The sequence below is a fragment of the Desulfatitalea tepidiphila genome, from assembly GCF_001293685.1.
Lineage (GTDB): Bacteria > Desulfobacterota > Desulfobacteria > Desulfobacterales > Desulfosarcinaceae > Desulfatitalea > Desulfatitalea tepidiphila.
Window position 1 is genome coordinate 2,503,186 of the sequence record NZ_BCAG01000003.1, and the last position, 57,671, is coordinate 2,560,856.

53 protein-coding genes and 1 pseudogene (2 of these 54 only partly in view) are annotated in these 57,671 nt (G+C 56.8%); 16 read left to right on the forward strand and 38 right to left on the reverse strand.

All coding sequences use genetic code 11. The annotated features are described in order from the left end of the window. A protein-coding gene (locus DFT_RS15690) for an SDR family oxidoreductase (protein ID WP_054032090.1) crosses the window boundary here: on the forward strand, nt 1-913 show its 3' portion. It extends 458 nt beyond the left edge of the window; only the last 913 of its 1,371 coding nucleotides appear in the window; its start codon lies off the left edge, out of view; its stop codon occupies nt 911-913. 22 nt (nt 914-935) lie between these two features. Then, nucleotides 936-2,423, forward strand: coding sequence for a 4-hydroxyphenylacetate 3-hydroxylase N-terminal domain-containing protein (locus tag DFT_RS15695; RefSeq protein WP_054032091.1), 1,488 nt, complete (start codon nt 936-938; stop codon nt 2,421-2,423). Between the two features lie 64 nt (nt 2,424-2,487). On the opposite strand, the gene DFT_RS15700 is transcribed toward DFT_RS15695, so the two are convergent. The 5 genes from DFT_RS15700 to DFT_RS15720 all read right to left on the reverse strand — a co-directional run bounded on the left by DFT_RS15700 (nt 2,488) and on the right by DFT_RS15720 (nt 7,634). Then, complete coding sequence (locus DFT_RS15700; RefSeq protein ID WP_083453541.1) at nt 2,488-3,162, reverse strand: transglutaminase-like domain-containing protein; 675 nt, start codon at nt 3,160-3,162, stop codon at nt 2,488-2,490. A gap of 346 nt (nt 3,163-3,508) precedes the next feature. Continuing rightward, entirely contained in the window at nt 3,509-4,867 is a 1,359-nt protein-coding gene (locus DFT_RS15705) for a TRAP transporter large permease (protein ID WP_054032093.1), read from the reverse strand. A 51-nt stretch (nt 4,868-4,918) separates the two neighbouring features. Next, complete coding sequence (locus DFT_RS15710; protein WP_054032094.1) at nt 4,919-5,428, reverse strand: TRAP transporter small permease; 510 nt, start codon at nt 5,426-5,428, stop codon at nt 4,919-4,921. A gap of 102 nt (nt 5,429-5,530) precedes the next feature. Next, nucleotides 5,531-6,538, reverse strand: a complete 1,008-nt coding sequence (locus DFT_RS15715) for a TRAP transporter substrate-binding protein (protein ID WP_054032095.1) — start codon at nt 6,536-6,538, stop codon at nt 5,531-5,533. 226 nt (nt 6,539-6,764) lie between these two features. Beyond that, nucleotides 6,765-7,634: an alpha/beta fold hydrolase gene (locus tag DFT_RS15720; protein ID WP_054032096.1), complete on the reverse strand. Its 870-nt coding sequence runs from the start codon at nt 7,632-7,634 to the stop codon at nt 6,765-6,767. Between the two features lie 398 nt (nt 7,635-8,032). On the opposite strand from DFT_RS15720, the gene DFT_RS15725 reads away from it, so the two are divergent. After that, complete coding sequence (locus DFT_RS15725) at nt 8,033-8,980, forward strand: TetR family transcriptional regulator (protein ID WP_054032097.1); 948 nt, start codon at nt 8,033-8,035, stop codon at nt 8,978-8,980. Between the two features lie 59 nt (nt 8,981-9,039). On the opposite strand, the gene DFT_RS15730 is transcribed toward DFT_RS15725, so the two are convergent. After that, nucleotides 9,040-9,435: a response regulator gene (locus tag DFT_RS15730; RefSeq protein ID WP_152972018.1), complete on the reverse strand. Its 396-nt coding sequence runs from the start codon at nt 9,433-9,435 to the stop codon at nt 9,040-9,042. 604 nt (nt 9,436-10,039) lie between these two features. On the opposite strand from DFT_RS15730, the gene DFT_RS15735 reads away from it, so the two are divergent. Continuing rightward, a complete protein-coding gene (locus tag DFT_RS15735) occupies nt 10,040-10,252 on the forward strand; it encodes a dodecin family protein (protein WP_054032099.1) in 213 nt (70 codons plus the stop codon). Nucleotides 10,253-10,565: 313 nt separating this feature from the next. Further along, nucleotides 10,566-11,327, forward strand: coding sequence for an acyl-[acyl-carrier-protein] thioesterase (locus DFT_RS15740; protein ID WP_054032100.1), 762 nt, complete (start codon nt 10,566-10,568; stop codon nt 11,325-11,327). A 48-nt stretch (nt 11,328-11,375) separates the two neighbouring features. Here DFT_RS15740 and DFT_RS15745 read toward each other — a convergent pair whose 3' ends face one another. Next, a complete protein-coding gene (locus DFT_RS15745) occupies nt 11,376-12,386 on the reverse strand; it encodes a beta-ketoacyl-ACP synthase III (RefSeq protein ID WP_054032101.1) in 1,011 nt (336 codons plus the stop codon). A 319-nt stretch (nt 12,387-12,705) separates the two neighbouring features. Here DFT_RS15745 and DFT_RS15750 point away from each other — a divergent pair. After that, nucleotides 12,706-13,527, forward strand: a pseudogene (locus tag DFT_RS15750) (sigma-54 interaction domain-containing protein); the annotation flags it as partial. A 57-nt stretch (nt 13,528-13,584) separates the two neighbouring features. Here the strand turns inward: DFT_RS15750 and DFT_RS15755 are convergent. From DFT_RS15755 to DFT_RS15775, 5 genes are all read right to left on the reverse strand, one after another. Then, the gene (locus tag DFT_RS15755) at nt 13,585-13,884 is read right to left on the reverse strand and encodes an antibiotic biosynthesis monooxygenase family protein (RefSeq protein ID WP_054032103.1); all 300 of its coding nucleotides are present in this window, start codon (nt 13,882-13,884) and stop codon (nt 13,585-13,587) included. A 292-nt stretch (nt 13,885-14,176) separates the two neighbouring features. After that, nucleotides 14,177-15,496 (reverse strand): YcaO-like family protein, encoded by a 1,320-nt coding sequence (locus tag DFT_RS15760; protein WP_054032104.1) that lies wholly within the window; start codon nt 15,494-15,496, stop codon nt 14,177-14,179. 16 nt (nt 15,497-15,512) lie between these two features. Then, a complete protein-coding gene (locus tag DFT_RS15765; protein ID WP_152972020.1) occupies nt 15,513-15,851 on the reverse strand; it encodes a hypothetical protein in 339 nt (112 codons plus the stop codon). A 219-nt stretch (nt 15,852-16,070) separates the two neighbouring features. Continuing rightward, entirely contained in the window at nt 16,071-16,925 is an 855-nt protein-coding gene (locus DFT_RS15770; RefSeq protein ID WP_054032106.1) for a universal stress protein, read from the reverse strand. A 44-nt stretch (nt 16,926-16,969) separates the two neighbouring features. Beyond that, entirely contained in the window at nt 16,970-19,435 is a 2,466-nt protein-coding gene (locus tag DFT_RS15775) for a Lon protease family protein (protein WP_054032107.1), read from the reverse strand. A 133-nt stretch (nt 19,436-19,568) separates the two neighbouring features. On the opposite strand from DFT_RS15775, the gene DFT_RS15780 reads away from it, so the two are divergent. Both DFT_RS15780 and DFT_RS15785 read left to right on the forward strand, forming a co-directional pair. After that, nucleotides 19,569-20,831: an MFS transporter gene (locus DFT_RS15780; RefSeq protein ID WP_083453543.1), complete on the forward strand. Its 1,263-nt coding sequence runs from the start codon at nt 19,569-19,571 to the stop codon at nt 20,829-20,831. A gap of 379 nt (nt 20,832-21,210) precedes the next feature. After that, on the forward strand, nt 21,211-23,046 hold the full coding sequence (locus tag DFT_RS15785) for a chloride channel protein (RefSeq protein ID WP_083453597.1): 1,836 nt from the start codon (nt 21,211-21,213) through the stop codon (nt 23,044-23,046). Nucleotides 23,047-23,061: 15 nt separating this feature from the next. Here DFT_RS15785 and DFT_RS15790 read toward each other — a convergent pair whose 3' ends face one another. From DFT_RS15790 to DFT_RS15810, 5 genes are all read right to left on the reverse strand, one after another. Continuing rightward, nucleotides 23,062-24,225, reverse strand: a complete 1,164-nt coding sequence (locus DFT_RS15790; protein ID WP_152972021.1) for a lipocalin-like domain-containing protein — start codon at nt 24,223-24,225, stop codon at nt 23,062-23,064. Further along, on the reverse strand, nt 24,222-26,813 hold the full coding sequence (locus DFT_RS15795; RefSeq protein WP_054032109.1) for an FtsX-like permease family protein: 2,592 nt from the start codon (nt 26,811-26,813) through the stop codon (nt 24,222-24,224). The genes DFT_RS15790 and DFT_RS15795 overlap by 4 nt, the downstream gene beginning before the upstream one ends. Beyond that, nucleotides 26,801-27,481 (reverse strand): ABC transporter ATP-binding protein, encoded by a 681-nt coding sequence (locus DFT_RS15800; RefSeq protein WP_235506244.1) that lies wholly within the window; start codon nt 27,479-27,481, stop codon nt 26,801-26,803. The genes DFT_RS15795 and DFT_RS15800 overlap by 13 nt, the downstream gene beginning before the upstream one ends. A gap of 75 nt (nt 27,482-27,556) precedes the next feature. Beyond that, the gene (locus tag DFT_RS15805) at nt 27,557-28,204 is read right to left on the reverse strand and encodes an HD domain-containing protein (RefSeq protein ID WP_200907066.1); all 648 of its coding nucleotides are present in this window, start codon (nt 28,202-28,204) and stop codon (nt 27,557-27,559) included. A gap of 202 nt (nt 28,205-28,406) precedes the next feature. Then, a complete protein-coding gene (locus DFT_RS15810) occupies nt 28,407-28,808 on the reverse strand; it encodes a CBS domain-containing protein (RefSeq protein ID WP_054032111.1) in 402 nt (133 codons plus the stop codon). Between the two features lie 384 nt (nt 28,809-29,192). Here DFT_RS15810 and DFT_RS15815 point away from each other — a divergent pair, with 384 nt between their 5' ends. Beyond that, nucleotides 29,193-29,915 (forward strand): phosphoribosyltransferase, encoded by a 723-nt coding sequence (locus tag DFT_RS15815; RefSeq protein ID WP_076750590.1) that lies wholly within the window; start codon nt 29,193-29,195, stop codon nt 29,913-29,915. A 33-nt stretch (nt 29,916-29,948) separates the two neighbouring features. Continuing rightward, nucleotides 29,949-30,770 carry a DUF3786 domain-containing protein gene (locus tag DFT_RS15820; RefSeq protein WP_054032112.1) on the forward strand — a complete coding sequence of 274 codons (822 nt, stop codon included), beginning with the start codon at nt 29,949-29,951 and terminating at the stop codon, nt 30,768-30,770. A 24-nt stretch (nt 30,771-30,794) separates the two neighbouring features. Here the strand turns inward: DFT_RS15820 and DFT_RS15825 are convergent, their stop codons facing one another. The 14 genes from DFT_RS15825 to DFT_RS15890 all read right to left on the reverse strand — a co-directional run bounded on the left by DFT_RS15825 (nt 30,795) and on the right by DFT_RS15890 (nt 43,622). After that, the gene (locus DFT_RS15825) at nt 30,795-31,283 is read right to left on the reverse strand and encodes a host attachment protein (RefSeq protein ID WP_054032113.1); all 489 of its coding nucleotides are present in this window, start codon (nt 31,281-31,283) and stop codon (nt 30,795-30,797) included. A 117-nt stretch (nt 31,284-31,400) separates the two neighbouring features. Beyond that, nucleotides 31,401-32,786 (reverse strand): MBL fold metallo-hydrolase, encoded by a 1,386-nt coding sequence (locus DFT_RS15830; RefSeq protein WP_054032114.1) that lies wholly within the window; start codon nt 32,784-32,786, stop codon nt 31,401-31,403. Nucleotides 32,787-32,970: 184 nt separating this feature from the next. After that, nucleotides 32,971-33,462: a PaaI family thioesterase gene (locus DFT_RS15835; protein WP_054032115.1), complete on the reverse strand. Its 492-nt coding sequence runs from the start codon at nt 33,460-33,462 to the stop codon at nt 32,971-32,973. 325 nt (nt 33,463-33,787) lie between these two features. Further along, the gene (locus DFT_RS15840; protein WP_054032116.1) at nt 33,788-35,059 is read right to left on the reverse strand and encodes an OmpA family protein; all 1,272 of its coding nucleotides are present in this window, start codon (nt 35,057-35,059) and stop codon (nt 33,788-33,790) included. A gap of 123 nt (nt 35,060-35,182) precedes the next feature. Next, nucleotides 35,183-35,695 (reverse strand): sll1863 family stress response protein, encoded by a 513-nt coding sequence (locus DFT_RS15845; protein ID WP_152972022.1) that lies wholly within the window; start codon nt 35,693-35,695, stop codon nt 35,183-35,185. Nucleotides 35,696-35,945: 250 nt separating this feature from the next. Next, a complete protein-coding gene (locus DFT_RS15850; RefSeq protein ID WP_054032118.1) occupies nt 35,946-36,767 on the reverse strand; it encodes a mechanosensitive ion channel domain-containing protein in 822 nt (273 codons plus the stop codon). A 24-nt stretch (nt 36,768-36,791) separates the two neighbouring features. Then, a complete protein-coding gene (locus DFT_RS15855) occupies nt 36,792-37,541 on the reverse strand; it encodes a DUF481 domain-containing protein (protein WP_054032119.1) in 750 nt (249 codons plus the stop codon). 38 nt (nt 37,542-37,579) lie between these two features. Continuing rightward, nucleotides 37,580-38,395 (reverse strand): tellurite resistance TerB family protein, encoded by an 816-nt coding sequence (locus tag DFT_RS27010; protein ID WP_054032120.1) that lies wholly within the window; start codon nt 38,393-38,395, stop codon nt 37,580-37,582. A gap of 34 nt (nt 38,396-38,429) precedes the next feature. Then, nucleotides 38,430-38,861: a peptidoglycan-binding protein LysM gene (gene lysM, locus DFT_RS15865; protein WP_054032121.1), complete on the reverse strand. Its 432-nt coding sequence runs from the start codon at nt 38,859-38,861 to the stop codon at nt 38,430-38,432. A 122-nt stretch (nt 38,862-38,983) separates the two neighbouring features. After that, nucleotides 38,984-39,430, reverse strand: coding sequence for a large conductance mechanosensitive channel protein MscL (mscL, locus tag DFT_RS15870; protein ID WP_054032122.1), 447 nt, complete (start codon nt 39,428-39,430; stop codon nt 38,984-38,986). A 20-nt stretch (nt 39,431-39,450) separates the two neighbouring features. After that, the gene (locus tag DFT_RS15875) at nt 39,451-39,795 is read right to left on the reverse strand and encodes a putative quinol monooxygenase (RefSeq protein ID WP_054032123.1); all 345 of its coding nucleotides are present in this window, start codon (nt 39,793-39,795) and stop codon (nt 39,451-39,453) included. A gap of 304 nt (nt 39,796-40,099) precedes the next feature. Then, nucleotides 40,100-41,722: a pyridoxal-dependent decarboxylase gene (locus tag DFT_RS15880; RefSeq protein WP_054032124.1), complete on the reverse strand. Its 1,623-nt coding sequence runs from the start codon at nt 41,720-41,722 to the stop codon at nt 40,100-40,102. Nucleotides 41,723-41,856: 134 nt separating this feature from the next. After that, entirely contained in the window at nt 41,857-42,654 is a 798-nt protein-coding gene (locus tag DFT_RS15885) for a CoA-transferase subunit beta (protein WP_054032125.1), read from the reverse strand. An 8-nt stretch (nt 42,655-42,662) separates the two neighbouring features. Beyond that, nucleotides 42,663-43,622: a CoA transferase subunit A gene (locus tag DFT_RS15890; protein WP_200907067.1), complete on the reverse strand. Its 960-nt coding sequence runs from the start codon at nt 43,620-43,622 to the stop codon at nt 42,663-42,665. Between the two features lie 294 nt (nt 43,623-43,916). Between DFT_RS15890 and DFT_RS15895 the strand changes: the two genes are divergently transcribed. The 4 genes from DFT_RS15895 (at nt 43,917) to DFT_RS15910 (ending at nt 47,179) form a co-directional block, all read left to right on the forward strand. Further along, entirely contained in the window at nt 43,917-44,414 is a 498-nt protein-coding gene (locus DFT_RS15895; protein ID WP_054032127.1) for a hypothetical protein, read from the forward strand. A gap of 201 nt (nt 44,415-44,615) precedes the next feature. Further along, a complete protein-coding gene (locus DFT_RS15900; RefSeq protein ID WP_054032128.1) occupies nt 44,616-44,987 on the forward strand; it encodes a hypothetical protein in 372 nt (123 codons plus the stop codon). Nucleotides 44,988-45,126: 139 nt separating this feature from the next. After that, on the forward strand, nt 45,127-46,362 hold the full coding sequence (locus DFT_RS15905) for a Fic family protein (RefSeq protein WP_054032129.1): 1,236 nt from the start codon (nt 45,127-45,129) through the stop codon (nt 46,360-46,362). 10 nt (nt 46,363-46,372) lie between these two features. Beyond that, nucleotides 46,373-47,179 (forward strand): alpha/beta fold hydrolase, encoded by an 807-nt coding sequence (locus tag DFT_RS15910; protein WP_054032130.1) that lies wholly within the window; start codon nt 46,373-46,375, stop codon nt 47,177-47,179. Here DFT_RS15910 and DFT_RS15915 read toward each other — a convergent pair. Continuing rightward, nucleotides 47,176-48,318 (reverse strand): YibE/F family protein, encoded by a 1,143-nt coding sequence (locus tag DFT_RS15915; protein WP_054032131.1) that lies wholly within the window; start codon nt 48,316-48,318, stop codon nt 47,176-47,178. The genes DFT_RS15910 and DFT_RS15915 overlap by 4 nt on opposite strands. A gap of 84 nt (nt 48,319-48,402) precedes the next feature. Further along, complete coding sequence (locus DFT_RS15920; protein WP_054032132.1) at nt 48,403-49,965, reverse strand: alkaline phosphatase; 1,563 nt, start codon at nt 49,963-49,965, stop codon at nt 48,403-48,405. Nucleotides 49,966-50,354: 389 nt separating this feature from the next. Between DFT_RS15920 and DFT_RS27015 the strand changes: the two genes are divergently transcribed. Next, on the forward strand, nt 50,355-50,489 hold the full coding sequence (locus DFT_RS27015) for a hypothetical protein (protein ID WP_268750679.1): 135 nt from the start codon (nt 50,355-50,357) through the stop codon (nt 50,487-50,489). A 36-nt stretch (nt 50,490-50,525) separates the two neighbouring features. Here the strand turns inward: DFT_RS27015 and DFT_RS15925 are convergent, their stop codons facing one another. Together DFT_RS15925 and DFT_RS15930 are read right to left on the reverse strand one after the other, a co-directional pair. Continuing rightward, on the reverse strand, nt 50,526-51,470 hold the full coding sequence (locus DFT_RS15925) for an NADP-dependent oxidoreductase (protein WP_054032133.1): 945 nt from the start codon (nt 51,468-51,470) through the stop codon (nt 50,526-50,528). A gap of 37 nt (nt 51,471-51,507) precedes the next feature. Continuing rightward, nucleotides 51,508-53,061 carry a bifunctional GNAT family N-acetyltransferase/carbon-nitrogen hydrolase family protein gene (locus tag DFT_RS15930; protein ID WP_054032134.1) on the reverse strand — a complete coding sequence of 518 codons (1,554 nt, stop codon included), beginning with the start codon at nt 53,059-53,061 and terminating at the stop codon, nt 51,508-51,510. A 275-nt stretch (nt 53,062-53,336) separates the two neighbouring features. Here DFT_RS15930 and DFT_RS15940 point away from each other — a divergent pair, with 275 nt between their 5' ends. Continuing rightward, complete coding sequence (locus DFT_RS15940; RefSeq protein ID WP_054032136.1) at nt 53,337-55,451, forward strand: hybrid sensor histidine kinase/response regulator; 2,115 nt, start codon at nt 53,337-53,339, stop codon at nt 55,449-55,451. A 33-nt stretch (nt 55,452-55,484) separates the two neighbouring features. Here DFT_RS15940 and DFT_RS15945 read toward each other — a convergent pair whose 3' ends face one another. The 3 genes from DFT_RS15945 to DFT_RS15955 form a co-directional block, all read right to left on the reverse strand. Next, nucleotides 55,485-56,018, reverse strand: a complete 534-nt coding sequence (locus tag DFT_RS15945) for an HD domain-containing protein (protein WP_054032137.1) — start codon at nt 56,016-56,018, stop codon at nt 55,485-55,487. Nucleotides 56,019-56,064: 46 nt separating this feature from the next. Beyond that, entirely contained in the window at nt 56,065-56,811 is a 747-nt protein-coding gene (locus tag DFT_RS15950; RefSeq protein WP_054032138.1) for a DUF6125 family protein, read from the reverse strand. A gap of 215 nt (nt 56,812-57,026) precedes the next feature. Next, a protein-coding gene (locus DFT_RS15955) for a lactate racemase domain-containing protein (RefSeq protein ID WP_054032139.1) crosses the window boundary here: on the reverse strand, nt 57,027-57,671 show its 3' portion. Its footprint extends 582 nt past the window's final position; the window shows 645 of its 1,227 coding nt (coding positions 583-1,227); its start codon lies beyond the right edge, outside the window; its stop codon occupies nt 57,027-57,029.

The window sequence follows — 57,671 nt, forward strand, 5'->3', positions numbered from 1 at the left end:
GCCGCCGTGCAATTTGCGACTGGCGTCCAACCTGATCAAATCGATGATCGACGCCTGGACCATCAAACGATGGGACCTGCGAGGCCATTCGACCCGGCTCGAAGCGGAACACAGCATTATGGATATCATTTCCCACGGCCTGCTGGCACCGGTGAAAGGGGTTCCGGCGTCCGGCCCCGACACCGGCTCGCTGATGGGGAAAACGGCATTGATGGTCAACGCGGGAACCCTGTTGGGGCAGGCCGTCTGCAGCGATCTCACAGCCCGCGGGGTACGGGTGATCGCCCAAGTCAACCGGCACGACGCCCGGCTGCAGTCGTCCACCGGCATGCAGACCGGCGCTGTTTGCGAGCCGGTGTTGCTCGTCGACGACACCGATGGTCTCACAGCGACACGCATCGACCGCATCGAAAATGAGTTCGGCCCTGTGGATATCTACCTGCACGACCTGGGTGTCGGCACGACCGACATGCCCGACGCGCCGGTCATGAAGGAAGCCGCGGATGATTTTGGGAACAATTTGCGTCTGGCCCAGGATCTTGCGTCCTGTTTTAAGCACCGAATGGGCGAAAGAGGCTTGGGACGCATCGTCTATATCGCGCCCTGGGCCTGGGACGCATATACCGATGCGGTTCGCTTCGAAGTGGTCAAGGCCGGCGCGGTCGCCTTGACCAGGTCCCTGTCGCGCCAACTGGCGGCAGCCTCTGTCAATGTCAACTGCATCGTCCCGGGCTATATTCGAGGCGTAAGGCCCCTGAAAATTGAAAAAGCCCTCGGGAGGAAACTTCTGGAAGAAATTCCTTCGGGTCGTCTCGGAGAAATCTCCGACGTTCTCGAAACGGTCTTGTTCACGATCCGCGATGCATCCAAATACCTCACCGGCCAGGTGTTTCATGTGACCGGCGGACAATAAACCAACATCAAAGGAGTGCCCTATGCTGCGAACCAAGGAAGCCTACCATGAAAAGCTGTTTGCCATGCGGCCCAACATCTTCATCGGCGGCGAGCGTGTCGGAAGGGACGATCCGCGTCTACGCCCGGGAATCAACGTGCTCGACATCACCTTCGACCTGGCGCAGGATCCGGAGTGGAAAAAATTGGCGACGGCCGTCTCATCGGTCACCGGAGAAGAGATCAACCGATGGGCCCATCTTCCCCAGAACCCCTACGATCTGATCCAGAAGCAGAAGCTGATTCGGCTCGGCGCCCGCCGGGCGGGCGGCTGCATCCAACGGTGCATGGGCCATGATGCCATCAACGCTCTGGCCATCTGCACCAAGGAGATGGACCTGGCCAACGGCAGCGATTATCACCAGCGCTTTTTAAACTACCTGAAGGTCTACCACGGCAAGGATCTGGATGGCTGCTGCGCCCAGACCGACAGTAAAGGGGACCGGATGAAACGGCCCAGCGAACAGCAGGATCCCGATGCCTATCTGCACATTGTCGAGGAGAAAAAGGACGGCATCGTGGTGTCCGGCTTCAAAATGTCGATCACCCAAGCCCCGTATGCCGATGAGATCATCGCCCTGCCGACCCGGGCCCTGGGAGAGTCTGACCGGGATTTCGCGGTGGCCTTTGCCGTGCCGGCCGATATCGAAGGTCTGAGCCTGATTACCCGTCCGGTATGGCTGCGGGACAAAGACAACCCCGAAGCCGGCCCGTTCTGCCGCTATGGCGTGTCCGACTGCATCGTGTTTTTCAACAAGGTGTTCGTGCCCAAAGAGAGGGTGTTCATGTGCGGCGAATGGCAGTTCGGCCGGCGGCTGGCGCTGCTGTTTGCCGATTCCCACCGCCACAGCTACAGCGGGTGCAAGCCTGCGGTGTCCGACATCTTGTGTGGGGCCGCGGCGTTGGCCGCCGAAGCGAACAACGTCGCCAAGGCCAGCCACATCAAGGAAAAGCTCTCCGAATTCGCCGGTGCCGCAGAACTGGCCTACGCGGCCGGAATTGCAGCGGCCATCTATGGCGAAAAGACCGCCAGCGGCGTCTTCTTCCCCAACGAAATTTATGCCAACGTGGGACGGCGACTCACCGGAGAGACCATCTATCACGAGTATAACCTGTTGACGGAAATCGCGGGCGGTATCGCCGTCACCATGCCCTTCAACGGCGATTTCGAAAAAGGAGAAAACAAAGAGGCGTTGGAACGATTTATCGTCAGAAATCCCAACCTCTCCCCGGAAGCGTCCCGCAAGATCTGGCAATTTGTCGAGAACGTGGGTGCTTCGAGCATGGCGTCGTGGTACAAGATCGCCGGCGTTCACGGAGGGGGCTCTCCGATCATGGAAACCATCGCCTTGAATATCGGCTACGATTTTGAAGACAAAAAGAGCGTGGCCCGTTATCTGGCCGGTATCTCAGATTCCCTTGACGACTCCAAGATGCGGGATATGGAACCGTATGCTTTTGAAAACGATTGATGGCATAGTCGGGGAGCGGGATCGGCGGCATTGACCGTCATGCCCCCTCCCCTTCAAGCCACAATCATCGCCCCAAAGGATTCTCCTGTTCGATGTCCTTTTGGAAATCAAAGGCGCACAATTGCTGGGGCGAGCCGTAGGTGCGATAGAAATCTTTGATGATTTGATCGAGGGGGACGTCGGCAAATTCACCGCGGTCCCGCAAATACTCCATGTGCCTGTTTCCGAGCAGGTCGAAGGGGTGGTAGATCGAATCGAAGGTCCCGTCAAATTCGAGGGGTTTGAGTTGAAACCGGTGGCAGAGTTCAATGTTGAAAGCAGGCGTTGCCTTCACCCATTTGTCATCCAGAAGGATCGTGGCATAGCCATGCCACAAAAAAATGTCTGTCTTCATTTGCTCGCGCATACGGGCGGTGGAGAGATGATTTCTGACATCAGCGTAACCCAGTTTGACCGGAATGCCCAGACTCCGGCAGCATGCCGCCAGCAAAGCCGCCTTGGGCACGCACCATCCCCGGCCATTTTCCAAAGTGGTGCTCGCCCGCAATCCTTTGACCGAAAGGTCGATGCTGTATGGATCATACCTTATTTCATCCCTGACGCCGTAATAGAGCTTCACAGCCTGCTGCCGTGGCGTTGAAGCACCTTGAATTCGCTTATGAACGAAGGCCTTGACCGTCGGATGGTGAAAATCGATGATTTCTGTGGCCTGTAGATACTGCGCTAAATTCGAATTCACGATATTATTTTCTCCTTATTGGTGGTCGTTCCTTGCCGGGCTCTGGTTGCGATCCCATTGATACCAACTCATGGCGATATTTTGCAAGATTTGTCAATGCGGAACCGAATCAGAGGTGTCACGGTGGGCGTGTTCACCGGGGGTGACCCGTTGAAGGATTGAATGTCTATTGCGTGACTGCACAGTTTTTATAACAACACGGATCGACCGGCCTGGGGTCAAAAAGATGGCCGGTCGATCCGATACTTTGCTGTTCAGCCCAGACCAAATGGAAGTCTCCTGAATTGGCCCGTCAGGATGCTTTCGTGTTGAAATCAAAACGTTTCAGACACGCTTTTTGCTCCACTCACATCAGACTCGGCAGCCACGTGGCCATTTGGGGGAAAAAAAGCAGCAGTCCGAGCAATAGCAGCAAAACGGCGACCGGAAGCAAGGCGCCCTTGATGACGGTATTGATATGAATGGCCCCGATTTGTGAGATAATGAAAAGAACCCCTCCCATCGGCGGGGTGATGAGTCCCAGGTTGACGTTGAGCAGAAGAATGACGGCGAACCAGATGTTGTCCCACCCCATATGCAATACGACCGGGTACAACAGCGGGATGGCCAGATAAATCAACGAAATGCTTTCCAAAAACATGCCCATGATGAACAGGATGATATTGACCACGATGAAAAGGAAGGCGGACGAAAAATTCTGGGCGACGATGAATTCCAGAATCTGCTGCGGTATTCTTCCAATCACGACGCTGAAGCCCAAAACATAACCGCCGATCACCACTCCGGCCACCATGGCCGAAATGTTGGCCGACGACATCAGTATGGTCCACAGTTTTTTGAGCGTCACGGTGCGATAGATCCACAAACCTACGGCCGCACAATAGACCACGGCCACGGCGGCGGCTTCCGATGCCGTGAAAATCCCCAGATAGATGCCTGCCAGGATGATGACCGGTGCCATCAATCCCCAGAACGCCTCTTTCAAAGCGGTCATACGGGACATCGGTGGCGCCTCCACCGCCATGGCCGGGCTTTGGGATCCGTTGTCCTGGGCTTTCACCATGTCCGTTTGTCCTTCGGCTGCTTTTTTGCGCTGACGCGCGAAACCGATGTTGGTCACCACCGAAAGGGCGAAGGAGTAGAGAAGGATCAGCACCAGACCGGGTATCAGCCCGGCCATGAAGAGTTTACCCACCGATTCGTCGGTGAGATAGCCGTAGATGATCATGACCAGGCTCGGCGGGATCACGCTGCCCAGTGATCCGCCCGCGGAGATAGCGGCCGCAATGACCGCATCGGAATAGCGGGCTTTGCGCAGCTCGGGAATGGCAATCAGGCCCATGGTGGAGGCGGCCACGAAACTGGAGCCGGTCATGGCCGAGAACACGCCGCTGCTGACCACGGTTGCCGGACCGAGTCCCGAACGGAAACGGCCCATGAAGGTTTTGGCAGCGTCGAACAGGCGCTTTCCCATGCCGGTTTCCGAAATCAGCTGGGCTGCCAGTATGAAGAGCGGTATGGCCACCAGCGTGCTGGTATCCAGCGAGGCATACGCCTTGGAAACGCCGGTGGACATGGCCGAATCGAAACCCATATAGGCCGTCAAAATGCCGAACGCCAGAATCCCCAGCCCGAACCCCACGGGAATTCCCGAGGCGAGCACCAGTAAAAAAACTACCATAAACCCGATCACGTAGAGAGTCATTTCTTCAGCCTCAAAGAGTGGTTCATTAGCAATGCCGAATTGAAGCGCCGTTCAGCTCTGTTTCCGGTTCTGAATCTCATCGATCATTTTCTTGAGGAACTGTAATCCCAACAGCAATCCTCCGATGGGCACCAGCATCCAGGGAATCCACAGGGGAGTCGCCATCAGGCCGGAACTCGTGTCTCCGATATCGTAGGCAAACCTGGCATTTTCATACCCCTTGATGACGAAAACGGCCGAATAGGCGATGCCCGCGAAGTGGGTGAATATTTTCATGCGGCGTCGGTTAGCGACCGTCATGCGGTCGACCAGAAGGGTAATCGAAAAGTGGCTGTCGTTTTTCAGTGCGTAGCCGCACGCCAGATAGCCGATGGCGATACACAGATAGATGCTCATTTCCTGCACCCACACGGTGGGCGCACTGAAAAAATAGCGCATGAAAACATCGTAGCAGATGGAGAGCGTCACGAATGCCAGGCAGATGGCGGCGATAATACCGCCGATATCGCAGGCACTGTCAATCCATCGGAGGGCCGCTGTCTTTCGAGTTTGCGTTTGCATGGGGTTTCCTGTTTTCAGATGCCGGCAAAGGTGGATGTCCAAGGGTAAGAGCGCCTTGCCGTCCCACCGACTGGAGCGGCAAGGCGCCTTGGAATGGCTCTATTATTTGGCGCTGTCGACGATTTTCAGACTCAGGTCCAGAAGCGCCTCGGCTTGTTTGCCGTTTTTCTTGGCCCAGTCGAGCCAGACCTCACGACTGATCTGCTTGATTTTCTCGCGCTCCTCATCTGGAATGCGGGTAATGGTGGCCCCCAGCTTTTCCATATCGGCCGTGAATTTTTGCTCCCATCCTTTGGCCATCGCCAAAGAATAGGCCGTCTTCTTCCGACCCAGCGTGATGATGGTATCTTGAACATCCTGGGGAAGTTTTTTCCACTTCTTGAGATTCGCAACCACCAGGACCGTTGCGAAGCTCATATCCATCTTGGTGATGTAGGGCGCCACCTCATGGTTTTTCTCGAAAAACCCACCGACGATGGACGTAGCCACCGCATCGGACACCCCTCTCTGCAAGGCCATGTACTGCTCGGTATAAGGAATGGAGGTGTCCGGCGCCGCACCGAGTCTGGCCATGATCTCGGAAAAGATCGGGCTGGCGGACAAAATTCGCAACCCTTTGAAATCGTCCGTGGAGACGATGTTTTTCTTGTTGCTGTAGACCTGGACCCCGTCCGTGTAACTGACATAGATCAGCTTCAGGTTTTTTGCTTCCATGGCCTTTTCGATAATGGCCAGCGTTTCCCCTGAATAGGCCTGATCGACCTGGTCCAGGTTGTCAAAAGCAAAGGGCAGATAAACCCCCTGCAGCATGGGCACCATCGCCAGCATGGACGGTTGCAGCACGAGCCCGAGTTCCACTTGTCCTTTGGCCACGGCCGAATGCATGTCCTTGGGACCGAACAACTGGCCGCCGGGGTAGTCCACGATTTTCACCCGTCCGGCAAGCGTCGTGTTCACCTCTTCGATCCACTGCCCCCGGGCTTCGGCGATGAAATGCTTGGGAGGGCCCCAGGTGGCGAGCTTCAATATGGTCTCCCCGGCCGCAGCGTTCATCGGGAGCAGCGAAATCACAAACAAGATTGAAGCCATCGACATCATAAACTTTTTCATTTCCTTCTCCTTGTGTTTGTTTTGGAAGCAAAAAGCCGCGAAAGGCCGCGTATGGTTTTGGGGCCTTTCTGAAGCCACTGCTGAGCCCGATCGAAGCAGGATCAGGCCGCTTTGTTGAAAATGTTCATTCACTCCCGCGTCAGTGCGTAACCGATCCCGCCGCCGAATCGAGATCGCACGATCATGCGGAATTCGAAAACGCTGATGACGTTCTTGTCGTTTGCCGCTATGTCAGGGTATCAAAGAAATCATTCATCAGCTCTGCAACTTCCCGGGGTTTTTCTTCCTGAACGAAGTGCCCGGCCTGCAACTTTTCCACCCGGATGGTGTCGAAGCAATCCTCCAGGTGGTTCAGGTTTTCCGGGACGATGGTGATCTCTTCCGTGCCGTAAATATACAGGGACGTCATTGGAAATTTTCTGCCGGCAAGCTCGGACCAGTGCTTGGCATCCAGCTGCATGGCACGATAATAGGATGCACCCGTGGCCGGCGTATTCGGAATCGCGTAGCAGCGGGCGTATTCGGCGATGGATTCGGCTGGAATAATTCCGTCGCGACCTTTTTTGCCGAAGAAATAGCGCACCCAGACATCTTCATTGCCTTTGATCATGGCTTCCGCCAACCCGGGCTGCATCTGGAAGTATTGGTACCAGTAAGGCATGAAGCGCATGGCAGCCAGCGCATGGGCTGCCTCCTGGGCGCCGGCGGCATTGGTGATCACCGGTATGTTCATGATAACCAGCTGTTTCACCCGCTCCGGAATCAAGAGAGCGATTTCCTGGGCCACGATGCCGCCCCAATCATGACCGACCAGAAAAAAGGTGTCGATGCCAAGGGCGTCGACGATCTCGACAACATCTTTGGCCAGCTCCAGCTTCTGATAGGCTGTTACATCCAAGGTACGTTCGCTGTCGCCCAGTCCGCGCAGATCGGGTGCGATAAGATGCAGGCGCGCATCGAGATGTTTGGCAACCCCTTCCCAGCAATAGGAGCTTTCAGGCCAACCATGCAGCATGATCACCGGGAAACCCGCAAGATCACCGCCCTCCCGAATATTGAACACCCCTCTTGGTACGTTGATCATTCTGGTTTTCATGCGGAATCCTTTCGACGCCAAGGTCTATCGGCTCGCCGGCTTTATTGTCAGTCAAGTCAGCGAAAATGACGTTATGCCGTGTTAAATCGTATTGGGTTTACCCACAGATGGGCCGTATTTTCTGCAATTTCAGGTAGGGGTTGTCAAATAAAAAAGCACAGGCACCTAACCGTTACAAGAATTTTAATAATCTTATTTCATTATGATTTTTTATAAAGTAAAATGCAGTTCAATTTATGCGAGCGATATATTGAAGCGAAAACAGGATAGATTCCAGAACGAATCGACTTTTTGCTTTATAGTTTAACCTTACAATATCGACTTCATAGTTGGGCGACCCTTTCCGAGCATGGGGTCGGCCCGGCTGATGGGCCATCGACGATACAGCAGGATCTCTCATGAACCGCAATAAGAAACTAAAAATCAGCGACTTGGAAAAAATTACAGGCATTTCCCGGTCGACCGTCCACCACTATGTCAACTACGGTCTGCTGCACCGCCCGCACAAAACCGGCCATACCATGGCCTATTACGACGACCTCCATGTCAAGCGGCTTGAGACCATTCAAAAGATCAAGCTCGACTATCTGAAAACCGCCAAAACGACTCGAATTCCCCTGGATGTGATCAAGCACCGGTTGAACGAGAGCGACCCGCTGATCAAACCGAGCGGGTCAAACGGCAACGTCAATCCGCCTGGGAAGAGAGGGGCGGCCAAGGCCGGGAAGAAGAAAGCGATCATTGAGGCCACGCTGCAAATGTATGCCAACCGTGGCTACTACCTGACCAACATCAAGGATATCGCCAAGGCGGTCGGCATCTCCACGCCGACCTTCTACCGCTATTTCAGAGACAAGCGTGAACTCTTCGTTGAGGCCATCGAGTACGTGATCAAAAATTTCAAAAATGAAATCCGGGAAGCGGTGAAGCATGAAAAAGATCCGGCCCGGCGATCGAGAATCATGTTCAACACTTTTTATGCCCACTATCCGAAAATGGGTGAAATTCTCAATCAACTGCGATCAGGAGCCATCATCGGCGACCCATGGGCCAGATCGAACCTGTCCCGGCTTTATCGGGAAATGATGGAAAACCTGATTAAAGAGATTCAAGGCGCCATACGCAACGGCATCATACGCCCGGTAGATCCGGTACTGCTGGCCTATTTCAACCTGGCCATCAATGAAGCGGCCATCCATCTGGGCTCTATGAGTCAGAAATACACCATTGAAACCGCGATGACTTTCGTCGGTGAAATGCTCAACACGGCGTTTTTGACCGAAAAAGGCAAGCTGCGGTTCGATATCTTCTACAAATCCCGGCATCATGAGGGTCCGGAGCCATAGGCCGCGGCCGATTCCATGGCCCGGACAACGTATGGGCCCATGGGCACGAACTAAATTTCTCAGGCCAATGCCATGCCACCTGAAACGACCTCTTTAAGTTGATTCATTTTGAATGGCTTGAACAGAGCACCGCTGATGCCCTTGTTTTTCAGCCGAGGCATCACCATCCCTGGGCTCTCGCCGGTCATGGCGATGATCGGCAGGTTCGGATGCGTCGCTTTTATGCGTTCCGCAAGCTCCCAGCCATCCATGACCGGCATGTTGATGTCGGTCAGAACGACATCGATACCGACTTCATTTGCCAGGGAATTGAGTGCTTCCTCACCACCGTGGGCTGGTGTTGTATGATGGCCTAGTTTTTCAAGGAGTTGGCAGACCAGGGCAAGTGTACTTTTCTCATCGTCGACGACCAGAACGTGTCTTTTCATTTTCATCGCAACCCATTCGATTTTCAACTGTCATTCCAATGGATCCGTGGATCGTCACCGTTCGATGGGCAAATAGGATCCAAGGCCAAAATCGTCTCCTACAATGAAATGGAACTTGTTCCTTGGGCCGATCAATTTCTTTTTACTTCGGTGGCGCATTTCCGGCGATCTCAATTCCTTTGGCGGGGAAAAGCAGCTGAAAGGCCCGATGTCGCCCAGGGATCTTTGGTGACACGCAAAGCATTTTACATGCCATTTAGGTATCGTATGATATTCCAGCTTGTTATAAGATTAAGCACTCGTAGCAAAATCGAAATTTGACAATAATGGGTTGGGGTTTACCGAAAATGGTCACGGTCCATGAGTTTGAAAAACCAGCCGTAAATACCGGGAATGCTCACGCTAATGCCACACTGCCGATATGTTGCGGTTGCTGTTGCCGCTCGCTTGTATCCGAAAATTTTGGGAGGATTCACACATCATGGATTGACAGAATGGCTTGAAGGGATCTAAATTGAAATTTATACCGCTTGCCAGCAAACCTTGGGTACGACAGGCGTCATGAAACGCCCGGACACCACCAAGGCCACAACACTCAGAAACCTAAAACCAACAGGCAAAGGAGGCACTTATGGCAGAAAGTGTATACAAAGTCATCGAATTGGTAGGGACCAGCACCACTTCATGGGAAGATGCGGCCCGCGTGGCCATCGAGACCGCCGCCAAGAGTCTCAAGGACCTGCGGATCGCAGAAGTCAGTAAATTGGACATGAAGGTGGAAAACGGCAAGGTCACCGCATACCGCACCAGAGTGAAACTCTCCTTTAAATATCTGAACGAATAGACGTATTCCGGTTCCGTGACATTGCGGGCCATGCAGACCATTGAAGGGCGGCTCCAAAAAGGGGCCGCCCTTTTTCATCGAAGCCTGGCCAAGCCTATACGGCTCGCCTGTTCACAGACCGCTGAAGCCCTGCCTGTGCGCCGACCGTTCCAATGATTGGCATTCCCCGAAGCATAGTATGAACCAGGTGTACCGCTGCCATTGACACCCGCACCGCTTTGAAATAGATAACGCCGGAAAAAATTGGATCTTTGCTTTTTCCGGCGCGAGCCACCGGAAGTAAACGCGCAAACATGACCAAGGCGGTAACGGCATGGGCAGGCCCATCTGGAACGAACAATTTCAAATCGACACCCACGAGGCGGACATGAACGGCCTGGCCCGTTTGGATGCCTTGTTCTGCTGCTTTCAGGAAGCGGCCGGGCATCATGCCCGTGATTTGGGTGTGGGCCGGGAAGAATTGTCCCGTCAGGGATGTCTTTGGGTGCTTTCCCGCTGCCGGATGCAGATCGATCGCTACCCGGCCTGGGGCCAGAAGGTGACGGTCCAAACCTGGCCCTGCGGCGTGGAAAGGGTTTTTGCGCTGCGGGAGTTCGAGTTTATTTCCGATGCAGGCGAACGGCTCGGTTCGGGCATATCGGCGTGGTTGATCCTGACGCAGGATAAGCACCGCCCCATGAGACCGGGCCCCATCATGCAAGCGGTCCCTCCGACCCGGGCGGCGGCCAGGCCTGAAGCTGTGACCGATAAGCAGGCCAATCCGGTTGGATTGTCTGATCTCCGTCTTTTTTCCGTGCGCTATTCCGACCTGGACGTCAACCGCCACGTCAACAATGCGGCCTACGTGCGCTGGATCCTGGACAGTTTCGACGCTCCCAGGCATGACCGATTCGAAATTGCCGCCATTCGCATCGACTACATATCGGAGACGCACTTGGGTGAACCCATCTTGGTGAAGGCCCAGACCGTGGAGGCCGACGGCTCACAGACCATCCTCGGGGTGCGTCCGGAAAGTGACCAGCCGGTTTTCCAGGCGGAAATCGTCTGGCGCGCGCGCCCGTCCGCCCACGCTTGAGGCAGATCGGGCGGCACGCCGTTTCAAAATGCTTCCGGGAAGTGTCGATCAGGCGGGAAAACGATACAGCACCGCGCCCCAGGTCACACCGGCGCCGAGCCCCAGGAACATGACGGTGCTGCCCGGGCCGATCACCCCTTTTTCGATGGCCTCGTCGAAGGCCAGGGGAATACTCGCCGCCGTGGTGTTCCCGTAACGTTGGATGTTGTGGTAGACTTTCTCCTCCGGCAGGTCCAACGCCTTTGCAAATCCCTGGTTGATTCTCATGTTGGCCTGGTGTGGAATGAACAGATCCACCGCCGACAGCGGCAGCCCGGCCTTTTCGAGCGCCTCGCCGGCCACCTCGGGCAGCCGCCGAACCGCATGCTTGAAAATGTTGCGACCGTCCATGACGGGATAGTGCTTGCCCTCTTGAAGCATCTTTTCGCTGATGCGGGGATTGTCGCGGGATGCCGGCGCATAGGTCATCAGGCTTTCCGCCAGCGAGCCGTCGGCATGCAGGCAGGATGCGAGCACCCCCTCTTGGGCGTCCGATTCCGTCAGCTCCAGGCAAACGGCGGCTGCACCGTCGCCGAATATCACGGCCACATCCCTGCCCCGGGTCGAAACGTCAAGACCGGTGCTGTGCACCTCTGCCCCCACAAGCAGCACCCGCTTGGCCATCCCGCTGCGGATATAGGCATCGGCCGTGGCCATGCCGTACAGGAAACCGGTGCACTGCTGACGAATGTCCAATGCCGGTGTCGTCGTAAGCCCGAGTTTATCGGCCAGCAGACAACCGGATCCCGGGAAAAACAGATCGGGGCTCAAGGTGGCGAAGATGATCAGGTCGAGATCCTGAGCCCGCCAGCCGGCGCGCTCCAAAGCGATTTTGGACGCCTCCAGTCCCAGGTCCGAAACCCCGACGCCACCCTCCTCCGGAACCCAATAGCGCTGTTCAATACCGGTACGCTGTACAATCCATTCATCTGAGGTATCCATCCACCGGGTCAAATCGTGGTTGGTGACACATCGGGGGGGGACATACCGCCCGGTTCCCTTGATGATCGATATTTCCATATAATTTCATCCTCTTATTCAATTTTAGCCCGCGTTTTTAAACCGCCTCCATTGGTGACAGGTGGCGAAATATATACGTGTTTATATTTTTCGCAACCATTTTAACCCCATTCATTTAAAAAGGGCGGAGTCAAACTGAACAGACGGGACGGATGTCGCCATCTCGCAACAGCCGCGGGATTCACGCCATCCGGGGCCAAAAAGAAAAAATGGACGAGCGGATGCGTTCACGCGTCAAGGCTATTGTCAGGGGTCAGGCAAGAACAACGGTTCGAAGAAGGATCGGGATGGGGTTGATTGGTGACAAATGAAAGGACCGGCCGCCGCGATCCATTACAACAGCGATGTGGCCGCCAGTCCCATGGTAACGGTCAATTGCAGCGCACTTTCGGAAACCCTCCTGGAGAGCGAACTTTTCGGCCACACACGCTGGGCGTTCACCGGTGCGCACCGGGATCGGGTCGGTCGGTTCGAGGAGGCGGACGGCGGAACGATCTTCCTGGATGAAATCGGAGAGCTGAGCCCCTTTATCCAGGTCAAGCTGCTTCGGGTGCTTCAGGAGCGGGAAATCGAGCGGGTGGGAGATTCACGGCGGCGCATGATCGATATCCGCGTCATCGCCGCCACGCATCACGATCTCTACGCGTTGGTTCAAAAGGGGGCCTTTCGCGAGGATCTTTACTACCGACTCAAGGTCTTTCCCATCATTTTGCCGCCGTTGCGCGAACGGCGTGAGGACATTCCCCTGCTCGTGAGCCATTTCATCGAAAGCCAGAACAAGGCGACCGGCAAACAGATACGCGTCGCCAGCGAAGCGGCGATGCGCCACTTGCTGGATTACCCGTGGCCGGGCAATGTGCGCGAACTGGAAAACGCCATCGAGCACGCTTTTGTCGTCTGCCGCCATACGGAGATCGAAACGCGTCATCTACCAGTGGAAATCCGCACCGGCCAGCGCCTCGCGCCGAAACCGGCCCGATCGAGACGGCCCGGTCGGGATTTGACGCCCGACCGGCTGACGGCATTGCTGGACGAGTGCGATTGGAACAAGGCCGAGGCCGCCCGGCGTCTGGGCATCAGTCGCACGGCGGTCTGGAAGTACATGAAAAAGTGGCGGATAAAGTTGTCACCGGAAGTGTAGACCGGCCGAATGCGCGGACGGCGGGCCGCATCCGTACCGTTTCAATCCCGCACCACCTCAATGGGGATACATCCCCAGTTGATACTCCTCGAACTCGGTCTCTCCATCGAGATACTCGTTGATTCGCTTGTTTACGGCCACTCTCTCCTCGCTGTTTTTCCAGACATTCCATTGCTTGAGCGTTTCCCAGGTCGAGGCGACCACCACCCGGTAGGGATCCTTGATATCCCACATGGTTTCAGACGACAGATAGCCATCCTGCCCCATGGCACCGTATCGGTGTTCTCGAATCATTTTCACAATTTCTTTGAAGTGTTTTTCCTTGAAGCGTCTTTTGATCAGAATTCTGACGGCCATGGCACTCTCCTTTCTTTGTGGGTTAACAACGAAAACAGCCATATGTGGAAGATGACACCCCCAGCGATGGAGCATGCGGCCGAATGCGAATAGACGGGAATGCGCTTGGAAAGGAGACGCTAAACCTTTAGAGATGAACCGCAGAAACGATGATCACGGACAAGAAAAGTCACATGAGGCTGTTGATACAGTCTCTGATCGGCCGGTGCCATATGTCAACAAGAATCTTCAGCGATTCTAACTGAATGCTATTCATTAAACCCGGCGTGAGTAGGGCAGGCGGCCGATGCCGTCACTGGCCAGGGAAGAACGAGTCCATCGCGGTCTTAAAATGCCCCCCCCGCCATGCGGCATCCGGACGGGTGTCCACGGAGGTCAGAATGTCTTTGTTCACAAATGGAAGGAAATCCGAAATACCCGGCAGAACGACCCGTACCACAGGGAACTGCAAGACCGGGTGAGTCAGGTTCAAAACGATGAAATCGGTTTCAAGGGCCTGGCAAATCTTTTTGATCGCCTCGATTTCAGACAGGATATCCTTGCTTTGCGTGCCTCTGTAGGCAATGGTGCCGCCCTGTTCGAGAAAGGAAATATCCTTTTGAGAAATAGAGCACTTGAACAGCAGGTAGAGATTTTCGATGCGGGAGCGATGCATGACGGGCCGGTCGAGATTGGGGGTGGGGATTTTCAGTGTACCGCGTCCCTGCATGACTTCGGTCAGGCAGCGGCTGAGCGCCTCATCCAGGTTGAACGACACGCCGGGAACGAGGATTTTATGTTCCAGTCGGCCGGGCCGCAGATTGTGATTGATGAAAAACACACCGATACTGGGAAATTGCCCCCCCATGGAAAGATCTTTCAGGATGATCTCGACATTTTCCTTTTCATAAAAGGCCATCATGGATTTCAAGCGGTCATTTCCAAGCGTCTCCTTGTCGATGCTGGGAACACGCTTCTCGGGTGCGATGATTTGAATCTGGGTGTAACGCTCAAACACCTCGCAGCTGGCCTGCACGATCGCTTCTTCCAGCGTGTTGCCGGCGGCCATGCCGTTGGATGCGTTGATGTACGCGATGAAATTGATGGGGACCTTGATGGTTTTGTCCTGCAGCACCGAATAACCGTCCACCCAGTGCCGGGCCATCTGGCTGTTTTTGATGTTCTCGATGGCCGTTGGATGCAGGTGGGGCTGGTTGCACAACAACCTTTCAATGGTGAGGTGCTCCTCCTTCAAATCCGCCTGGTGGCTGTTGACATACCCGTCCAGCCACTCATAGTTCAAGAAGCGGTTGACCTGACGGCCATACAGGGCCGGCATGTTGAAGCGAACCTGCTCTTCAAAATCCTGGAAGAACATCCCGCCGCTGAACCGTTCGGCCAGTTCCGCGTGGGCGCTCGCCTTGCAGAGCCCGGCCGTCAATCCCTTGCCTTGACACTGCAGGTTGATGGTATCGACACAAATTTGAGACCAGTGGATGTCCTCGGCGACCTGGAAGGGCATATACCGGATCGGGTAGCCCATTCGTTCGAAACCGGCGACGATTTTTTCGACCGTGCTGACCGGTGTATCGGTTTTTCCAAATTCGTTGCGCACATAATTCCTGAACTGCATTCGATCACTTCCTCTATCAAATGACGCCACCCAGTAACTGGATATTTTCCTCTATCTTTTTAAGGCGAAATTTGTCTGACTCCAATTTCTTCTGGAGCGTGTTCACGACATCCTGGATGATGGTTCCCATCAGAGCGTTGTCGGACAACAGTTTTTCCCTCAGAAACGCCACCACTCGGGGGACCGCGGTTTCATTGACGTAATCCTCCCAACTGGCAAGGCTGTCGTTGTACTTTGCGCAGGCGTCGATGATCACTCTGAATTGGCACTCCAACAGCCATTTGGCCTCGACGATCAAGTCCTTGTCCCGCGGTTCCTCGATAAGGCCGACCATTTCGTATAATTCATCCAGCATTTGGGCTTCTGTCTTTGATTGGGTCGAATCGGACATAATCACCTCTGCATTCCTAAATGAACCATTTAGTGCCCATCCACAAATGTCCAATTGTCCAGATATCTGCGTTGCGCGAAAAATTTAATCCTCGGAATATCGGCCATATGCCTGCGGTTAAATTTTTCGTGCGCCTTGATCTCGACCCAATTTGCATGTTTGTGGACGGACACCATTTAAAAATCACCGGATCAACAGTACCGGATTGACGATTTCGTCGATCAAACCGCAGAGCCGCTCCCCGCCAAACCACTCCTCCAGGCAGGGGAGAATCACCGGCCCCTGGGTCTCGCGCTGGATGCGTTCGGCCAGTTCCTTCGAGGTGGGCTTGAGCACGGCACGGAATCGTGCCTCGATCTCCTGCGAGCGAAGCAGCAGCCGGGCCTGTTCCCGGTGGCTTTCCACCGCTTCCCTGCTGTCACCGATCACGAAAACGATCATCGGTGTGTCGTGGAGTTTGGCGAGAAACCCGGCCGTCTCCAGCGCCTGTCCAGCGGCTGGACTGCCGTCGTATACCACGGCCAACGGTGTGCCGGCAAACAAGACCCGGGTCTGCAGGATCAGGGTCATGCCCTGACGCTGCATCAACAGGGCGCGGACCGTCGATCCCGTGCGTTGGGTGCCGGGCAATGACCGTCCGATTTTGCCCAACACCACCAGATCGATATCGGCCGCCGCCGACAGCACCTGGGCGCCGACATCTCCGCGGGCCGTGCGGAATTCCCAGGCTATCCCGTATCGGTCGGCGATCTGAGCCAGGGTGTTGCGGATACGATCGGCCTGAATGCGCAGCTGCAGCGCCATTTCCAGGGGATCGATTTCACGCGGCCCGGGTCCGTAGAAACTGATTTCCCTGGCAAACGGCAATTCGGCGAGGCGCAACAGGTTGATGTCCTCCACGAACAGTCCCAATACTTGGGCATTGAACCGGCCCGCCAGGTCGATGGCGGCGTGCAACGCATTCACGCTGGATGACGATGCATCCAATGCCACCAGGATCCTGCCAATGGGTGAACGCCGTGAATTTGCTTCGTTCATGCGCATGGACCTTTTGTGCGGTTATAAGAATCGCAGGCTGTCTTTCAAGCCTCCTTGGGCGCCTGCGATTCCCTGACAAACTGCTGTTGCCGTTCGGCGAACATCTTCAGGCGCTGCTGTACCTTGCAGTTAACAGTGTTTTCAGGATATTGGCCGGACCCGTCCGCCACACCGGCAGCCATGCCGGTCAGGATCTCGATGCCCTGATCGATGGTCTGGACGGCATGAATATGAAATGTTCCGGCTTGCACGGCATCGATCACATCCTGCCGCAGCATGAGATGCTGGACATTGGCCGCCGGAATCAGCACCCCTTGCCCGCCGGTCAATCCTCTGGAGCGGCAGATATCGAAAAAGCCTTCGATCTTTTCGTTGACGCCGCCGATGGGCTGTACCCGGCCATACTGGTTCACCGAACCGGTCACCGCCACCGCCTGCCGGAGGGGCACATCGGCGATGGCGGACAGCAGCGCGTACAACTCCGCCGAACTGGCGCTGTCTCCTTCAATGCCACCGTAGGACTGCTCGAACACCAGGCTGGCCGACAGCGACAGGGGATGATCGAGGGCGTAGCGACCGCCCATGAAGCCGGAGAGAATCAAGACCCCCTTGGAATGGATCGGTCCACCCATGTCCACTTCCCGCTCGATGTCCACCACCTCGCCCTTTCCCAGCCGGATGCGGGCGGTGATGCGACTGGGTCGGCCAAACGCGAAATCCCCCAAGGAAACCACCGACAGACCGTTGACCTGTCCGACCGCTGCGCCATCGCAATCGATCATCACGATATCCCGCTGAATCTGCTCCTGCATGCGCTCACGCAAACGATCCGATCGAAAGATCCAGGAATCCACTGCCTTCTGCACGTGTCCGGCCTCGACCGACGCGGCGCCGTCCTGCCTGGCCCAATAGTCCGATTCACGCAGCAGGTTGGTCATGCTCTCCATGTGGATCGACATCTTTTGTGCGTCATCGATCAGGCGGCTGCCCCGTTCGATCACCCGCCCCACGGCCTCCCGCTTGAAAGGCAGCAGTTTTTCATGCCGCACGATGCCGGCCATCAGGCGCACGAACGCATGTTGGTTCTCGTCGGTGCGATCCATCTGCTGGGCGAAATCGGCCGACACCTTGAACAGGTCGCCAAAGTCGGGATCGTAATGCCGAAGCAGGTAGTAGAGCAACGGGATACCGGTGAGCACCACCTTGACCTTGACCGGCAGGGCCTCGGGTTCCAGCATTACCGTGCTGATCAGACTGTACATCTGGCCGATGGATTCGATCTTGAGGTTGCCGGACTGAAGGGTCCGCTTCAATCCATCCCATGCGAACGGCTCGCGTACCAGTTTCAGCGCGTCCATGATCAGGTAACCGCCGTTGGCGCGGTGCAGGGCACCGGCCCGAATCATGGTGAAATCGGTGAGCAAGACGCCCATTTGGGATAGATGCTCCACGCGCCCGAAGAGGTTCAGATAGGTGGGATTTTGCTCGTAGACCACCGGCGCGCCCTCGGTTTTGCTGTGGTCCACCAAGACATTCACATAATAACGGCGCTCGGCCGGATTTTTGATTCCCCCGGCACCAATGCCGGCGTCATCCATTCCCTGCAAGGCCATCTGGATCTGCTGTTGCACCTCCTGCTGCTGCCTTCCGGGAAACAGCTCCTGCACGTTTTCGATGAGATCGTCATGCACCGAGCCCAGGTAGTCCACGACCTTCCCGTTGTTGGCAAACTTGGTCTTCAACTCGTCGATCAGGGGGCGAATGGCGTATTCGGTCACCTCCCGGTTGAAGGTTTTTTGCTTTTCTCTAGTTTCTCGCTGCCACTGGGGAAAATTTTGCGCGATGCGCTGGGCCTCTTTATGCATCTCCTCGGCGCTCTCCTGGATGCGCTTCTTTTCCTGGTCGGAAAGCTGTTCGTACTCCTCCTGGGAAAGCCCTTCCTCGGTTCCCTCCTTGGCAGGAGCGAACGCCAATCCGCTGGGCGTGGGCAGGGCCACCAGGTTTTTCTCCCTGGCTTTGCGGCGAAGCTCCTCGAATGCCCGCATCTGCTTCTCTTTAAATTCTTCGGCGATGGCCTGGGCCCTGTTCTGATACGCCTCGTTCTCCACCGCCGATTGCATGGCGTTGCGCACATCTTCCACCAGCTTCTTCATGTCGTCCGCCAGGGCCTTGCCCTGTCCGGGATCGAGCAGGAGCAGGCGCGGCACATGGCGCTGATCGAAGTTGTTCACATAACAGACGTCGGGAGGCACCGCCTCGTGGCCCGCACGGCGCTGGAGAACGTCGCGAATGAACGTATGTTTGCCGGTGCCTTGCGCGCCGAGGGCAAAAATATTGTACCCCTCCTGCTGGATCCCCATGCCGAATTCCAATGCCTGCTCGGCCCGCGGTTGCCCGATCAGTTGACCGGCCGGCGACATGTTATTGAAATCGTCGGTGGTATCAAAAGGCAGGGTGTCGAGATCACATCGGTGGTAGAGTTGATGCGGTTTCAATTCCGATTCATACATGATACGCATCCTTTGTTTTTAGGTATCGATATGTATCCATCGGGTCTGGTTTTCAGAATACAGCGGCAGGAGCGTCTTCACAACAAAATATGGAAAGAAATGGGGCGATGAAACTCAAATTTTCGGATGGGACATGCCTGTGAGTCCAAACAGCATGCGCATAGGCCGGCTCATGGGCGGGGTGATTCTGGCCGAAATTTTCAGCATGACCGCTTTTTCGACCTTTGCCGTCACCCTCGTCGACTTTACCCGCATCTGGCAACTCGACTCGGCCCAGGCCGGTTGGATCAGCGGCGCCTATTTTGCCGGCTATGTCGCGGCCGTTCCACTCCTGGTGGGACTGACCGACCGCGTCGATGCGCGGCGCATTTACTTTCTGGCTTCGCTGCTGGGTATGGCCGGCGGGGTGGGTTTTTCCCTGCTGGCCGACGGCCAGGCCAGCGCCATGCTGTTTCGCGCCGTGGCCGGAGCGTCGCTGGCCGGCACCTATATGCCGGGGCTGCGCATCATCACCGAGCGTCTGACAGGGCCGGCGCGTCTGCGGGCCGTACCCTACTATACGGCGAGTTTCGGGATCGGCGTCAGCCTCTCCTTTCTCTTCAGCGGTTGGCTGGCCCAGATTCTCCACTGGCGCTGGGTCTTCGCCGTCAGTGGGCTGAGTTCCGCCCTGGCCATTTTGCTGGTGGCGATCGGCACGGCCGGCATCCCGTCCAACATCGAATCCCCTGCCCCGGGGCCGCGACGGCATCCGCTCGACCTTCGACCGGTCTTCCGGAACCGTGACGCGCTCGCCTATATCCTGGCCTATGGCGGCCATTGCTGGGAGCTGTTCGCCCTCAGATCCTGGCTGCCCGCCTACCTTCTGTTCGCATGGCAACACGCCCAAAGCGGTCTTGCCGGAACGGCCCCATCCCGCTGGTCGATGGCCATCGTGCTCATCGGTGTTCCTGCCAGCATCATCGGCGCTGAAGTGGCTTCCCAGCGGGGACGGGTGCGGCTGATTCGATGGATCTGCCTTTTCGCCTGCATCTTCGGGGTCGTGGCCGGCCTGATGGGTAATCTCTCCTTCGTTTCGGCGGTGACGGCGCTTTTCGCCTACAATTTTCTCATTACCGCGGATTCCGGAGCCTTGACCACCGGTGCCGTCGCCGCCGCACGGCCCGGAGAGCAGGGCGCCACCCTGGCGGTACACTCCATCGTCGGATTTTTAGGCGGCGGGGTCGGACCGGTGGTCGTCGGATGGGGTCTGGATATGGGCGGCGGCATCACCGAGGGCAGGGGCTGGCTGGTGGCTTTCCTGGCGATGATTGCAGGTTCGGCATTTGCTTTCCTGGCCATTTCCGGTCGATCCGGCCAAAAACCGGTGGATTCATCGAGTCCCAGCAGTTCCAACTGAATGTGATTCACCCTGAAGAGCATGTTTTCCAAATGTTTTTTTGATAAAAAAATTCAGATGGAAACGACCATGGCAGGCGTGGGTGGGGCAGGTGGCCAGGGCCACGTGAGCCTGCGGTCAATAGTACCGGTTAAATGCAAACGGCGGATATGCGGCCCAGACTGTTTGAGCGCAGCGAGTTTCTGGGCCGCCCGCCGTGCATGTTACCGGCACTTGACCGCTTGGCGTGTGGCATCGGTCACCTGCTCCACCCACGCCGGGTCTAATAAATGGCATTCACTTAGAATAGCGGATCGAGTCCTTGACAATCGGGCGAAGGATGGGTGAATTAGAGATAACGGAGCCCAAATCAGCTGCTGACCTCAACATACGACAGGCCATGCCACAGACACCAGCCAGAGGTGACATCCGCCGAACCATCGGGGGCAGGCTCAAAACCCTGAACCTCGCCCGGGCGACCACCTGGTCTTTCTATTTCATCGCCATCGGCCTCATCGCCGGCCTGGGGTCCATCGTCTTTCATTACCTGTGCCAGCTGGGCATTCACTACTTCCTCGATTTGCTCGCCGGATACCGTCCTCCCGCGCCGGCCGGCGAACACCACCTGCTGACCCCGACGTCGGTACCCTTCAACCGGTGGGTGCTGTTGTTTCTGCCCGCATTCGGCGGCCTCCTGAGCGGTTGGCTGGTCTATACCTTTGCCCCGGAAGCGGAGGGACACGGCACGGACGCCGCCATCGAGGCTTACCACAATAAGGGCGGCTATATCAGGGGCCGGATCCCCCTCATCAAGATGATCGCCTCGGCGATCACCCTGACCACCGGCGGTTCGGGAGGCAGGGAAGGCCCCATCGCCCAAATCGGGGCCGGTTTCGGCGCCTTTCTCGCCACCACCCTGAAGCTCTCCGACCGCGAGCGGCGCATCATGCTGGCCGCCGGCATCGGCGCCGGGGTGGGCAGCATCTTCCGAGCGCCGCTGGCCGGCGCCCTTTTCGCGGCCGAAGTACTATACCGCGATCCAGAATTCGAATCGGATGTCATCATCCCGGCGGGCATCACCTCGGTGGTGGCTTACTGCCTCTTCTGCCTGGTCTTCGGCTGGGGGTCGCTCTTCGACTCGCCGCCGTTCAAATTTCAAAATCCGCTGGAACTCGGTCCTTACGTGGTGCTCGCCCTGGTCCTGGCCGGAACCGGCATCTTGTACATCAAGTCTTTTTATGGGACCATCCGCATCTTCCGGATCTTCAAAAAAATCCCCAACCATCTCAAACCGGCCATCGGAGGTCTGTTGACCGGCATCATCGGTTTCTTCCTGCCCCACACCCTGGCCTTTGGTTACGGATTCGCCCAGCAGGCCATCCACAACGAACTGACGGTGCCGTTTCTGCTGTCCCTGGCCCTGGGCAAAATTCTGACCACATCTTTTTCCATCGGGTCCGGCGGCAGCGGCGGCGTTTTCGGACCATCTGTCGTCATAGGCGGGGCCATGGGGGGTGCGGTAGGCAAGCTCTTTCACATGTGGATGCCGGGTGTGGTCACCCAGCCCGGGGCCTTTGTCGTGGTAGGCATGGCCGGCTTTTTCACGGCCGTTTCCAACACCCCCATCTCCACCATCATCTTCGTCAGCGAGATGACCAACTCCTATCATCTGTTGCTGCCCAGCCTGCTGGTCTGCTCAGTGGCCTATCTGGTCTCACGCCGCTGGACCATCTATAGCCGACAGGTGAAAAACAAACTCGATTCGCCGGCCCACGCCGGAGAATTTTTTGTGGATATCCTTCAGTCGATCCGGGTCGGCGACCTCCTGCCCATGGTGAAAATGGTGACCCTGATTCCTCAAAACATGACGTTCCAGGATTTCAAGCGCACCTTTGCCCAAACCCGGCAGCACTACTTCCCGGTCGTGGATGACAACCAACGTCTGGTGGGCATCTTTTCGATCAATGATATCCGGGAGGTCCTGTTCTCGCCGGACATCCAGTACCTGGTGGTGATGAAAGATGTGGGCACCTCGGACATCATCGTGACGACGCCGGAAGAGGACTTGAATAGCGTGATGAAAAAATTCACCGTCCGCAACATCGACAGCCTGCCGGTGGTCAAAAGCGATGATCACGGCATTCTGCTGGGCATGCTCAACCGTCGCGAAGTGATCTCCTTTTACAACCAGAAGGTTTCCGAGATGGAATCGCGGCGCATCGCCGGGGCCGGTTAGCGGTCCTCGGCAGGATCACTTCAGGGCTTCGAAGGTGGCGGCATAACCGGTCAGCTCCACGTAGCCACGGCCTTCGACCGGACTGCCCGCTTTGCGCCCGGCCACCGAAACACTGCCCTCCCAGTAAGCAATACCGGTCAGGTCGTCCAGATGCATCTCCTGGTCCGGCAGATTTGCGGTGACGGCCACATCGATCCTGGCGGACGGGATCTTCACCCGCCAACTGGAAGGGTAGCGTGCCCCGGAACGCCGGCTGCGCCAAGTGTCGCGCACCTCCACCTCGAAACCTCCGAATTCGATCGGCTGCGGCGCGCCGAGCGCGTCGACGAAGGTCCCGCCGGAGGCTGGGTCGATGCTGCCGTCCTCGCGTCGCAGCAGAAAGATCATCACATCGCTGCCATCGGACAACTGAAGGCTGAACCAGTCCCAACCGATGGTACCGGGCGCCAGGGGCGAGGTACTGAACTCATGGTCCATCCAACTCAGCCCATCCACGGCAACCGGCGGTTCACCGGCGATGGTCACGGTGCCGGTCGTCTCGAGACGGGTCAGGGAATAGTAGCAACTGGCGCGCTCGGGCGTGGCCCCCTTTCGGCTGTAGCCGTCGATACCGTGCCGCACCGGCGCCTTCATGGGCGTGAGCGCGAGCCGAAAGGAGAACGCCTCGCACGAGGCTTCAAGGCGGTGTCCATCGGGCCCCAGGACGGCCTGCCAATCGTTCAAGAAAATCCTCAGGTCGCTGCCCTCCGCTTCCCAGCCGGCCATGCCGAGCGCCTCTCGGGAGGCCTTGCCGGCCTGTAGATGCCGCTTGCCGGAGATGTCCGATACCGCCGCATGGGCCAGGTAAAGCTGATCGGCACGCCAGGCGGCATGCGGATGCGGCCAATCGGCTCGGGTGCCAGGGGGGGCCAATTGGTGGCGGAAGAAGGTGAGCTGGAATCCGATCGGTCGACCGGTGCCGGTGAGCAGGTTGCCCGTATAGTACCACCATTCGGTGCGGAATCCCGGGTGAGGGGCGTGATCACGCGGGAAGGTCAATCCGCAGGGACCGGTGACCTGGAGATACCCCGCCGTGTTGTCTGCACCGCAGACGCGCGTCACCCCCATCGACAACCACAAAACGAGGGCGGCGGCGAGCATCCGGGCCAGAGGACCCATTTTCTCATCTGACAGTATCATCGTTCCCTCAGCAGGGTCGCCGGCGGCTGGCGCAAGACCGACCGTACGGCCGGAATCGCCGCTCCGAGAGCGGTCAACCCGATCAGGGGCAGCGAGTAGGCCAGAGCCCCCCAATCGACGGTGTACAGAAAGGTCCAGCCGAACGACTGCCGGTTGATCACGTATACCAGCAGGTAGGAGAGGACGAACCCGCAGGCCAGGCCGGCGATTTCCCCGACGGTCACCAGGTAGGCGGCCTCCCACAAGATGATGCCGCGGATCTGCGCCTCGCTTCCCCCCACGGCGGCAATCGTGTTGAGCTGTCGCGTTCGTTCCAGCACCAGGATCGAAAGCGTGGTGGTAATGCCGAGGGCGGCCACGACGAGGGCGATGAACAGCAGAATGGTCGTTACGGCAAACGTTTCGTCGAAAATCTCGAGGATCGACTGCCGCAATGCTTTGCCGCTCACCATGTCGAGGCGCTCGCCGTATCGCCGGGTGATCTCGTTGCGCAGCCGCACCACCCGGTCGTCCAGATCCGGACCGCGGTTTTGAAAATAGAATCGCACGCCGCTCCACCCGGGGTCGTGGAATAGTTCCCTGAACCGGTGCCAGGAGTAGAAAACGATCCCGCCGTCGGTCCGGTAGTCGCGCACCACGCCCAGGACCGGCAGCACCACGCGGGAATTTTCGATTTGGGCATGGAGGCGGTCCCCGACGGTCAGCCCCGTCCGATTGGAAAACACTTCCGAAACGAGCACGCCATCGCCCCTTTCGAGCCGAGGAAGGATCGTTTCGGGATCGCCCTTCAACCAGACGAAGCCACCGTGACGCAGGAAGGTCCGCATGCCGAGCACCTCTAATTCGTAAGGGAATCCCTCGTAGCGCAACTGGTAGCGGCGGCTCTCGACGAAATCCGCCTCCGGGGCCAGTCGCTGCAGGCCGGCGATGATCTCTTCGGAAATCGGAAAGCGATACCGGTTGATCTCCCCCATCTTGGTGGTGACGAACAGATCTCCGCTCACCGTCTGCGCCACCCAAAGCTCGACCGTGCGGCGAAAGCTGTGGATCATGATCACCAGGGAAGTAAAGAGGGCCACGGCCGTAATGAGAGCGCCCACCGAAACCGAAATTCGCGTCCCGCTCGACCGGAGGTAGCACCCGGCCAGGTAGGCCGCAATGCCGGCCACGCGGCGCAATCCGGGCGCAAGCAGCCGGCCCAAACCCTTCAACATCCACGGGGCAAGCAGCGAAAACCCCGCGAACAGCAGCAGGATCGCCAGGTAGCCGGGAATGGGAATTCCCGCTATCCCGCGCATGAGCGACAGGGGGGCACAGGCTGCGATACAGCCCATGGCCGGCAGGACGAGGCGCCGGGCCGTATACCGTCCCTGGGGCATGAGCTGACCAATCTCCATGGCCTCCTTGGGGGCGATCCCCATAGCCGCTCGGGCCGGCTGGTAGGCCGCCATGACAGACACGAAAAGCGTCGTCCCGAAACTGAAGAGCACTTCCCAGGCACTGAGGGCCAGGGACTCGGGCTGGACCCGCACGAAGAGGGTGGAAATCGTCCGACTGACCACGCTCACGAGATAGTTGACCATCAGGCCGCTGAGCGGGATGGCCACGAGCCAGCCTGCCAGGCCGAGCAGGGCCCCTTCGGCCAGAAAGAGACGGAAGAGCATGCCGGGCGAAGCCCCCAAAGAGCGCATCACCGCCAGTTCCCGCCGTCTCGCGGCCGCATTGAGGGCAACCAGGCTGTAGACCAGAAACATACCGACGAACAGCGAAATGAAGCTCAGGACCGACAGATTCAACTGATAGGCCCGGATCATGGCGTTGCCGCTGTCCCGTGCCGCCGATGGCGGGTTCATGGCCAGGCTCTCGGGCAGCGCCGAAGCGAGATGGTCGATCTCCTGAGCGGTGGTGCCGGGTCGGAAGATCAGATCGATTCGATCCACGCCGCCCAGCAGACCGGTGAACTCCTGGTAGGTGGCGATGTCCGTGATGGCCACCCGTCCGCCTTCCACCAGCGCCAGGCCTTCCGGGTTCAGGGTCGCCAGCACGCGAAAGGTACAGGTGCCCCGATTGTGGTCCAGTTCGACCCGGCCGCCGGCAGCCACCCCCAATTCAGCTGCCAGGGGTTGGCTCAATATGAGGGTATACGGCTCGGCGATGAGGTCGGCCCAGGGAATCTCCCCGCGCGCGCCGTTCCCTTGATCCAGTTGCCATTGTCGGAAGTCTCGGTCGAGGATCGGATCGATGCCGATCAGGAGAAAAACGTCCACCGGGCTCCGGGCCGGTCGGACATAGGTGGTCAGCACAGGCGAAAAACGGGACACTGCGGCATGGCGTGCCAGAATGGGAATCACCGTCTCGGGGACATATCCCCCGGGTTGCACCACCACCTTTTCGGCGGCGCCGGCCACTTGCGCCATGCTGCGGTTGAACGCGTCGAGCGAAGCATGCACGGAAATCCGCACACTGGTGAATACAGCGGCGCCCAGCGCAATCCCCAAAACCACGATCAGCGCCCGGCCGGGATGCCGGCTCAGGTTGCGTACGCTGAACCAGACGAATACCCGTACGAAGAAGTTCAGGCTTCGCATGCGTCTTCCCGAAGGGCACCGTCGCTCAAAAAGATCCTCCGCGTGGCCAGCGCGTCGGCCAGATCGCTGTGCGTGGCGATGAGCACCGTGCAGCCGGATCTGCGGTTGAGTTCGGCCAGAAGATCCATCACCATGCGGCCGTTGCGGCTGTCGAGGTTGCCGGTGGGCTCGTCGGCCAGGATCAGCTCCGGGTCGTTGATCAGCGCGCGGGCGATGGCCGTGCGTTGCATCTCGCCACCGGAGAGCTGCGCCGGAAAATGATCGCGGCGGGACTTCAATCCCAGCCAATCGAGCAACTCCTCAGCCTTGCGCCGCGCGGGTTCGGCCGGCCGGGCGGCGAGCAATGCGGGCAACAGCACATTTTCCAGAACGTTCAAGGTGGGCAGCAGGTTGAAGGACTGGAAGACCATCCCCACCACGTTGCGGCGAAAATCGGTCAGGTCGGTGGCCCGACGGTTGCCGAGATCGTGGCCGGCGACCAGCAAATCGCCCGAAGTCGGACGGTCGAGTCCTGCCAAAAGCGACAGCAGCGTGCTCTTGCCCGATCCGCTGTTGCCTTTCAGGACCACCAGCTCGGCGGGGGCGATAACCAGGTCAACCCCATTGATGCCTGCGACCGAGCAGCCACCCACGGTGTAAATCCGCGTGAGGTTGCGTGTCAGGATCAAGGGGTCTCGCCGCACAGCGGTTTCCATCATAACGTTGGTTTACCAGGTTCTTGTAAAAACGGGGAATTGGCCCTTTCAGGGCAACAGGTATCCCCTTTGGACGGCATCATCGATGAGGCGCTGAACATAGTGCCAGATGAAGGGCGCCCCCCGCTCCACACGCTGCATTCGTGCCAGGACCTGAGCCTTGCGAATGCCGTGCGCGCGCCACATCTGCCCCTCGGTGGCGTAATTGTGCAAAAAAGCCTGGAAACGATCCATGGCATGCGCATACTGCGCCTCGGCTGTGTCCGCCGCCTCGAACTCATCCCAGAGCATACGGAATTCCTCGCCCTGCGGGTCGGGCAGCATGCCGAACAGCCGGTCGGCGGCGCGGCGCTCACGATCATGCTGATCACCCCTGGCCTGATCGTCATAGCAGTAAGTGTCCCCGGCATCGATTTCCACGATATCATGAAGCAGCAGCATGCGAATCGTGCGGCATAGATCGATATCCTCGTCTGCAGCATGCTCGGCAAACAGCATGGCCGAAACCGCGATGTGCCACGAATGCTCCACGGCGTTTTCCTGCCGGCTGCGATCGAGCAGGAGGGTCTGGCGCAGGGTGTGCTTCAACCGATCGATTTCGAGGAGGAACTCGACCTGATGATTGAACCGGTCGTTGTCGCCGGGAAGCATCCCGGGCGTCAACTTCACGGGCGGTTTATCCTCACGCACAGGCATGATCGCTTTTCCTTCCGGCCCCGCACCGCCCCTTCGGCCAGTCGCAGGGAAACCCTTGATAACGCGGGCCGTCCTTGGCGTGGACGGCCCTGCGCTGCGTCATATTGAGTATGGGTCGATCTTACTGATATTCGGGAAATATTCAAGCGACAAAAAAATTCGGTCCGATGAGATGGGCCCTATTCTCAGAAAAATCCATCCTCTACATATAGGTGACGAATTCAGGTTCGATGAGCGTCTTGAGGATGTCGCACCTGGCGACGACGCCCACCAGCTTCCCCTCGGCCGTGATGGGGAGCCGGATGATATTTTTTTTCTTCATGAGTTTCACGATGTCGGCCAGGGGAGTCGCCACGTCCGCCGTGACCGGATTTGGGGTCATGATCTCTCCGGCAGTGATTTTCTCCAGTTGCTTCTCTTTCAAAACGGCGTCCAGAATATCCAATTCTGAAACGACCCCGATCACGGCATCATTATCGTCGGTAACGGGCATGCCGCTGTATAGCCCGTCCAGGAGTTGAAGCGCCACATCCCTGGCCTGGGCATTCTTTTTGGCGGCGACCACCGGTCTTACCATCACGTCCGATGCTTTTAAATCCTTCATTTGGGCACCTCCTCGTTTGGATTTGACGGAATCTCACACCTATCGGATTGGACCGCACCGGTCGCCCGCACCAGGGTGCGAACGGAACGATGCACACGCATTATCCGACATATGCGAGCCCACCCTATTTATTTGATTAGATTCTTATTTTTGACAATCAGAATGTCAATGGGCGTTAATACCCATTTTTCTATCGGGGATAATGATTTATAGTTAATATTATCGATGGATTCGTAAAAAGCGGCTTACCCCGTTTCGCGGCGAAACATTTGAACATAGGAAGCGGCCCAAAAGCATGACGCTTCTGCGACTTTTTTCGGGTTCATCATTATCAGGTTGAACTGATTTTACGGGCGGCAGAAAACCCGGCCCTACGAGATTTGAATGAACATCCTTCATCGTGGTAAAATTTTCGAAATTCAGAATCTTCGCGACAAGGTGCGCGTGTTTACCGGTCGCGAACATGCCGGCCGGGTATTGGCAGGTATGCTCGACGCCTACCGGGAAACCGACACAATGGTCCTGGCCATACCATCGGGGGGCGTACCGGTCGGTGCCGTCTTGGCCGAACGACTGCACTTGCCCCTGGAGGTGGCGGTAGTCAGCAAGATCACGCTGCCCTGGAATAGCGAGGCGGGCTATGGGGCTGTGGCATTCGACGGAACGGTGCGTATCAACGAAGAATTACTGCCTGTTCTGCAACTGTCCGAAATGCAGAAATCCGAAGGGTTGGAAAAGACCCGGCAGAAAGTGGCGCGCCGGGTGCTGAAGTTCCGAGAAAGCATCCCCATGCCCCACCTTGGGGGTCGAAACGCCATTCTCGTGGACGACGGGTTGGCTTCCGGTTTTACCCTTCTGGTGGCGGTGGCGGCCGTGCGCCGCATGTATCCTGAGAAGCTGGTCGTCGCCGTGCCCACCGGCAGCGCCGAACGGTTGCCGAAAGTGGCGCGGGAAGTCGACGAACTCTTCTGTGCCAACGTCCGCGGCGGGTGGTCTTTTGCCGTGGCCGAGGCTTATGAGCACTGGTTTGACCTGGACGAAGAGGATGCGGTACAGATGGTGCGGGCCTATCAGAAGAGATTCGAGCAGTCACGGATCGGCCCCTGATTCAAACAATCGCCCCTGGCCTGGAGGGTTGTGATGGCGTTATCGGTAGTAGATCTCTACGCCCGGGTTCTGCCACGCACCAACTGCGGTGAGTGTGGTTACCCGACGTGTATGGCGTTTGCCAGTATGGTCGTCTCCAAAAAGCTCCCCCTAAAGGGATGTCCTCATTTATCGGCGGAGGCCGTGGCACGATACCAGCCTGAGCTCGATGCCCAGCATGCCGCCGGCAAATGGACCCAGCGCGATCTGTCCGCCGATGCCCTCGCCTGGGCCAGAGAACGCGCCGCTTCGATGAATTTAGCAGACCTTCCTGCGCGCATTGGCGGCGAGTTGACCGAAGTCGATGATCGACCGATACTGGTGCTGCCCTATTTCCGGGGAGTGATCCATATCGGCCGGGAAGGTATCCGAACGGCCGATGGCGGTGAACTGGGCCGATGGGAGCAGGTCTTCATCCTCAACCACATGGCCCAGGGCGGGTCCCGACGGCCCACCGGACGGTGGAAATCCCTTCAAGAGATCCCCAACACCGTTTCCAAGATCAAATCAATGCACTCCCACGTAGAAGAGCCTTTGCGGGAACGCTTTGCCGGACAAAAGGAGAAGTTGGCCGCTGCGGCACGATCTGTCGGCGGGGTCGATGTGACGGCCGAAACCGAATCGGTCGACCTGGCGTTTCGCTTTCAACCCCTGCCCCGGGTGCCGGTGATGCTGCTCTTCTGGGATGGCGACAAGCGTTCGGGATTCGGAGCCGAAGTCAAACTATCCTTTGATGAAACGATCACCGAACATCTGGACATCGAATCGATCATGTTCCTGAGCGAACACCTGGCCCAATTGCTGTTGAACCGTTGAGACGATTCCTCCTTCATTGAACGGTCACTTCAAGGATTTGGCCGGAATCACGTCGCATTCAGCCAGGTATGCATGTATTTTTTCCGGGGAGAAGTTGATCATGTTCTTTGAAAGCTTGTGGATCCGGAAGCCTTTCTGTTCAAGCGTATCGATCTCGGGGTACAAGAACCGGCGCATGCGTGCAGATGCCGTCAAAATAATCGTTCGAGAATGTTCGGCCTTGGCAACTTTCTGAATATGATCGAAGACCTTGGCGGCAAAACGTCGTCTGAATTCATCGAGGTGCTGCTCCCGCTTGTCGTCATACCCATGGACGCCGCCTCCTTGGGGGGCTGCACCGCGGCCGGTCTTCGAGTCTGTAAAAATTTCCCTGCTCTCTTTGAGCTCGTGGTTTTCGAGTTGGGCCAAAGTCTTGATTCTAGGCCCGGATTCCAACTCAGGAAACTCGACCGGCTCGAGCGTAAAAAAGCGTGCCAGCTCCCGATTGACGACCACGATAAGGTGTTGGCTCATCGATGCTTACCTCCTTTCCATAAAAAGGATTCAAACATGAAGGATTGCGTGCATCTGGCTTTAAAGCGAATTTGCCGAACCGCGTGAGAGGCACAGGCTTCGGCATTCGGCCAGACGCTATCCAGCCGCCACACTGTAGCCGGCATGCTGCCAGGCGGTCAATCCTCCGGCCAGGCTGTGGACATGAACGAAGCCATCCTGTTTGAGCCGACTGGCCACGATATTGGCCCGATAACCTGTGCCGCAAACCAACACCACTTCGTCCTCTTTCGGCAGATCGAGGCTGCCGTCGAGAATATGGGTCATGGGCACATGCGTCGAGTCTGCGATAAACCCCTGCGCACGTTCCTCCGGGGTTCGCACATCCACGAGGTGACAATACACCTGTTCGTCCAACTGATGCTTGAGGCCCTGGGCGGAGATGGGCGACAGGCTGTCGATGGGCATGCCATGGGAAATCCAGGCCGACATACCGCCTGATAGGTAACCGAAAATATTGTCATAACCGATCCGGTGAAGTTCGGTGGTCATCTGGTCGTACCGCTCTCGGTCATCGACCACCAGCAGAAGATCGTCGGAGGGATCGACCACCATGCCGATCCAGTTGGCCATCTGCTTTTCAAATCCGATATTGATGGCTCCGGGGATATGAAATCCCCCAAACGAGGCCGTATCTCGGGTATCGATCACCGTCGCTCCCTGCATGCGAAGGCGGTCGAATTGATCGGGGTTAAGCGTCTGTTCCAGCGGACAGCGCTCCAGCAGGGGCGCGCCCTTGATATTGGTATTGATGATATGGGTAAAACTCTTCGGGCGAACGGGAAACGCCCCGGCAATCCGATCGTGGAACGCATCGAATCCCGCAAGCTGCAGCACGGGCTGCGTCAGGCGTTCGTACCCCAGCGTGCTGCTCGCTTTGGCGCTCAATCCCTTACCGCACAGCGAGCCCTGGCCATGGGCCGGGAAAACCTCCAGATAATCCGGCAGGCGGCCCAGCTTGACATAAAGGGAATCGTACAGGTTTTTCACCTGCTCTTCGAGAATCTCCGCCCCGGCCAGGTCCGGCCGGCCGATGGCACCGACAAATAGAAGATCGCCGGTAAGGATCATCCAGGGCAAATCGCCTCGGGCCTTGTCGGTAACGAGAACGGATATGGAGTTGGGGGTGTGGCCGGGGGTATACAGAATCTCGAGTTTGACCATGCCGAATTCGATCACATCACCTTCTTTCAGCTGTTTGTGGTCAAACGTCACCGACGCATACTCGCTGTAATAAATATCCGCACCAGTCCTCGATTTGAGCTCCTGGTTTCCGCTGACGTGGTCGGCATGGACATGAGTTTCGATGATGTGGGTAATTTTCATCCCCTCGTCCCTGGATATATCCATATATTCCTGCACATCCCGCTTGGGATCGACGACCACGCACTGCCTCGCCCCCGGACAGCCGATGACATATGAGTTGCAACCCAACCCGGTCACGGTCACCTGTTTAAAATACATCACCTACCTCCTTGTTATCAAAAGAATTTATGTTCAGGGGGGACAAAGAATAAAGGGCCCACACAGAACCCATGTGAAGGATGTTCAGAAGTGTTCCGGTCGATCGCAGCAAGGGAGCTCAAGTCGGACTGTAGAACAGCTTGAAAAGCAGAGTCGATGACCTTTTTGGAGTTGAGTCAGGCCCTCACCGGGTTGGCGTGCCCATCCGCGGCCCACCTTTCCCAAAAACCACGGCCTGGATTATGGTATCGCGGGCAATTTTAAAAGTCGAGCGAAACGTCATGACGGCCCGGCCCTCTTCGTCATAAACCGTCGCATCCCCGTTGAACAAGCGGCCCTCACCACGGGTGACAGTCGCCTTTGCAGTCACAACCCCCTGTTTCACGGGCAGCAAAAATTTGGCATCCATCTCAATGGTCGCAAAGTGGGACTCCGGGGCGATGAGGCTCTTTATGGCCATCACCACCGCGGTGTCCGCAAGGCTCACCAAGGCCCCCCCGTGCATCAGGCCTGCGCCCTGGGCATAGTTGATCAAAAAGGGCATCCGCAGCAACGCACGGCCGCTGGCGGCCTCTACGATCTCCATGCTGAGCAGTCGCTCGAAAGGTGCACAGCTGATCCACGCGGTCATCTGAAAGTGGTGCGGCCCGGTCACCTGCACATTTTCTGAAACCATACCAATTGGCCCCTCGATATATTTCTCACGCTATCTTCCGATCGAGAAAAAGACATAGTTGCACCTTGGCTGAATTGGACGCCATTTCCCGACCCATCGTTTCAATCATCCGCCCCCTGCAAAACCGGTGAGCCAAATAACTAAAGCGGTTGCCAGATAAAAAATCTTGACCTCCTCATCGTGGTTCTTCTACCCAGATTGAACCCGCTCTTTCTGAACCGCCAAAGGGCTACTAGTGTGGGTCTTTGAAGGAGGTGGGGCGAAGGAGGATCCACCCCACCTGTCATCACACGCTTGTCGTCATGTTTCAATCAAGGCCGATCGGTTAGTACACCGGTTTGAACTCCACCCGCCGGTTTTCGGCGCGGCCCGCGGCCGTGGCATTGGTCGCAACCGGCCGGTCGGGACCGTAGCCCCTGGTCGTCATGCGCTCGGCGGAAATCCCCTTGGAGATCAGATACGCCTTGACCGCATCGGCACGACGCTGGGACAGGCTCATGTTGTAGGCATGCGCACCTGAAATGTCCGTGTGGCCCTGGATCTCCACATTCAGGCTGGGCTGATCCTTCATCCCCTGCACGATCTCATCGAGCACCCCGTAGGACGAGGCCTTGAGCACCGCGCTGTTGTTATCGAACTGGATCCCCTTGAAAATCCAGGTCCCGGCCGCCGTCACGATCGCGCTCTTGGTCGCCGTGGGCACCGGACAACCGTACTGATCGACCTTCACACCCGCACCCGTGTTCGGGCAGCGATCCAGGTAGTCGTACACCCCGTCGCCATCGGTATCCTTCGGACACCCCTGGCTGTCCACAGCCACGTTGCGCGGCGTTCCCGGGCAGCGGTCGCTCGCATCCGGCACCCCGTCCCCGTCGCTGTCCTTGACCTCGCCCAGCAACACCTCTTTCACAAAACCGGCCATCTGGCCGCCGGTGGCCACATCGCCCGCCTTGATCGCACGGCCGCAGCCGCTCACCGCAGCCAGCTTGCCCATCAGCGCCGCACCGGCCGGATCGTTGCCCACCAGCACCGTGTAGATGCACAGCCGATCCTTGAACTGCGCCTTCAATCCGTTGGCCACGGCCAGGGGCGCATCGCCCATCTCTTCGCCGTCGCTCACCACCACCAGCGCCACATCGCCCTCAGCTCCCTTGAAATCGGCGCCCACCTGCTGCAGGGCCTTGTACATGGGACTCGGGCCGCCCGCCTTGGCCGCCCGCTTCAGACCGGAAGCCACCCCGTCACGTGAATAATCGGCCGGTCCGAACAGCGCCATGGTAGAGGCCGGCGACACACCGGGATCGTGACCAAAGGACCGCACCAGCGTCTGGACCTTCAAGTCCGGCATGCCCTGATTGAAATTGGCCACCACGCTGCGCGCCAGAGCGAATTTCTCCACCCCGTTGTACCCTTCCAGCATGGACGACGATCCATCCAGCACAAACGCCAGGTGCTCCACCTTCTGCGTCCACATCCCCTTTTGAATCGGCTCCGGGGTAAATTGCGGCGGCGGCGACAACGCCTGGGTCGCACATCCCGCCACGGCCACCGCCAGCACCATTGCCAACACCATCCATCCCCATCCTCTTTTCTGCATAAACCGCTCCTTTCTTTTGCGCCTTCAATTTAAATACATACACCCTATTCAATCGCCGACGAATCGATCCGATCGGTCGGCCGATCGAGCCATCTCAAAGTCGACATCGACACGCCCAATCCATCAGCCGCCGATGAATCCCTTTTTGATATTTTCATAGGATTGGGCCAAATCGGTCATCATTTGATCCAGCTCTTGCTTGGCACTTTCCCAAGCATCCCCACTGAGCCCCTTCATCTCCTCCATTTTAGCCGCAGCAGCTTCTTTCTTTTCAGAAAAGGCCGCCAATTGATCCTGAAATTTCTCTTTGGCCGCGTCACCCAGAACGCCGACCTTTCCGCTGAGGTCCTCGTACTGCTGATCCAAGGTATCCAGTTGTCCCTTCATGTCGCCCAGGTAAGCGTCCATTTTCTCTTTTGCGGCTGCGGCCGCGGACTCTACACTCTCTTTGGTCGCGACTGCTGCGGATTCGACATTCTCCTTGGCCGCTGATCCCATTTGCTTGGCTGCCTCTGTGACTTCTTTCACACCCTTCTTCATGTCCTGGGTGGCCTGGTCGGCTTTCTCTCCGCAACCTAAAAGCATGGCAAGGCCAACCCCGATAGTTATAAGGGACATCCCAATGAAGCGTTTCATCATCTCTCCTCCCTTTCGTCTATGTTTTGATGGATTGTTAAAAATTCGGAATTCGGCTGCGCCATCCTACCGACTAAAGCCGAAATCTCTGGATTTCAATAAACCACCGAATTAGTCTTGATGGATTCGTAAAAGGTCCGAAATTCGCTTTTCCCGTCATCCCGGCGAACGCCGGGATCCAGTATTTTCAATAGGTTCTGGATGCCGGATCAAGTCCGGTCTGACGCTTCTGCGACTTTTTAAGGGTTCATCAATCTTCGCTGTGCTCATACACATGAACGTCCCGTTGGGGGAACGGAATGGTGATATCATTGGCATCGAACGTTTTCTTCACCGTTTCGATCATGTCGAAGTAAACGCCCCAGTAATCGTCAAGGGATGACCATCCGCGAAACGTCAGATTCACGCTGCTGTCCGCCAACTCGGATACCACCACTTGCGGCGCGGGATCTTTGAAAATCCGTTGATCCTGAAGAACGAGATCCATGATGAGTTGGCGGGCCTTGTCGATGTCATCCGAATATCCGATGCCGAATACCAGGTCCAATCGTCGTGTTCCCTTGGTAGAGTAGTTCACGATATTGTCGCCGGAAATTTTTGAATTGGGAATGATGATGGTTTTGTTGTCCGGACTTTTAAGCTGCGTGGTAAAAATCTGAATCGCCTCCACAGTCCCGGCCGTACCCGCGCCTTCGATGTAGTCTCCGACCCGGAATGGTCTGAAAATAATCATCAATACGCCGGCCGCGAAATTGGATAGAGATCCCTGTAAGGCCAAACCGATGGCAAGACCGGCGGCACCCAATACGGCGATAAAAGAGGCGGTCTGGATTCCCAACTGGTTGAGGGCTGCGATGATGATGAAAGCGAGCAGTGCGACATAGGACAAATGGCTGACAAAAGATACCAGGGTGCCATCCACCTTTCTTTTTATCATCAGCCGTTCCATGAACCGGGTAACGGCCTTGGCCACCCATCGCCCGACGATGAATATGGCGATGGCGCCGATTACTTTGATGCCGTAAACGGTTAGGAGCCCATACACTCTCTCAAGAATACTGGACCATTCCATCAATTTCTCCTTTGCGCAATAAAGTTAAAAGGCAACAACCACCGATGTCGCAAAAATGGTGTCGGTTTTGCTCAAATCAGTGGGTTGCGGGTCGTGGTTATAAAAAACCGAATAAGAAATTTTCAACGCCAGAATATCTGTCAGCGACGTGATTAAGGCCGTTTCGGAGTTCAATTTCCAGGCGTTGCCATCCTCCAGATTCTGCAGGTACTCGACGCCTTGTGAAAATTTGGTCTTTTCGGCAAATTGCCAATCGAATTGAGCGAATAAACGCCCCTCGGCAAACTCTTCAGAATCCACATCGGAAGCCGTGTAATCCTCATAGCTGTAGTTCAAGCCGCCCTCGACGTGCATAAAAAAGGTCGGACCGATTAAAAACCTGTATCCCAGCCCAGGGCCAATGCCGATGCGGTGGTCAAATCCGGCATAGGTATCGCGAAGCCAGCTTCCAAGCCCATAGGCATACCACCGATCCGTGATGGAATAGTCTCCCCTGAGCGTCGTGAAATATCTTTCGGTCTCCGTTTCGTCGTCGGCCTCATTGTATATTGCCCCGATTATCCATGATGCCGCCCACTTGTCACTGAACTTGTATTTCATTTCATTTTTACCGGCCAGACTCAGCGTGTCCGTGTTACCGGTGGTATTGACCAACGATATACTGGTCTCGTTTGAAAAGGGATTTTCTTCTGCCTTGTTTTGCTCTTCGGCATAGGCATGTTCCCAAAGACCAAGGGCACACAGACACACTAAAAGAATTATCGTTTTCCGCATCAATCTACCCGTCCTTTGTTAAACAGAATTCAATCGTTTTACAGCCCCACCATTTGCTCTACTTTTTTGATCACATCCGGGGCCAAGCCCAAACCGGATGCAAGCTCCGCCATGTAGGCCCTCTCGGCCGGCGTATCCACCTCGATCGCCATGAGCGATGCGGCGAAAATTTCAACCGCCAGTTCCGGCCGACGCCTGCCCGCCAGGATCAGTTCATCTGTTTCCATGGGTTTTTGCATTTGCGTCAATACGTAGCGTTGTTCCTCCGCCCCCGCGCCTGCTTCCTGCAACTTTCCCACGATCCGCTGAATCTCATCCTCATCGATCCGGCCGTCCGCCTTGGCGGCGTTGATCATCGCCTTCAACACCAACTCCGATTGGGTTTCCAACTCACGCCGGTCGGACTCGGTTTGAGGTTCGAGAAGTCCCAGGGGAACTCGTTCCCCGCCTTGGCCACTGCCTTTGAGGGCCTTAAATGCCATGGCACCCAAGAGCGCCATCACGCCTCCTCCTAAGGCGCCCTTCATGGATTTCCCGCCGCCGCCGAGCAAGGCGCCGGCCAGGGCGCCCAGACCACCGAGGGCCAAGTTGTTTTTACCGCCCGCAGCTTTCCCAGCCTGGTTCAATACATCTCCAAGCATACCGCCCAACCCGCCACCGCCGCCACCACCACCGCCTATTGCGCCGGAAAGGAGATCCCCGAGTCCTCCGCCTCCGCCGGCTTTTCCGCCAAGCATGCCGCCCAGGCTATCAAGAAGCCCACCGCCGCCGCCCATGGCGTTCTTCAGCCGCTGATGGGACGAAGGCGCCATTCCGGATTGCATCAACGCTCCTAAGAGGTCGCCGATTCCCATTTTTTATCCCCCTCTCAATTTTTGAGATAAAGCTTCAGCCTAAAGGAATGCGAATTTTTTGACCCGGATAAATGAGGTTCGCATCCTTGATCACTTCCCGATTGGCCTCAAAAATCTTGGGATAGTCATTGGCCTTCCCGTAAAATTGCTTGGCAATGGCAGACAAGGTATCTCCCTTTTTAATGATGTAGTACTCCACCTTTTCCTTGGCCGGCGGGGCTTGCAGTCCGTCGACCTTGACATCCGACACCCCTTTCACATTGCCTGCCAGCAGTACGGCCTTTTCCATGGCTTCCGCACTGGCCGCTTGACCTGAAAGGGCGACGACGCCATCATTGAACTCCACCGTCAAACCTGAAATCCCGGGGTTCGCCGCCTCGATGTGTTGCTTGATTTTTTCAGCGGCTTCCGCGTCACGGTTAAACAATTTGTTTCCGATCTCTTTTACAAAATCAAATAATCCCATGATATCATCCCCTTATGTTGTGGGTACAAAAAACAAGCCATAGGCCGGGCCGAAAACCCGCCTATCTATTCTTCTCCTATGTTAGGACAAATCGTCTGCCCGCTGACAGCCCAGGACAACAGCTAAAGAGTGGAAGTGCATTGGGGGCATTTGGTCGCCTTGATCGGTATCGTAGAGTAACAGTAAGGACACTCTTTGGTCGTGGGCGCGGCGGCCGGCGCTTCTTCCTTGCGCTTCAGCGAATTCATGCCTTTGACCAGCAGAAACACCGAAAAGGCGACAATCAAAAAACTGACGATAGTATTTAAAAAAGCACCATAGCTCAATGTAACGGCACCGGCCTCCTTGGCTGCCGCAAGCGTAAGATAGGGTCCTGCGGTAGCGCCTTCTTTAAGCGTGACAAACAGATCGGAAAAGTCGACACTGCCCAGGAGCAAACCGATGGGCGGCATGATCACATCATCCACGAGGGACTTGACGATGGTCCCGAAAGCGGCGCCGATAATAATGCCCACGGCCATGTCCACGACGTTGCCCCGCATTGCAAATTCCTTGAATTCCTTGAACATGTCGCTTCTCCTTCTTTGATTTAGTTCGTCTGCTTGTTGTCGGTGAATCCATCGAAGCCGTAGAGCCTTAACCCGTCTCCACGATCGTTAATCGCGTCATACTTGACATCCGCCTCGGCACACAGCGTCCTGAGGGCTCCGAGCAGGACCCTGAATCCCTCTTTGTCGGTATAGCTTCGCAGGTTCTCTTCTTTTTCCCATTCATCAATGAGGACCAAATGGGTCGTATCTTCCTTGCACTCATAGACACGCGATGCGCAGATGCCTCGTTCCAAGAGCCTGTCCCTTTGCAGGGAACGCATCGCGTCCAGCAGTTCACCCCGCTTTTCTGGCCGCACTCTCGCAACGACTGTCATCCGTACCATGGTCTCACCGCCTGTTGTGTTGAAAAGCCCTCCTGAATTGAAACTATCGCAATATGCTTGCCGTTGCCTAAATCGACATCAATAAAGAAACATCTTATTGATTTTGATAGTTAATAATTATGACAAGGGTTATTTTTGATCGTCTCTGACGAGCTGCGGAAACCGTGAAACTTTAAGGTTTCCGTTATATTTCACGGTATCCGCTCCATTAAACGACCAATGGGGAGGACTTCAATCAAAGAGGCCTCCCTGCTTTTCGATGCATGTGGCCAGGTGGTATTCAAGGGGTGCCGGGTATCGCACTCTATGGTCTTGGCAGGGAAGGGGCAATTCGCTCCAGGTAAATATTCTCTTGCTCGGCGAGTATGGACCGCAATATTTCCGGTGTCGTGCGTGGATTCATGATCACTGCTCGAAGCACGACGGTGTCCGGCTGGCCGAAACGCCTCAGGGTGGTACGCGACACAAAACTGTTGCCCGCTTCCCGCTGCAACCGCTGCAGCCGGATATTGATCCGGTTCAGCATATCCAGCGATTTATCTTCATCTATATCGGATGATGCGCGCCACTGCCCGGGTGCGATACGATAGGTGAGAATATTGAGCTCGGGCGCCGTGACCAGCTCGAACATGGGACGCCGACGAATCTCTTCGGCGAACGCACGCGCCGTTTCGATGCCATGGTCGATAAGAAGCGCATATCCTCCAGACCCCATGATGTCCAGGGCGCTGCCCAGAACCAGCGAAGTAGCGGAACGAGAGCCTGCAAGGGAACGGATGCCCAGATCCACCGAACCCGGACGATTGATGTAGGCCGCATGATAGGCCACCGCATCCATGGCTTCCGGATCTTTAAAAAACACCATACCACAGCTCATGGGAAGATAAAACTGCTTATGGCCGTCGATGGTCACGGAATCGGCTCTCTGGATGCCCTCCAGCAGGCCGGCGTAGCGCTGGGAAAGCAATACAGGCCCGCCCCAGGCCGCATCCACATGAAAATGGATGCGATGTTCGCGGCACAGGTCCGCAATGGCGTGGAGTGGATCCACGGCACCCGTTTCCGTGGTACCGGCAATGCCGATGACGGCCAGGACAGCGGTTCCCGTGTCGCGGCGCATCTCTTCTACCACCCGCCTCAATGCCTGGACATCCATCCGGTTGCTGTGGTCGACGGGAATGGGCACCACGGCCTGGCTTCCCAACCCCAGCACGCCGGCCGCCTTGCGTATCGAATAATGGCAGAGTTCCGAAACGAGCACCCTGACCCGCCGGATGCCGCGCGCCTCCATGGCTGCGGCCAACCCCTCCTGTTCGACGCCGGCGTGGCCCGACGAGGGTGAGAACAACCGGTTTCGGGCCACCCATAGGGCGGTGAGGTTGGCCAGGGTCCCATCCTCGACGAACGACCCGAGCGTGCTTTCGGGTTTCTGGACATTGGTGTCGTAAAATTCCTGGTCCAAGCCAAACAACAACCGATGAACCTTGGCCAGAACCTGTCGTTCGTAGACGCTCACCACTTTGGAAGTCTCCAGTTTGACGGGGTTCTGATTCAAGGCGGCAACAATGGTGCTCAGGTGGACCATGAAAAACGGAATCGCCGATGTCATGTGGCCGACAAAATAGGGTGAAGAGACATTGACGGCGTGGGGAGCGATCTCCTCGATGATCTCGGAAATCACATCGGCCAGCTTTTTGACCGGGCTTCGGGCGATGTCCGATGAGGTAAAGCGGGAGGCCAGCAACCTGAGCGAGATCTCTTCCGTGATCCCGACGTGTTCGCGTAGAAAGTCGTGCAGCCCGAACAGGATTTGTTCCATGTACTTGGTGAGCACCACTCGGGATTGATCATTTTCAGGCCGATGAAATATGCGCTCCAGTGTCTCGCGATTGGCGACCAGCTGCTGCTTCGGATTGTCCTTAACCATGCTTTGCCCACTTTGCCCCTTTGGATCGATGTTCAACCATCACAAAAACAGATACCCCATCACTGTCCTCTTAAAAAATGACCCCTGAATTTAAAATGACAACCATGCAGCACCGGGTGAAGCACTCCGTCCGATCAGGTGTTGCCTGCTGCAGCCTGCGGTTTCGGCATCGGCCCCAGGATCAGGCGTTGCGGGTCTACGCTGCTGCGCAACGTGGCCAGTTCACTCTCAGAGGGAGGGGATGCCATTCTGGCCCTCGAAATGTCCAAATCGAATCCTGTTTCCGAGGCCACTTTTCCAGGGTCGGTGAAGGGATAATATTCATCGAGATACATCATTTTGGTGTGTTCATCGAATTTCATCACGCATAGATTGGTGACCACCGCTATCGGCCCGCCGCGGTCGAATCCTGCTTGACGCCGGGAGTCGCCGCCGGTCAGCCAGCCGGGACTCGTAAAATAGTCAAGTTTCTCTACAAACCGCTGGCGTTGGTGCTGCATGAAAATAATCACCCCATAAGCCATGCTGGCGGCATCACAAGCCCCGCCCGACCCGGGAAACCGCTGCCGGGGATGCTCATAGCTACCCAGAAGGGTTGAATTCAGGTTGCCGTAACAATCAATCTGGGCCGCCCCCAAAAAAGCGATCGTCCGGAACTTCGAGTGACCCAGCAGACTGAGCGCGTCGACCAGGCTGGTGTTGATCGAGGTGCCCACCATGACGCGAGGGTCGGCAACGGCCAGGGGAAGTTCGTCCAAGCTGGGATCGATGCCACCGGTTTCAAAGAAGACGACGGCCTCCGGGGCATGGATGCGCTTGGCTACCGTTGCCGCCAGCATGCTCAACCCCGTACCGGCGAACAATATGTCTCCGTTTTTGACAAGCCGGCCGGCACTCAGGGCCATTATCTCGTTGGCAGTATAATTTTCCATGGTTGGTCCTATCGTCGATCCAGTCCCGGAGCGTATCCCAAAGCTGAATTCGCCTTTATTTTCAAAATGTTCCTGATACCCACCTTCTCCAGATACGCTTCCTGGCTGTCCAGGGAATACACCCATTCGTTCAGATAGTCGGCGAAGCGATCGTCCTCACGGGCCATGTTTTTAAAGAGATTCAAATGCACGGGATCGTAATCGTAAAACTTGTGGCACGCCGTGGGGTGGGCACCGAAAGGAGCGACAATGACGGCGTCCACCATGAAATGCGGCAGGCTGTTCTGATCCGGTTCCTGACGGATAATATCCTCCGGTATGATCTCCTCGCAGGTAACGATCACGGTTTTGGCCGCTTTCGCCTGCTCGATATCGGCGAAGGAGAGGCCGCAGATACGGCAGGTTCCCTCATCCCCGACAAATTGGGCATGCAGGATGGCGACATCCGGTTTGAGCGGCGGCAACACGATGACCTCGCCGCCGTTCGGGTCAAGCGGATCATCGATGATTTTCAGCTTGTGCTCCGGTACCCGGTCTTTTCCGCGGCATGCGGCGGAAAAGCCGGAGCGTCGGACGATATCGGTATTGAGACCGGATTTGGTAGCCACAAACGGCAACCCCATGGCGCCGGCCAGGAAACGGAGTGTCATGTGGAAATTCGAATAGTCTTCTACCTCGATGGTTTTATCCAGAAACGCCTTTTTGAAGCGATGCCCGGTTGGCGCGAATCGTGCCACGCCGCCGTATGCCAGTTCGACGCGCTTCACACATCCGGCGCCGATCAGCAGTTCCATTCCCTGTCCATGGGAGTGAACGACGAGATAGAGGTCTTTGATTTTCTGCCTGATGATCTCGCGAATCATCAGCATTGGATTCCGGTTCACGGTAAATCCGCCGAGGGCGATCTGGTCGCCATCCTTGATGTACTTCCCGACGGCGTCCGCAGCACTCATCCTGTTCAGGGCCATCATCATTCCTTGGGTTGAATTTTTAAATCCGATTTCCTATCAGCACACCACCAGTCCGACGGATCAGCAGATTCGGAGAATTCGAAGGTACTGGAAAGCGAAAAATAATGCAATATGGTCACGTTTCTTCCAGCGATTCTAACTGAATTCGATTCATTCAACCGGGCTCGGGTGGAGCAGGTGGCCGATGCCGTATTGACGGTTGAAAGGCCCAGCTGATATAGATTTGTGCAAACGAATGGTTGGCATCCTATTGGACACGCATCATGGCATCACGCGCTGAGGGGGAGATGTATGGGAAAGATCAGTAAGTGCAAATTAACTTGGCAACCATCGAATTCAGAAGAGGTCATCGGTTATCGGCTCTATTGGTCCAAAGGGGATCGGGTCAACTACGATTCCAACTTTTTCGAGCTGGGAAAGGTTCGCGAAGTCTGCCTGCCCGATGTGCTGAAGCTGGATACTCGTTATGAAACGAGCATCATGTTGGGGATTACAGCGGTGGATATCGAAGGAAACGAATCGGATATGGTCACCCTCCCCGCGCCCTACCGCACCAAGGTTCCGCCTCCGCCTTCCGACCTGGAAATTTCAACGACCGATGACATCACGGCGATGGAGGAGGACAACGCTGATCGGCCACCATCCCACCCTGATTCAACAAGGCCAAACCCTGAGGTCGACCCCCAACACGTGCAAGGTCCAAGGGCCAGGCCTTTGTCCTTCAACCCCACCGAAAGCAGAATCAAATATTACGATGACGTAGGATATCGAAAACTGGAGATCGACTGAAAGCGGAGCGATGACGCCGTAGATATCGCCTCCTGAGCGACGGTTTTGATCGGTTCAAGGACCCGAATATAGGTCTCTGGGCGCAGGAACCTTGCGCTGAACGAAATTTATAAGCCCTGCCTTGACACCATCAGGATTTGGTGCCATCAAAAAGAAAGTCCCGCCTCACCTTCACCTATCAAATCAAAGGAGTCCAATATCATGAAAGTGATCGCCTATCTACTGGGTGTGGGAAGCATCGCCGGTTTCTCCTGCCTGATTCTTTACACGACCGCCACCGTGGAGATGCTCAAAGGGTTATTTCAAAAATATCCGCCGAAATACATCGCAGCCGTACCCGCAGTGCTTGGCGTGTTGTTTTTGATATCCGGTTCGGCCGTCGTCTATCCGTGGATCTTTCGTTTGATCGGCCTTCTGGCCATCGGAAAAGGCGTGTTGGCCTACACCGACCCCCAGAAGATCTTCAGCCGCATGACCCAGTGGTATTTTGAAAAAGTTTCCGAGCAGGGCCAGCGCATGTTCGGCATCATTGGCGTCATCCTCGGAACCGCCATCCTGAGCTGGGTGCAATAAGCGGACATAGATCCGGACATATTTACCGGAAATAAATGGGATAAAAACACTCATATTTTTATAATATGCCTTTATTTTTTATTTTTTTTAGAATATAATTTCCCATTAAACTGGACATGAAACCGGACATCGGAGTCGTATGGCCACTCACCTCCTCGACCTCTCCTTCGACCCGGCGATACCACGCCGACGGCTGGGTGAGCTGAAGGACATGGCCCAGGAGGTGGTCATCGCCTCATCAACCCTGGAGGGCCGCATCGCCGTCCGCACGGCTGCGGCCCTCGGCGATCGCTTACGCTTTCTCAACAGCTACCACTCCAATTTGATCGAAGGGCACAAGACCTCCATCCTGGACATCGAGGCCGCCTTGCAGCAGGACTTTTCGGGCGACGAACAGAAACGCTATGCCCAGGAGTTGTGCGCGGCCCATGTGCGGGCAGAACGCGTCCTGATGGCCGAGGTCCTGGAGACCCCTCCGGTCAACATCTGCGCCGAAGATTTCGTGAGCCGGATTCACCGGACCATCTATGAACAGTTGCCCTCCCACCATCTCTTCGTCCATGACCAGGGCGGTTTTACGCGCCATGCAGTTCTTCCTGGACAGATGCGCGACGGCCAGGTCTCTCTGGATGGCGGCCTGACGCCCCACGGGCCCTCCGCCGACCGGTTGCCCGCCACGTTTGCCGAATTCAGCCGGGCTTACGATCCGGTCAACTTTCACGGCGACGAGCGTTTGATCGCCATCGCCGCGAGTCACCACCGCCTGGTATGGCTCCACCCTTTCCGCGATGGCAACGGCCGCGTCACTCGGCTCTTTTCCGGTTTATACCTGGCGCACGCCGGCATCAACCGAAGCAATCTATGGTCCCTGTCGCGCGGGTTTTCTAGAGATAAGCAGTGGTACATGACCAATCTGCGGTCAGCGGATTCACCCGACGAAGATCGGAAGGGATTCGACCAGGACTATTTCGCCGATTTCTGCCTCTACTTCCTGGAGGTTTGCCTGGATCAAATCCGGTTCATGGACAAAATCCTCGGTTTGAACCGAATCGATGCCCGTATCGAAGGCTACATCCGGGACCGCGACAAGACACGAGGCGCGACGGACCCGTTGGATCAACGCTCCGCCAAGCTGCTCAAGGCGCTTTTCCTGCAGGGCGAAGTGCCGAGGGGGGAGGCTCGATCGATCATGGGCATGGACCATCAAACCGATCGACACGCCCGACGCATCGTCAGCCAGCTGGTTCGGGAGGGACTGGTCTGCTCGTCATCCCACCGCGCGCCATTGACCATCGGCTTTCCAACCCAAGTGCTGCGTTACTATTTTCCGGACATTTTCGACCCCTCGGTCCTGGGAGAGGCAACCGAAGAATAAAGGAGCGACCATGCCTTATATCCACCATGGCAACATCAATTTCTACTACGAATCCACCGGCCAGGGCGATCCGCTGGTCCTGATCCGTGGTCTGGGCAGCAATGCCGACCACTGGTACGCCCAGGTTCCGGATCTGTCCAGACATTATCGGGTCATCACCTTCGACAATCGTGCCATCGCCCGATCCAGTGATCCCGGCGGCGACTTTACGATTCGGGACATGGCCGAAGATGTGGTCGACCTGATGGACGGCCTCGAGATCTCCCGCGCCCATATCCTGGGGCTTTCCATGGGAGGCATGATCGCCCAGGAACTGGCCCTCGGCCACCCCCGGCGGGTCAGGGGATTGATTCTGGTCGTAACCCACTGCGGCGGGTGGCACCAGGTGAAGGCCGAAGACAAGGTGATGGCCGCCGTCGAGCGCATGGCCGTGGATCAGAGCATGGAGGCCCGTCTCGAGGCGGCCGGGGTCTTTTTCGCACCGCAAACCCTTTCCGGGCGTCTATCGGTGGTCCAGGAATATGCCGCGGTCTCCATGAAGCATCCGGCCGACGGCGAAATCCTGCAGCGCCAGATGAAGGCGATTCAAAACCACGATGCCTATGATCGTTTACAACGGATAACGACGCCCACCCTGGTCATGACCGGCGCCGATGATGTGCTGATTCCGCCTGACAATTCGCGGATTCTGGCCGAACGCATCCCCAACGCCGAATTCATCGTGATCCAGGGCGGCGGACACCAGATCCTGATCGAACAACCCGAAGCGTGCAACCGGGCGATCATCGACTTTTTGAAAAAGGTGGATGCCGGCTAGGCGTTTTCACAACCTGGAACCGATGCCGATTCGGCGGTTTTCTGATAAAGCAGACCGGAAACCAGGGCCGTAAACGGCGCCACGGTGACCAGGCCGAAACTGCCCACCAGGATATTGAGCACTTCGGCGGCGACAAAAGGCGCATTGAGCAGGTTTTCCATTGGCAGCCCCTTGGCCATGAAAAGCAGAAACATGGTGATATGGCTGCTCGAATAGGCCAGCAAAAGCGTGGTCGTCATGGTGCCGACTACCGCCCGTCCCACGCGGAGGCCGGAGCGGATGTGTTCCATGACGCCGATGGCCGGATGCTTGCGTTTGATTTCATCCATGCTTGCCGCAACATCCATGGCCAGATCCATGACCGCACCCGATGAAGCGATGAAGACGCTGGCGATGAATATATCGGTCAATCGCAGCTCGATGTATCCCGAATAGAGCAGCGTCTCGGCAAACGGTCGCACGGCGCCGTGCAGTGCAAAGGCCTTGGCGAACCAGACGGCCAGGGTGCAGGTCAACAGGACGCCCATCATTGACCCCAGGAAAGTCGCCACGCCGCGGCGGTTGATACCTCCCACCGAAAAGGTGATCACGGCCGTCAGCAAGGCCACCACGCCCAAACCGCCGGCCAGGGGAGGATAGCCCTGCAGCAGCAAGGGGAAATAGATTTTCCAGAGCACCATGGCGGCAAACACAAAGGAGAGCACGGCCTTCAATCCCGTCACACCGGCAACGGAGACCAACAGCAAACCGAAGAGAACGATCAGCATGGCCTGCCTGCCCAGCCGGTAGTAGCCGCGCGCCACGCCATGGCGCGGCTTTCCGTCAACGACGTCGTATTCCACCAGGATGACCCCACCGGTTTCGTAGAATTCATCGAACTCCATTTTCCCGGTCAACATATTGGTGATGGAAAATTCATCGCCTTTGTGAGGGCCGTCCAGAAGCCGAACCGTGAGCACTTGGGCCTCGGTTCGCACGATCAAATTCTGGCGCACGTGGGTGTTGTCCACTGCGACGATGCGGCCACGGGCATGCATACCACGCTGGGCGGCACTCATCGGCGCCAGGTTCACAAACGCCAGCACCAGGCATATCCCCGCGATGATCAGAGAAAAAAGCCACTCCCTTTTGTTTTCCAACCCTTGATGTCCTTTCCCGAGAAAGCATAACGAAACGGCGCCGTGTCCCACCGGCGCCGTTGGAAAAAAATAAAAGCTCAAGACCTACTTCTCAACGGGCAGTTCCCCGACATCCATCGCCTTGGCCAGCTTTTTGGCGATGTCGGTGTTGTCATAGAAGCCGGCAAACCGCCAGGCTTCACGGCCCTGGGCGAAAAGCGGGACCGGAACGCCGGTGTGGGAATAGGAGGTCCAGCCGATGCTGGCGTTCTCGTTTAAAATGTGGGTGATGGTGACGATGATCGGCTCATACGAGCCATAGAGCAATGTATTCTCGTCGGCGCTATTGTCGTTTGTCCCGCACATGGACTTGTCATAGGCATCTTCGAGTTTTTCCTTTTGGTAAGCGTTCAGCGACGCATAATCGAGGCCGAACACCTCTTTCATGAGAGATATCATTTCGCTGTTGCTCTCCAGGTTGTTGGGAGCTTGATACGCGTAGCCATCGCCATAGTCGGCCTTGTGATCCAGCCACTGATTGGCCCCAAAATAGGTGTAGCTATAATTTTGCGCCATCAATTTGTCGTAGTAGGCCGTATAGGCCGTGGTGGCATGACCGATGGTCATACCGCCGGTCTCATGGTCACCGGTCACCACGATCAGGGTGTCATGCGGATGCTTTCGGTAAAAATCCAAAGCCACGCCGATGGCATTGTCGAAATCGATCATATCGCCGATGGTGGCCACGGCGTCGTTGGCATGGCAGGCCCAATCGATCTTGCCGCCTTCCACCATGATGAAGAACCCGTTGTTGCGACCGGGTCTTCGCCCCCATTTTTTATGCGGCCCTTTTGAATCAGAGTGCAGATTTGCGATGGCCACCTCGGTCATCTCGGCCAGGGACAAATTGTCACTTCCGGAATTTTTCCGATCCACATCATAGGGCATGGCGGAACTGTCCTGCAGCCAGGGATTGATGCACACTACCTTATCCATGGGCTCATCCTTGAGGGCCTCGATGGATGAACGGTCGTTGAGCACCGTGTAGCCGTTGGCCTTCAGAAGATCCCAGACATTGTTGCCGGTATCTCCGCTTCGCGCCGGCCCGGTGGGTGCAACCAGCCCGCCGCCGCCAAAAAACTCGTAGCCCGATTCGGCCAGTTGGGTGGCGATATTGTTCATATACCCGCGATTCGCGACGCTGGCATAATAGGCCGCCGGGGTAGCATGATCCAGGGAAACACTGGAAAGAATGCCCACCTTCATTCCCGCTTCATGCGCCAACTGGGCGATGCTTTTATAGGTGTTCGCCAGATTCTGATCCATGCCGATCGTGCCGCTCTTTGCCTTGAGACCGCATGCGAAAGCGGTGGCCGAAGAAGCCGAATCGGTCATCAGGGCAAAGGCATCGTAGGTGGTCTGCATGCCGGTCACCGGCATTTTACTCATGTTGAGCCTGTTTTCCGGTTTCAATAGATCTTCGGCCAGCCTCGCCGATCCGCCGTTCGAGGTCGTCAAATAGGCTTCGGTGGCCTGAATCTGGGAGCTGGACATACCATCCCCCAGGAAGAAAAAGACATATTTCGGTTGCCCGGCATTGGCAATGGCTCCGACAGCGAGCATTGCAATGGCCAGCATCATCGTGCGGACAGATTTTCTCAACTTCATCCGTGTTCCCCCTCTGTTTAAAAAAATAAATGGATTCGTTCGGTCTTCATCGTTCGATGGCCCATCATCACAACTATCCTTTTGCCTATCCACCCCCCCCTTCCCCAAAAATTCCGGCACCGTAACTCGTTTGGGCAGAACTCTGTTCGGCAGGCCGCGCTGTGAGCAATGCCGAAGGAGTTGGTCAAGGTTTATCAGGGGATGATTAGCGCTGTTTGAAGAAATTATTAAAATTGTGCAAGGAAATGGACTTCGATTTTAATGATCGATAGCCATTACGGTGATGATGCGATCCGGATCTAGTGCGCTAACCGCGCCGCAACGCCGAGGCGGTGATATGTTGAACCACCAGCCTCCCGAAAAAAATCGAGGCGGTGCTCAATGCCGGGATGCAGTCTCTCGGCGGCTTGATGGAGATGGCCACCGGCCGTAAGATCAGCACCGGCGACCCGTCCGGTCAAATGGTGCACATCGACCGGGACACTGGCGAGGTGACGTTGAAGTTCAGGCTGCCAGATCTATGAGCATGTGCTCGAAGTTATCGGGATGCATGCCGGCGGCTAAGGGATGGTAACGACGAGTTTTCCGCGGGTGTGCTTGCTCTCCTGCTGGCGATGGGCGGCAGCGATATCGGCCAGGGGGAAAACCTGTTGGATGACCGGCCGTATCAGGCCGGCCTCGGCCCATTGGCGCACCTGGTCCAGGTCCTCCCGGTCAGCCCGTACGATGACCAGCTTGGCACGCTGCCCCTTTGAATCTCGGGTCCGTTCCACCGCCTCGCCGACCTCGGGCCGCAGCACCGTGGAGACCCACACGCCTTTGGGCGCCAGAATCGGCTGTACGTTGTCGAACAACTGGTTGCCGAACACGTCGAAAAAAATATCGAACCGTTCTTGGCTGCTCGTAATGTCCGTATCATGGTAGTCTATGCAGCGGTTTGCCCCCAGCTCCCTGAGAAATGTGTGGTTTTGTCGGCTGCTGATGGCGGTGACCGTCGCATCGAAGCATTTGGCGATCTGTACGGCCATGCTGCCCACGCCACCCGCGGCACCGTTAATGCAGACATTGAAACCGGACTTGACATGAGCTTCGTCGCGCAAGGCCTGCAACGCCGTCAACGAAACGAGTGGCAGTGCGGCGGCCTCCTCGAAGGAGAGGTTGGCGGGTTTGATGCTCAGTTGGTGGGGTTTGACCGCAAGATACTCGGCACAGGTGCCACCCTCCCAGCCATCGAGCATGCCGTAGACCGGATCGCCCTTCATACAGCCTGCCACGCCGCTTCCCACCTGTGCCACTTCGCCCGAAAAATCGAATCCGGTTCGCATGGGAAACCCGGATCCGGTCAATGCCGCGAAACGCCCTTTTCGGATGAAGGTATCTTTGGGATTGACCGCCGCGGCACGAACACGGACCAGGACCTCACCCTCTCCTGTAGCCGGAATCTCCAAATCTACGATCCGAATCACATCGATATCGCCAAAAGCATGGAACACCGCTGATTTCATCGCACACCACCTGCATCAAGGCCTTATGAATGCCAGGTTAATCTTTCTTCTTGTTGTTGGCCGGTTTCCAGACCACCTCGTAAAGCTCTTTGCGCCGACTGAGCAGGTTCTGGACACTGCCCTGTTGACGCAACTCTTTGAGCAGATCCAGATCCAGGTCCACCATCAGCGTCATCTCCGTGTTGGGCGTCGCCTCGGCGGCGATGGCGTCATGGGGAAAGGCGAAGTCCGAGGGCGTAAAAACGGCCGATTGGGAATACTGGATGTCCATGTTCTCGACTTTCGGCAAATTGCCGACGCTTCCGGAAATGGCCACATAGCATTCGTTTTCGATGGCGCGGGCCTGGGCGCAACGCCGCACGCGCAGGTAGGCGTTCTTAGTGTCGGTCCAGTAAGGGACGAACAGCAGGACCATGCCTTTGTCCACCAGATAGCGGGCCAGTTCCGGAAACTCCACGTCATAGCAGATGAGTATGCCGATTTTGCCGATATCGGTATCGAATATCTTGATCTCCTCGCCGCCCCTGAACCCCCAATACTGCGCCTCGTCGGGTGTGATATGCAGCTTGCGTTGCTCGTCCCAGGTGCCGTCCCGACGGCAAAGGTACGAGACATTGTAGAGCAGGTCTTCTTCTATCACCGGCACGCTGCCGGCGACGATGTTGGTGTTGTAGGAGATGGCCATGCTCACGAAAGCCGCCCGGATCTCTTCGGTATATTCGGCCAGCGAGCGCATGGCCTCGGTGGGGTTTTCCTGATCGAAGTTCTTCAGTAGGGGTGCGTTGAGCAGTTCCGGAAATAAAATCAAGTCCGTGTTGTAGCCGGACATGGCATCCACGAAAAACTCGACCTGATGCATGAAATCTTCCATTGTGTTGAACGGTCGCATCTGCCATTGAACCACGCCGATGCGCGGATAGGACTTGCGGCCGCCGAACAGTTTCTGGCGTTTTTCATAGAAGATATTGCTCCACTCCATCAAAACGCCGTAGGACGCGGATTCGGTATCTTCGGCAATATAGTTTTTCAGGACTTTCTTGATGTGAAAATCATTGGAAAGTTGAAACGACAGCACCGGATCGTAAATCTCATTGGCCTTGACCTTCTGGATATAATCCGACGGCGTCATTTTATCGGCGTGCTCGCCATAACCTGGAATACGGCCGCCGAAGATGATCCCCTTGAGATTCAGCTTCTCGCACAGCTCCTTGCGGGCATCATACAACCGCCGACCGAGACGAAGACCACGATAGCCGGGGTCCACGAAGACGTCGATGCCATACAAGGCGTTTCCGTCCGGATCATGGGCCGTCATCTTGCCTCCGTCGATGACATCCTCATAGGAGTGCCGGCTCTCGAACTCCTCGGCATTCACCAGGATGGCGTGCGCGGCAGCCACGACATGCCCGTTGTCCTCGATGCAGATCTGACCTTCCGGAAAATGCTCGATCAGGGCCCGATACTCATCGGGTTTCCAGGCCCCGCCCATGCCCGGATAGACCCGATCCATGATCTGCTTGATATCGTCGTAATCGTCGAGGGTCAGACCGCGCAGGATGAGTTTATGTTCTATGGTTTCGCTATCGCTCATGGTTAATCTCCAGACTTTTGCCCATCCCCATATGACCAATGGGCCCGATATCGGCGCCGTGTCTGAGACCGGCGGAGAGGGGGCTTCGGACCGACAATATTTGCACTTGATTGCGTCGAATCAGTTAAATACCATAACGATAAACAGATTATTGTGCAACCGCATGGCTCACGTGGCCCTGGCCGCCTGCCTCACCCACGCCAGCCATCCCCGTCGCCGTGCGAGATCGGCAGCGACAAGGATTGACTTTGAGTGATAAAAAGGAGTTCTGCTCATTGAACGAAAGATTCGATTTCCTGCGCCGCCTTCGGGCGATCCTTTTGAACGCACCAGAGAATGTGCCCGGCCGATATCAGCGGTATGGCATCGCCAGTAATTTGCTATTCGTCTTCGCACTGGCCGGCCACACTGCCTATATCCCCGTCCATTGGGCCCTGGGCGCGCCGATCTCGTTGTGGATCAATATCGCCTGTATTCCGACCGATCTGGTCTGTCTGTACCTCAATTATCGCCGCTTTTACGGTCTGGCCTTCACCATCTGGGTCGCGGTCATCACGTCGCACTCCATATACAGCTCGCTGGCATATGGCTGGGCGGCTGGATTTCACTATTATATTCTCAGCCTGACGGTTTTCGTCTTCATCGCCCCGTGGACAAAAGGCATCAAGGTCATGCTCCTGTGCGGTTTGTCCGGTACGTATGTCTGGCTCTACCTTTCGGCGACCCCACCGCTGAAAACACTTGCCGCCGACCTTCAAACGGCCATCGCGACCAGCAACATCATCGTCAACTTCATCCTCCTCGCGTATCTGGCCAGATACGCCATGGTGGCTGCCGAAAAAGCGCAGGAGGCCTTGGAATCGAGCGAAAAGACATTGAAGACCACGCTGGCCGCCTCTCCGGTGGGCATCGCACTCGTTCAACACCGGAACATCTCCTGGGCCAACGAGACGCTATCCCGTATGCTGGGATATGAAAACACCCATGAGGTCCCTGGCGACATCCTTCGCTTCTATCCCCATGCCGAAGACATCCACAAAATGGAACATCTGGCTCACGAACTGGGGCAACCTGAAATCGACCGACCGGACACCGAGGTGATCCGCAAAGACGGCTCCCGCCTCCAATGCCATCTGAAGATTCGGCCCATTACCCCCTCCGATGCCGCCCGGGGTTCCATCGTCGTGGTGATGGACATCACCGACCAAAAGCGCGCCGAGGCGGAAAAAGAAGCGCTTCAGGCCAGATTCCAGAGGGCCCGCAAGATGCAAGCCGTGGGCACCCTTGCCGGCGGCGTGGCCCATGACCTGAACAACATTCTATCCGGAATTTTGAGCTACCCCGATTTGCTGTTGATGCAGATGGCGACGGCGGACCCGATGCGAAAACCACTTGAAACCATCAAACAATGCGGCGAAAAAGCGGCCGCCATCGTGCAGGACCTGCTCACCCTTGCCCGAAGGGGAGTGCCGGTCAACCAGGTCGTAGATGTCAATCGGATCGTAGACGACTACATAGCCAGTCCGGAACATGAAAAAATCATCTCCTATCATCCATTGGTTCGCGTGAGCACCCGATTACCGGAACAGGTCCCCTGCACCTCCGGGTCACCGGTCCATCTGTCAAAAACATTGATGAACCTGGTTGCCAATGCCGCCGAGGCCATGCCCGATGGTGGCGCGTTATCCATCTCCGTAGAATCCCGCCGCCTGACCGAAGCGCATACCGGATATGAAATCATCACCCCTGGCGAATATATCGTTTTATCCGTGGCCGACACCGGTCCGGGAATTTCCGAGGACGATCTGGAACGGATCTTCGAGCCCTTTTACACCAAGAAGGTGATGGGCCGGAGCGGGACGGGGCTTGGACTGGCGGTGGTATGGGGAACGGTGAAAGACAGCGGCGGCTTCGTGGACGTGATCAGCCGGCCCGGGCGAGGCACCCGTTTTGATATCTATTTGCCCGCTACGGCATCGCCGGCGCCCAGCCAGGCCCTTCATCCGCCGCTGGATCCTTATCTTGGCAAGGGGGAACACGTGCTGTTCGTGGACGATGTGGCGGAACAACGCACCATCGCCGTCAGCATGCTCGAAAGCCTGGGGTACCGGGTGAATGCCGCGGCCAGCGGGGAAGAGGCGATCGCCTGGATGCAGAACAATAGGTGCGACCTGCTCATTGTGGACATGATCATGGCACCGGGCATCGACGGTCTGGAAACCTATCAGCGCATCCTTAAAATCCGTCCCGGCCAGAAAGCGATCGTGGCCAGCGGCTTCTCCGAAACCGATCGCGTGTCCCAGGCACTGGCCCTGGGCGCGTCATGCTACCTGCGCAAGCCTTACACCCTCATCGATCTGGCCAAGGCGGTCAGAGAGGCGCTGGCATGACGGTGCCTACCCGGCCCTGTCCCTGACAATCCGCTACCATTTGAACATGGGCAGCGGATCCAGAGGATGGCGTCGCCCCCAGGATAGGGTCAGCCTGATCAGCATGCGATGGAAACCGCACCGCGGAAATGCACCCAGCAGGGCGGACAGAAACGGCCGCTCAATCCGCGTGGGCAACAGGAACAAGCCTACATCCATCCAGTCCGCCCTGCGAAATGCCTCGACGGCGCCTCCGCCGGGCCATGGCGTGGCTTTGTGGTGCTGCCGAATCACCTGGGCAACCTCATCGGCCCAAGCTTCTCTGTCAATGGATGCCAGATAGCCCCGGGCACGTGCAACAGAAGGCTCCAGATAGTCGAAGGTCCCGTCCAGCCATATGCCGACATCGTGGAAGGCCGCGGCCACGGCCAGCATCTCCCGTGTTTCCCGGTCCGCAGCCGCGTAGGTGCAGGCCAGGTTGAAGACCCGGTAGACGTGATGGCGATAAGGATCCAAGGCGTTTCCCAGCCCATGACGCCATTGACCGAAAAGGTGGTCGATGGTCGGATGGTCGGTGATCAGTCGCATGAAGTTACCTGCGGGTGCGCCATTATCGTCAACAGCACCCGGCGCCTCAACCATCGATGCAAAACTTCCAGGCGCAAAACCATTCGTCGGGATGCGCGTCCGGCGGGCAGCCGATGCACTCGGTCCGAATTCTGGGATCGATGGTGCTGGCAAAATAGGGATACTCGACCATCCCAGCGCTTTTGCACGGATAATCGGGTAGCCCTTTGCGTTTGCGGGCGGCCTGAACCCGGCAATTGTTCATCTCGAAGATAAAGCAATGGTCATCGACCTCTTTTATGGATTGCTCGTTGATGAAGGCGTAAAGACGCAGTCCCAACGCTTGTTTCAAGGCCGGCAGTCCGCCGTCGTCCGGCAATTTGAGCAGGGCCTTGATCCGGTGGGCCTCGAAGGGCGAAAAGCGGGTCCAACAGGTGTCGTTGCAGCGTTTCGCGTCGCCCATGCCGAATTTCTTTTCGACGGCCTGGAACCAGATGCCGTCATTGGCCAACCAGTTGACGCTCAGCTTTTCCACCAGATCGAGCAGCGTTTCCCGGGGCAGCGCCTTCAGCGCGGCCGGCACGCCGTTATCGGTTTCGAATCCAAGGGTCTTTCCGAGCCGGTCGATCTGATTGGAAAGCGTGGCATCCCAAACCCGTCCTTCGACCGAGAGGGCCTTATCCAATCCTACCTGGTGGGCGACTTCCGCAAACCAGGCGCCGTAATGAAAAACGATTCTTCTGAACGCGTCGACCACGATATGCACCAAGGCGTCGTGATCGACCTGGCTGATCTCATTTTTGAAAACGCTCATCATACCTCCGGAGAATTAAGTTCGTGCCCATCCACAAATGACCGACTGGTCCGATATCGGCGTTGCACGAAAAATTTAATCCTCGGAATATCGACCACATGCCTGCGGTTAAATTTTTCGTGCGCCTTGATCTCCACCCAATTTGCCTATTTGTGGACGGACACTGGATCAGGTTGTACTGACACACCCACGGCACCATTGCCGCCTGGCGCGCTTCATCGATCGAAATATTGCATGGTCGCATTGGGAATCACCGCCACCGGCGTGCCGGGGCCGAATCTGGGCTGCAGCAGGTCCCGGGTTTGCTTCCAATTACGGGTCCAGGTAATCGCCTCCGGATTGGCGAACCAATCGCCGAAGGTCTTGTCCAGGTGAGACGCCATGATCACCAGATCGACGCCCGGCGGTATAGTGGTCACAGGGTATTGCCGCCCGCCGTAATCGCGACCGAAACGTCCCAGCAGATAGTGGACCACCTGACCTTCGGGGGCATTGGCGATGACCACCACGGTGCCCGACAAATCGGCCAGTGCCCGCATGCCCACCCCTGCGGCGATGGTCATTTCGTTGGCCTTGGCAAAGGCGTTGGCGACGACCAGACGTTTGCCCCGCGGCCGTGGATCGGTGGCGTAATGCGCTTTGGCCGTCTCCACGGCCCTGGCGAAGGCACTCTCCAGACGGCCGGCAAATACGTCGGTGATCAGACCGCGGCCGTTGAAAAGTACCTCGATCTTGAAATCCAGCCCGACCATGCGCGCCGCTTCGGCGATGTTGGCACGCATGATGTTGTTTTCGAATTTGCCCAACCCGGTGGTTTCGGGCGCCTGACGCACCACGTCCAGGTGGTAATGGGTGATGGC

Bases quoted from the DNA above. Each gene is read 5' to 3' on its own strand.
- DFT_RS15695 (WP_054032091.1), top strand. From the start codon at position 936: ATGCTGCGAACCAAGGAAGCCTACCATGAAAAGCTGTTTGCCATGCGG.
- DFT_RS15705 (WP_054032093.1), bottom strand. From the start codon at position 4,867: ATGACTCTCTACGTGATCGGGTTTATGGTAGTTTTTTTACTGGTGCTC.
- DFT_RS15710 (WP_054032094.1), bottom strand. From the start codon at position 5,428: ATGCAAACGCAAACTCGAAAGACAGCGGCCCTCCGATGGATTGACAGT.
- DFT_RS15715 (WP_054032095.1), bottom strand. From the start codon at position 6,538: ATGAAAAAGTTTATGATGTCGATGGCTTCAATCTTGTTTGTGATTTCG.
- DFT_RS15720 (WP_054032096.1), bottom strand. From the start codon at position 7,634: ATGAAAACCAGAATGATCAACGTACCAAGAGGGGTGTTCAATATTCGG.
- DFT_RS15725 (WP_054032097.1), top strand. From the start codon at position 8,033: ATGAACCGCAATAAGAAACTAAAAATCAGCGACTTGGAAAAAATTACA.
- DFT_RS15735 (WP_054032099.1), top strand. From the start codon at position 10,040: ATGGCAGAAAGTGTATACAAAGTCATCGAATTGGTAGGGACCAGCACC.
- DFT_RS15740 (WP_054032100.1), top strand. From the start codon at position 10,566: ATGGGCAGGCCCATCTGGAACGAACAATTTCAAATCGACACCCACGAG.
- DFT_RS15745 (WP_054032101.1), bottom strand. From the start codon at position 12,386: ATGGAAATATCGATCATCAAGGGAACCGGGCGGTATGTCCCCCCCCGA.
- DFT_RS15755 (WP_054032103.1), bottom strand. From the start codon at position 13,884: ATGGCCGTCAGAATTCTGATCAAAAGACGCTTCAAGGAAAAACACTTC.
- DFT_RS15760 (WP_054032104.1), bottom strand. From the start codon at position 15,496: ATGCAGTTCAGGAATTATGTGCGCAACGAATTTGGAAAAACCGATACA.
- DFT_RS15765 (WP_152972020.1), bottom strand. From the start codon at position 15,851: ATGCTGGATGAATTATACGAAATGGTCGGCCTTATCGAGGAACCGCGG.
- DFT_RS15770 (WP_054032106.1), bottom strand. From the start codon at position 16,925: ATGAACGAAGCAAATTCACGGCGTTCACCCATTGGCAGGATCCTGGTG.
- DFT_RS15775 (WP_054032107.1), bottom strand. From the start codon at position 19,435: ATGTATGAATCGGAATTGAAACCGCATCAACTCTACCACCGATGTGAT.
- DFT_RS15780 (WP_083453543.1), top strand. From the start codon at position 19,569: ATGCCTGTGAGTCCAAACAGCATGCGCATAGGCCGGCTCATGGGCGGG.
- DFT_RS15785 (WP_083453597.1), top strand. From the start codon at position 21,211: ATGCCACAGACACCAGCCAGAGGTGACATCCGCCGAACCATCGGGGGC.
- DFT_RS15790 (WP_152972021.1), bottom strand. From the start codon at position 24,225: ATGATACTGTCAGATGAGAAAATGGGTCCTCTGGCCCGGATGCTCGCC.
- DFT_RS15795 (WP_054032109.1), bottom strand. From the start codon at position 26,813: ATGCGAAGCCTGAACTTCTTCGTACGGGTATTCGTCTGGTTCAGCGTA.
- DFT_RS15805 (WP_200907066.1), bottom strand. From the start codon at position 28,204: ATGCCTGTGCGTGAGGATAAACCGCCCGTGAAGTTGACGCCCGGGATG.
- DFT_RS15810 (WP_054032111.1), bottom strand. From the start codon at position 28,808: ATGAAGGATTTAAAAGCATCGGACGTGATGGTAAGACCGGTGGTCGCC.
- DFT_RS15815 (WP_076750590.1), top strand. From the start codon at position 29,193: ATGAACATCCTTCATCGTGGTAAAATTTTCGAAATTCAGAATCTTCGC.
- DFT_RS15820 (WP_054032112.1), top strand. From the start codon at position 29,949: ATGGCGTTATCGGTAGTAGATCTCTACGCCCGGGTTCTGCCACGCACC.
- DFT_RS15825 (WP_054032113.1), bottom strand. From the start codon at position 31,283: ATGAGCCAACACCTTATCGTGGTCGTCAATCGGGAGCTGGCACGCTTT.
- DFT_RS15830 (WP_054032114.1), bottom strand. From the start codon at position 32,786: ATGTATTTTAAACAGGTGACCGTGACCGGGTTGGGTTGCAACTCATAT.
- DFT_RS15835 (WP_054032115.1), bottom strand. From the start codon at position 33,462: ATGGTTTCAGAAAATGTGCAGGTGACCGGGCCGCACCACTTTCAGATG.
- DFT_RS15840 (WP_054032116.1), bottom strand. From the start codon at position 35,059: ATGCAGAAAAGAGGATGGGGATGGATGGTGTTGGCAATGGTGCTGGCG.
- DFT_RS15845 (WP_152972022.1), bottom strand. From the start codon at position 35,695: ATGAAACGCTTCATTGGGATGTCCCTTATAACTATCGGGGTTGGCCTT.
- DFT_RS15850 (WP_054032118.1), bottom strand. From the start codon at position 36,767: ATGGAATGGTCCAGTATTCTTGAGAGAGTGTATGGGCTCCTAACCGTT.
- DFT_RS15855 (WP_054032119.1), bottom strand. From the start codon at position 37,541: ATGCGGAAAACGATAATTCTTTTAGTGTGTCTGTGTGCCCTTGGTCTT.
- DFT_RS27010 (WP_054032120.1), bottom strand. From the start codon at position 38,395: ATGGGAATCGGCGACCTCTTAGGAGCGTTGATGCAATCCGGAATGGCG.
- lysM (WP_054032121.1), bottom strand. From the start codon at position 38,861: ATGGGATTATTTGATTTTGTAAAAGAGATCGGAAACAAATTGTTTAAC.
- mscL (WP_054032122.1), bottom strand. From the start codon at position 39,430: ATGTTCAAGGAATTCAAGGAATTTGCAATGCGGGGCAACGTCGTGGAC.
- DFT_RS15875 (WP_054032123.1), bottom strand. From the start codon at position 39,795: ATGGTACGGATGACAGTCGTTGCGAGAGTGCGGCCAGAAAAGCGGGGT.
- DFT_RS15880 (WP_054032124.1), bottom strand. From the start codon at position 41,722: ATGGTTAAGGACAATCCGAAGCAGCAGCTGGTCGCCAATCGCGAGACA.
- DFT_RS15885 (WP_054032125.1), bottom strand. From the start codon at position 42,654: ATGGAAAATTATACTGCCAACGAGATAATGGCCCTGAGTGCCGGCCGG.
- DFT_RS15890 (WP_200907067.1), bottom strand. From the start codon at position 43,622: ATGGCCCTGAACAGGATGAGTGCTGCGGACGCCGTCGGGAAGTACATC.
- DFT_RS15895 (WP_054032127.1), top strand. From the start codon at position 43,917: ATGGGAAAGATCAGTAAGTGCAAATTAACTTGGCAACCATCGAATTCA.
- DFT_RS15900 (WP_054032128.1), top strand. From the start codon at position 44,616: ATGAAAGTGATCGCCTATCTACTGGGTGTGGGAAGCATCGCCGGTTTC.
- DFT_RS15905 (WP_054032129.1), top strand. From the start codon at position 45,127: ATGGCCACTCACCTCCTCGACCTCTCCTTCGACCCGGCGATACCACGC.
- DFT_RS15910 (WP_054032130.1), top strand. From the start codon at position 46,373: ATGCCTTATATCCACCATGGCAACATCAATTTCTACTACGAATCCACC.
- DFT_RS15920 (WP_054032132.1), bottom strand. From the start codon at position 49,965: ATGAAGTTGAGAAAATCTGTCCGCACGATGATGCTGGCCATTGCAATG.
- DFT_RS27015 (WP_268750679.1), top strand. From the start codon at position 50,355: ATGCAGTCTCTCGGCGGCTTGATGGAGATGGCCACCGGCCGTAAGATC.
- DFT_RS15925 (WP_054032133.1), bottom strand. From the start codon at position 51,470: ATGAAATCAGCGGTGTTCCATGCTTTTGGCGATATCGATGTGATTCGG.
- DFT_RS15930 (WP_054032134.1), bottom strand. From the start codon at position 53,061: ATGAGCGATAGCGAAACCATAGAACATAAACTCATCCTGCGCGGTCTG.
- DFT_RS15945 (WP_054032137.1), bottom strand. From the start codon at position 56,018: ATGCGACTGATCACCGACCATCCGACCATCGACCACCTTTTCGGTCAA.
- DFT_RS15950 (WP_054032138.1), bottom strand. From the start codon at position 56,811: ATGAGCGTTTTCAAAAATGAGATCAGCCAGGTCGATCACGACGCCTTG.